The organism is Pseudomonas sp. GW821-FHT01A09 (assembly GCF_058986725.1).
Genome location: NZ_JBYSWB010000008.1, coordinates 1 through 56,631, shown reverse-complemented (window position 1 = coordinate 56,631; position 56,631 = coordinate 1). Strand labels below are relative to the sequence as shown.

The following is a 56,631-nucleotide window of genomic DNA, read 5'->3' as shown; positions in this document are numbered from 1 at the left end:
AAGGAGCCCGCGCGTGTTGCCAAGCCTGTTTCGACGATAACCCACAACACCCAAGTTGCGTTTTCACGTTTCGTCCAATTCTTTACAGGCTTATTTCAGCATGCCCGAGTACGTTAACTGGCTTCGTCACGCCTCGCCCTATATCAATGCCCACCGGGACTGCACCTTTGTGGTGATGCTGCCGGGGGATGGGGTCGACCATCCGAATTTCGGCAATATCGTCCACGACCTGGTGTTGCTGCACAGCCTGGGGGTACGCCTGGTGCTGGTGCACGGCTCGCGCCCGCAGATCGAAGAGCGTCTGGCCGCACGGGGTATCACCCCGCATTATCACCATGGGCTACGCATCACCGACGCGGCCACGCTGGACTGCGTCATCGATGCGGTAGGGTACTTGCGCATTGCCATCGAGGCGCGCTTGTCGATGGACATGGCCTCGTCGCCGATGCAGGGTTCGCGCTTGCGTGTGGCGGGCGGTAATCTGGTCACCGCGCGGCCGATCGGCGTGGTCGAAGGGGTGGATTATCATCACACCGGTCTGGTACGTCGGGTCGATCGCAAGGGTATCAACAAGCTGCTCGATGAGCGCTCTATCGTGTTGCTGTCGCCCTTGGGCTACTCACCCACCGGCGAGATCTTCAACATTGCCTGCGAGGATGTGGCGACGCGGGCGGCTATCGATCTGGGGGCCGACAAGCTGCTGCTGTTCGGCGCCGAGCCTGGCCTGCTCGACGAGCACGGCAAGCTGGTGCGCGAACTGGGCCCGCAGCAGGTGCCGGCGCATCTGTTGCGCCTGGGCAGCGATTATCAAGGCGAGTTGCTAGATGCCGCCGCCGAGGCCTGCAAGGGCGGCGTGGCTCGCAGCCATATCGTCAGCTATGCCGAAGACGGCGCGTTGCTGACCGAGCTGTTCACCCGCGACGGCGGCGGCACGTTGGTGGCGCAGGAGCAGTTCGAAAAAGTCCGTGAAGCCAATATCGAAGACGTCGGCGGATTGATCGAACTGATCAGCCCGCTGGAAGAGCAGGGCATTCTGGTGCGTCGTTCCCGTGAAGTGCTGGAGCGGGAAATCACCCAATTCAGCGTGGTGGAACGCGAGGGGATGATCATCGCCTGCGCGGCGCTGTATCCGATTGCCGACTCCCAGGCCGGGGAGCTCGCTTGCCTGGCGGTCAATCCGGAATACCGCCACGGTGGCCGCGGCGATGAGCTGCTGGAGCGTATCGAGGAGCGGGCCAAGGCGCTGGGCATCAATACCCTGTTCGTGCTGACCACCCGCACCGCGCACTGGTTTCGCGAGCGTGGTTTTATCCCCAGTGGCGTCGAGCGTCTGCCCGCGGCGCGGGCATCGCTCTACAACTACCAGCGCAATTCGAAGATTTTCGAAAAGGCGCTGTAGCCGTCACACCGCATCGCGCGGCAGCATCAGGTTCAGGGGCAGCACTACCCGAGCTTCAAGGCCGCCGCCCGAGCGGTTGCGCAGCTCCACGTTGCCGCCATGCATCAGCACGATACGCTTGACGATGGCCAGGCCCAGGCCGGTGCCTTTGCCGCTGCGGGCCAGATCGCCGCGGGTGAAGGGGTTGAAGATACCTTCGAGTTCCGCCAGGTCGATGCCGTTGCCGCGATCAAGCACGCTGAGCACGACGTAGGGCGCGCTGGAGTCCTCGGCGACATAGGCCGCTACTTCGACGCCACTGCCCGCATGATAAAGCGCATTGCCGATGAGGTTGTTCAGCAGGCGCTTGATCGATATGCGCCGCAAGGGGAAGGGCGGGATCGGCTCCAGGCACAATCGCACCCGCTCCTCGGGTTGGTTGAACGGGGCGACGGTGTGACGAATGAGGTCGCACAGGTCGACCTCTTCTATCGTTTCGTCGCGTCCATCGCGGATGAATGCCAGGAACTGGTCGAGAATGGCGTCCATGTCTTCGATGTCGCGGACCATGTCATCGCTCAGGTCGCTGTCGCCGCTCATCAATTCAAGTGACAGCCGCAGGCGCGTCAGGGGGGTGCGCAGGTCGTGGGAAACGCCGGCCAGCATCAGTTCGCGCTCGCGGGCGGCCTGTTCGACATCCTCGGCCATCTGGTTGAACGAGCGGTACACTTCGGCCATCTCGCTGGGCGTATCGCTGATCGGCAGCCGTACGCTGCGGCCCTGGCCCAGTTGCCTGGCAGCGAACACCAGGCGCTTGAGCGGTTGATTGAGCTGACGCACGAAGATCCACGCCGAGGCCGTCGATAGCAGTCCGATGGCCAGGAACCAGCCCAGCACGCTCCAGATTTTCTGCCCGCGCAGGGGATGCGGATACAAGGGGACCTTCAACCAGCCTGGGCCCAGGCTCGGGGCTTGTACCCACAGAGCGGGCGGGGCGTGCACGCGCAGGCGCACTTCGGTATCGCTGCCTAGCTCGGCCTGCATCTGGCGCTGGTAGATTTCGCTGTATGGCCAGTGTTGCTCGCCTTCGGGCACCCCGCCGCCCACGACTCGGATCAAACCCGCTGCCTCGGCGATCTGATCGCGGTTGGACTCGTCGGCAGCCCAGTACGCGCGTAGGGTCAAGGCCACACCGTGACTGTACTGACGGTCGACCAGCACATCCTCGTTCATTAGCAGGTACACGAGCGTCAGTGCCTTGGAGAACAGCACGACGATCAGCACCAGCCAGAGCGTGCGCGAGAAAAAACTCTGGGGGAACCACAATGGGGTTTTCATAGGCTTGAGCACATAACTTTGCAGGCGCGAGACGGGCTCGCAACAATGCGGACAGCGGGCCGCACACAACACAAAACCCCCGACTGGGGGTTGGGGTTGCGATACGGCCCGCTTCTACAGGTCAGGCGTTACGCCTTGCTTTTGCCGCCGTCCGGTACGAAGACATAACCCACGCCCCAGACCGTCTGGATATAGCGCGGCTTGGAAGGGTCCGGTTCGATCATCCGGCGCAGGCGGGAAATCTGTACGTCGATGGAGCGCTCCAGCGCATCCCATTCACGACCGCGCGCCAGGTTCATCAGCTTGTCGCGGGTCAGGGGCTCCCGGGCGTGCATCACCAGGGCCTTGAGCACGGCGAACTCGCCGGTGGTCAGCATGTGCAATTCATCGCCGCGACGCAGTTCGCGAGTGGCCAGGGACAGTTCGTAATCGCCGAAGGTAACGGACTCGTCCTCACTACCCGGCGCACCCGGGACCGGGGCGGACTGGCGGCGCAGCACGGCCTTGACCCGTGCCATCAGCTCGTCGGGGTTGAACGGCTTGGCCAGGTAGTCGTCGGCACCCAGTTCCAGGCCCTTGATACGGCTCAGCTCATCGCCCTTGGCGGTCAGCATGATGATCGGAATCTGATTTTTGGCTGCGCGCAGGCGTCGGCACGCGGAAAGGCCGTCTTCGCCGGGCAGCATGAGGTCGAGGACGACCAGGTTGAAGACTTCACGGGTCAGCAAGCGGTCCATCTGCTCGGCATTGGGCACGGCGCGCGCACGGTAGCCCTTGCTGGTGAAAAAACGCTCCAGAAGGCTGCTGAGGCCTGGATCGTCATCGACGATGAGGATTTTGTCGCCTTCGACAGGGACGGCAGTGCTGCTCATGAATAGCTCCTATGATCTCGACGGCCATTATGGCTTAGCTGCAAGCCGGTGTGCCGAGTGCATTGTTAGCAGATTTTTCCTGAACCGCCATCCTGACACATCCTGCACGTAAACCGGCAATCCCCCCAAGGGCTTGCGGGTGGTTATAATGCCGGCCGCTAGCGTCAGGCCAAGAGGTCTGGCGAGGATGGTTCGCCCGCTCCACGCGGGGCTCTGCATTAACAATAGGTCAGGTGGTCTAATGGACAGTATCAACAGCCGCATTGCCGAGGAACTCGGCGTCCGCCCTCAACAGGTCGAAGCGGCCGTGGCGCTACTCGATGAAGGCTCTACAGTGCCCTTCATCGCCCGCTATCGCAAAGAAGTCACCGGCAGCCTCGATGACACCCAGTTGCGTCATCTCGAAGAGCGCCTGCGCTACCTGCGCGAACTTGACGAGCGGCGTGTCAGCATCCTCGCCAGCATCGAGGAGCAAGGCAAGCTGACCCCGGAGCTAGCCCGCGACATCAAGCTGGCCGACACCAAGACCCGCCTCGAAGACCTTTATCTGCCGTATAAGCAGAAGCGCCGCACCAAGGGCCAGATCGCCCTGGAAGCCGGCCTCGGCGAATTGGCCGACGGCCTGTTCAACGATCCACAGCGTGATCCCGAAGCCACCGCTGCCGGTTTCGTCAACGCTGAAAAAGGCGTTGCCGACACCAAGGCCGCGCTGGAAGGCGCCAAATACATCCTCATGGAGCGCTTCGCCGAAGACGCCCGCCTGCTCGACAAGCTGCGCGGCTTCCTCAAGCAGGAGTCGGTCCTCAGCGCCCGCGTGGTGGCTGGCAAGGAAGAGGAAGGCGCCAAGTTCCGCGATTACTTCGAGCACGACGAACCCCTCAAGAGCATGCCGTCACACCGCGCCCTGGCGATTTTCCGCGGCCGCAACGAAGGCATTCTCAGCTCCGCCCTCAAGGTCGGCGAAGAGTTGCCCGGCACCATGCATCCGTGCGAGGGCATGATCGGCGAGCATTTCGACATCAAGCAACAGAATCGCCCGGCCGACAAGTGGCTCGGTGAAGTGGTGCGCTGGACCTGGAAGGTCAAGCTTTACACCCACCTGGAAACGGACCTGCTGAGCGAGTTGCGCGACGGCGCCGAGACCGAGGCGATCAACGTTTTCGCTCACAACCTGCACGACCTGCTGCTGGCGGCGCCCGCCGGGCCGCGTGCCACCTTGGGCCTGGACCCGGGCTTGCGCACCGGCTGCAAGGTCGCGGTCGTGGATGCCACCGGCAAGTTGCTCGATCACGCTACCGTTTACCCTCACGTACCGCACAACAAGTGGGATCAGACCCTGGCAGTACTGGCCGCGCTGTGTGCCAAGCACTCCGTAGATCTGATCGCCATCGGCAACGGCACCGCCAGCCGCGAAACCGACAAGCTCGCCGCCGAACTGATCAAAAAATATCCAGCCATGGGCATGACCAAGGTGATGGTCTCCGAGGCGGGCGCATCGGTGTACTCGGCTTCGGAACTGGCGGCCAAGGAGTTTCCGGATCTGGACGTCTCGATCCGAGGCGCGGTGTCCATTGCTCGCCGCCTGCAGGACCCACTGGCGGAACTGGTGAAGATCGATCCCAAGTCCATCGGTGTCGGCCAGTACCAGCACGACGTGTCGCAACTCAAGCTGGCCCGTGGCCTGGATGCGGTGGTCGAAGACTGCGTGAACGCCGTGGGCGTCGACGTCAATACCGCTTCCGTGGCCCTGCTGGCGCGGATTTCCGGCCTCAACACCACGCTGGCGCAGAATATCGTCAGCCACCGTGATGCCAACGGCGCCTTCAAGACCCGTGCGGCACTGAAGAAAGTCAGCCGTCTGGGCGAAAAGACCTTCGAACAGGCTGCCGGCTTCCTGCGCGTCATGAACGGCGACAACCCGCTCGATGCTTCCGCCGTGCACCCTGAGGCCTATCCGCTGGTGCAGCGCATCGCCGCCGAAACCGATCGCGACATTCGCTCCCTGATCGGCGACAGCAGCTTCCTCAAGCGTCTGGACCCGAAAAAGTACACGGACGAGACCTTCGGCCTGCCGACCGTGACCGATATCCTCCAGGAGCTGGACAAGCCCGGGCGCGACCCGCGTCCCGAGTTCAAGACGGCGGCTTTTCAGGACGGCGTCGAGGACCTCAAGGATCTGCAACTGGGGATGATCCTCGAAGGTGTAGTGACCAACGTCACCAACTTCGGCGCATTTGTCGACATCGGCGTGCATCAGGACGGTCTGGTGCATATTTCGGCGCTGTCGGAAAAATTCGTCAAGGACCCTCGCGAAGCGGTCAAGGCCGGGGATGTGGTGAAGGTCAAGGTCATGGAAGTGGACATTCCGCGCAAACGTGTGGGATTGTCGATGCGCATGAGCGATACGCCCGGCGAGAAGATCGATGGCGCGCGCGGCAGCCGTCCGGGTTCGTCGCCGCGGCAGCAGAGCGCGCCGACGCGTGCCAAGGAGCCGGCTGCGGCCCCGGTCAACAACGCCATGGCATCGCTGTTCGCCAACGCCAAACAACTGAAGAAACGCTGATGGATCTGCCCGAAGAGTTTACCCAGAGCGCCTACAGTCAGCTGCTTGGCTGTCGGGTGCTGGAGCTGGGAGAGGGCGTCGCGCAGGTGGCGATGACCCTGGAGCCTGAGCTGCGCAATCGCCTGGGCAAGCTCCACGGCGGCGCGATGTTCAGTCTGGTGGACGTCGCCATGGGCCTCGCGTGTTCGACCTCCCACGGTTTCGACAAGCAGAGCGTGACCCTGGAGTGCAAGATCAACTACATTCGCGCCGTCGCGGATGGCGAGGTGGTGTGCACGGCCAAGGTCATCCATGGCGGGCGCCGCACCCTTGTGGTCGACGCCGAAGTGCTTCAGGGCGACAAATTGATGGCAAAGGCGCAAGCAACCTTCGCCGCTCTCTAGCTCGTTTCGCGCATCTGGGGTAATTTCGACACTGCACTGACATTGTCGGAATTACACCCAGGAGCCGCTAGTCATAACTGGCGACGAGATCGAAACCAGGCGACAACGCCGGTAACTTTCTTCACCCTTGTAGACCGTTATGTCCACCCCCATATTGGGGCGACTGACCGTGAAGGAATTCAACTTGAGCGACTTTCTCAAACGCCGCCTGGACCTGCTTGGGGCGCCTGCCAACCTTTCCCTGCTTCAGCAGTGCCTGCACGGTATCGAGCGTGAATGCCTGCGCGTGACGGCCGACGGCCGTCTGGCGCAGACGCCTCACCCTGAAGGTATGGGCGCGGCGCTGACCCACGAGCAGATCACCACGGATTATTCGGAGTCGCTGCTGGAGTTCATCACTCCGGCGTTGGCCGATCCAGCACAGACCTTGCAAAGTCTGGAAAAAATTCACCGCTTCGCCTACAGCAAGCTGGGCAACGAGCTGCTCTGGAGCCCATCGATGCCGTGCGCGTTGCCGGCCGAGCAGGACATCCCGATCGCGTACTACGGTACGTCGAACATCGGTCAGCTCAAGTACGTCTATCGTCAGGGCCTGGCCTTGCGCTATGGCCGGACCATGCAGTGCATCGCCGGTATTCACTACAACTTCTCGGTGCCCGAGGCGCTTTGGCCCTTGCTCAAGAACGCCGAGGGCGTCGAGGGCAGCGATCGCGACTACCAATCGGCGGCCTACATCGGCTTGATCCGCAACTTCCGCCGTTACAGCTGGCTGTTGATGTATCTGTTCGGCGCCTCGCCCGCCCTGGATGCAGGCTTTTTGCGTGGCCGTGCGCATCAACTCGAACAGCTGGATGCCGAGACGCTCTACTTGCCTTACGCCACCAGCCTGCGCATGAGCGATTTGGGTTATCAGAGCAACGCCCAGGCGGGCCTGACGCCGTGCTACAACGATCTGGCCAGCTACACCGACAGCCTGCGCCTGGCCGTGGCCACGCCGTACGCGCCCTACGTTGAAGTGGGCACGCACAAGGATGGCGAGTGGGTGCAGCTCAACACCAACATCCTGCAGATCGAAAACGAGTACTACTCCAATATCCGCCCCAAGCGCGTGACCTATACCGGCGAGCGGCCGATCCAGGCCTTGCAGGCGCGCGGCGTGCAGTACGTCGAAGTGCGTTGCCTGGACATCAACCCATTCCTGCCGACCGGGGTCGATCTGACCGAAGCCCGATTCCTCGATGCGTTCCTGCTGTTCTGCGCGCTGGAAGAGAGTCCGCAGATCGCCACCCTGGAATGTGGTAATTGCACCAACAATTTCCTGACCGTGGTCAAGGAAGGCCGTCGTCCGGGGCTTCAGTTGCAGCGTGATGGCGCGCCGATCGGGCTCAAGGAGTGGGCGGACGAGTTGCTGGAGCGCATCCAGCCGCTGGCTGAGCTGTTGGACCGCAGCCATGGCAGCGATGCTCATGGCAAGGCACTGGCCGCTCAGGCGGCCAAGGTGGCCGACCCGTCATTGACGCCATCGGCCCAGGTGCTGGCGAGCATGGCTGAGCACAAGGAAAGCTTCGCGCAGTTCTCCCTGCGCCAGAGCAACGCCCATGCCGATACATTGCGTGGCAATCCGTTGAGCATCGAAGAGCAGGCCGCGTTCGAAACCACGGCCCGCGAATCCATCGCCCGTCAGGCGGAGCTGGAGCAGACTGAAGTGGGGGATTTCGATCTGTTCGTGGGCGCTTATCAGGCGAGCATTCTGGCGATCAGTCAGTAATCCCGTAGCGAGGGGGCTTGCCCCCGAAAATCCACCGGCCACGCTGTTGTGCCTGACGGATCGCCATCGGGGGCAAGCCCCCCCGCTACAGCGTCAGCCCTTGCCCTTGGTCCGGGTCATCCCCGGCTCGGCGTTCTTTTCGATGTGCTCGATGATCATGCAGGCCACGTTCTTGCCGGTGGTGGTTTCGATCCCTTCCAGCCCAGGCGACGAATTGACCTCCATCACCAGCGGGCCATGATTGGAGCGCAGGATATCCACCCCGGCAACGCCAAGGCCCATGACCTTGGCTGCGCGAATGGCGGTCATGCGTTCTTCGGGGGTGATCTTGATCAGGCTGGCGGTGCCGCCGCGGTGCAGATTGGAGCGAAACTCCCCCGGCTTGGCCTGGCGCTTCATCGAGGCCAGCACCTTGTCGCCCACCACGAAGCAGCGGATATCGGCGCCACCGGCTTCCTTGATGTATTCCTGCACCATGATGTTCTGCTTCAACCCCATGAACGCCTCGATCACCGACTCGGCGGCCTTGGTGGTTTCGCACAGCACCACGCCGATGCCTTGGGTACCTTCGAGCACCTTGATTACCAGCGGTGCGCCGTTGACCATCTGGATCAGATCGGGAATGTCATCCGGCGAGTGGGCAAAGCCGGTGACCGGCAGGCCGATGCCGCGGCGCGACAGCAACTGCAGCGAACGCAGCTTGTCCCGCGAGCGGGCGATGGCCACCGACTCGTTGAGCGGATAGACGCCCATCATCTCGAACTGGCGCAGCACGGCGCAGCCATAGAAGGTCACCGAGGCGCCAATGCGCGGGATCACTGCGTCGAAGCCTTCCAGCGGCTTGCCACGGTAGTGGATCTGCGGTTTGTGGCTGGCGATGTTCATATAGGCGCGCAGGGTGTCGACCACCACCATCTCATGCCCGCGCTCGATTCCCGCTTCAACCAGACGACGAGTGGAATACAGACGCGGATTTCGCGAAAGCACAGCGATCTTCATGCAACACCATTGGCAGGGGTAGTAGTAGAAGCCGGAAAGGTCGGCTTGTCTTGAACGTAAGTCACGCCCGGGTTGACCACCAGTTGGCCTTGTACCAGGGCTTTGGAGCCGAGCAGCAAGCGGTAACGCATGGCCTTGCGACAGGCCAGGGTGAATTCGACCTCCCAGACCCGATCGCCCAGGGCCAGGGTGGTCTTGATGACATAGCGCGTCTGCGCATGGCCGTTGGAGCTCTTGATGGTTTTCATCGCCACCAGCGGCGCCTCGCAGCGACGGTGACGCAACTGCACCACGGTGCCCAGATGGGCATTGAAACGCACCCATGTTTCACCCTGACGCTCGAAGGTTTCGATCTCCGTCGCATGCAGGCTCGAGGTACTGGCGCCAGTATCGATCTTGGCGCGCAGGCCGGCCACGCCGAGGTCAGGCAGGGCCACCCACTCGCGCAGGCCGATCACACTCAGATGGTCAAATGTCTTCAAGGGGATCAACCGCAGAAAGTGTCAGGAACAGGTTGCTGCATAAATCAGAGCCCGAGGTAGTTGAGACCGATCGTGGACTGATCAATTCAACCCAGCATAGTCTGCTGGGCGCACTCTAAACGGAACGCCTGCCGCTTGCATCCGCCGTGTAGGGTAGTAGAGTTCCAGCATGTTTCAGAACGAGGTGAAGTCGTGGCGCAGAAGCAGGCCGAAGAAGAAAGAATCCGTCTGGACAAGTGGCTGTGGGCCGCTCGGTTCTACAAGACTCGCTCGCTGGCCAAGGCCGCGATCGAAAGTGGCAAGGTGCACTGCCGCGGCGAGCGCTGCAAGCCGGGCAAGGAGCCGCATGTCGGTGACGAGATTGCCGTGCGTACCGGCTTCGATGAGCGAACCGTGGTGGTCAAGGCGCTGTCCGATGTGCGGCGGGGTGCTCCTGAGGCGCAGTTGCTTTATGCTGAGACCGAGCAGAGTATTGCCAGACGCGAGCAAGCAGCGGCGATGCGCAAGGCGGGCAGTCTGGGCGTCGAAACCGATGGGCGGCCGAGCAAGAAGCAGCGTCGGCAACTCCATCAGTTGTTCGGCAGCCGCGACTAGCCGCTGACCACGCTCATGCGGCGCAGAATGGGGATGTGCTCGAGCAGCTTGAACACCGGATTGCTGAGTGCGCTCAGCAAGGCGGTAGCTTTGGCAAGATAGGGTGTGTAGAAGCCCCAGCCCAGCGCCAGCAATGCCATCAGCACGCCGCCGATGTAATCGTCCTGGCCCCAATGCGCGCCAGCCACCAGGCGTGGCAGGCTGAACAGCACCACCAGGCCCCAGATCACCAGCAATTGGCTGTTGCGGCGAGCGAACAGGCTCATGAACATGGCCCAGATCAACAGTACCGAGGCATGATCGCCGGGAAAGCTCTGGTTGGATTCGTCCTTGAGCTCGAGATGCCTGTCGATGTTCGGATAGAGATTTTCCAGGCGCACCGCATCTGGCACCACCAGCGACGGGCTGCTGTGCTGCCACCCCATGTGGTCGCAGACGCCGGAAAACAGCGCGCGAATGACTAGCAACGCGATCATGAGGGCGATAATGCCCAAGGCTGCCTGGCGTACCTGGCTACGTTCGAACACGTAGTCGCCGCGAATCAGCAGGGTCAGCAGGATCACCCCGACCACGATATCGAACGGCCGCATGCTGCCCACGGCCCAGATCGAACGCCAGACGGCGTTGGTCGCCAGGGGTTGATTGAGCATATGAAACAGCCCGACATCGAACGCGGTAAACAGCTCTTTACCTGCGGGCAACAGCCACAGGCCCAGCAGGACAAGCGCGGCGACGTTGCACGTCACCAGGGCTCTGATGTTCCATCTTGCTTGGAACAGAGCGGGTTTGTTCATAAAATACCTCGAATGGCAGAGCTCAAAGGCGCAAAGCGCGTGCTACGGGAATTGTTTTGCTGAATATACATTTTGTCATAATTATCAGATACCCAGACCTATGTCCGAATTGCTAGATACCGATTTCACCCAGCGTTTCATCTTCGACGACAGCGATGTTCGCGGTGAGCTGGTCTCTCTGGAGCGCAGTTATGCCGAGGTCCTGGCCAAGCACCCGTACCCGGAGCCGGTCGCGCAGCTGCTCGGCGAATTCATGGCAGCGGCGGCCTTGCTGGTCGGCACCCTGAAATTCGACGGCTTGCTGATCCTTCAGGCGCGCTCCAGCGGGCCAGTTCCGCTGTTGATGATCGAATGTTCCAGCGAACGCGAGATTCGCGGCCTGGCCCGCTATGACGCGGATCAGGTGGTCGCGGGCGCCGGCTTGCCGGAACTGATGCCGGAAGGCACACTGGCGATGACCATTGACCCTACCAATGGCCAGCGTTACCAGGGCATCGTCGAGTTGGGCGGTGCGGACTTGTCGGAATCCTTCACCAATTACTTCGCGCTGTCGGAGCAATTGGGCACGAAGTTCATCCTCAAGGCCGACACCCATCGTGCCCGGGGCCTGCTGTTGCAGCAGTTGCCCATCGACAAGATCAAGGATGATGAAGACCGCGCGGACAACTGGCAGCATCTGACCACCCTGGCGCAGACGCTGAAAACCGAGGAGCTGCTCGGCCTCGACAACCAGACCGTTCTGCATCGCCTCTATCACGAGGAAGAGCTGCGTCTGTTCGACATCCAGCCGCTGCAGTTTCGCTGCAGCTGCTCCCGGGAGCGATCGGCGCGTGCGTTGATCAGCCTGGGTGAGGAGGACGCACAGCAAGTGTTGATCGAGCACGGTGGCAACATCGAGATCGATTGCCAGTTCTGCAATGAGCGTTATCTGTTCGATTCTGCAGACGTCGCGCAACTGTTTCTGGACGGTAGTGTCGATTCACCGTCAGAGACTCGTCACTGAAAGGTTTTAGCACCGCTAACTGAAAGTCAGGAACGTCGGAATAGTGCCATCCAGACAGGAGGGGTCTACTTTTTCCGAATGTTTCTGGCATAATCCGGCCACTTTTTTCGCTGTAGTAGGTTTGTATTATTACTACAAAACGTTTGGAGCACTCGGCCACTGGCCGACGGGGACATTCATGACGCAAGCCAATAACGCCGTGTACACCGATCTGAGCACCGACGATCTGGTTAGAGAAGCTTTGACTCGCGGTGAAGGCGAGCTGTCCGATACGGGCGCGCTGGTCGTCAAGACCGGGCATCGCACTGGCCGTTCACCGGTAGACCGTTTCATCGTCGAAGAGCCGTCTTCCCAGAACGACATCGCCTGGGGCCCGATCAACCGCAAATTCCCGGCAGACAAGTTCGATGCCCTGTGGAATCGCGTAGAAGCCTATCTGGGCGAGCGCGAGCGGTTTGTTTCCCACGTTCATGTAGGCTCCGACGAAGGCCACTACCTCGCGGTCAAGATGACCACCGAGACGGCCTGGCACAACCTGTTCGGCCGCTGCCTGTTCATCAATCCGGAAACCTACAATCCGGGCGCCAAGCAGGAATGGCAGGTCATGAACGCCCCGTGGTTCGTCTGTGAACCCGAGCGTGATGGCACCAACTCCGACGGCACCGTGATCATCAACTTTGCGGCCAGGAAGGTCCTGATCGCGGGCATGCGCTACGCCGGCGAAATGAAAAAAGCCATGTTCTCGGTGCAGAACTTCCTGCTGCCGGCGGCCGACGTGCTGCCGATGCACTGCGCAGCCAACATGGGCGAAGAGGGCGACGTGACCCTGTTCTTCGGTCTGTCCGGCACTGGCAAGACCACCCTGTCTGCCGACGAAAGCCGTTACCTGATCGGTGACGACGAGCACGGCTGGGGCGAAGGCGTGGTGTTCAATATCGAAGGCGGTTGCTATGCCAAGTGTATCGACCTGTCCGAGAAGAACGAACCCGTCATCTGGAAAGCCATCCAGCACGGCGCCGTGCTCGAGAACGTGGTTCTGGACCCGGTCACCAAGCAAGCCGACTACGCTGACGACAGCCTGACCCAGAACAGCCGCGCCGCCTACCCGCGTGAGCTGATCGAAAAGCGTGCGCCGAAGAACCTCGGTGGCGAGCCCAATGCCGTGATCTTCCTGACCTGCGACCTGACCGGCGTACTGCCGCCAGTCTCGATCCTCAGCGAAGAACAAGCCGCCTACCACTTCCTGTCGGGTTACACCGCACTGGTCGGCTCCACTGAAATGGGGTCGGGCAGCGGCATCAAGTCGACCTTTTCGACCTGCTTCGGCGCGCCATTCTTCCCGCGTCCGGCGGGCGTCTATGCCGAGCTGCTGATCAAGCGTATCCGCGCCTTCGGCTCTAAGGTCTATCTGGTCAACACCGGTTGGACGGGCGGCGGTTACGGCGTCGGCAAGCGTTTCAACATCCCGACCACTCGCGGCGTGATCGCTGCCATCCAGAGCGGCGCGCTGATCGGTGCTGAAACCGAGCACCTGGCGACCGTCAACCTGGACGTGCCGAAATCGGTACCGGGCGTTGAAACCGGCCTGCTCAACCCACGTAACACTTGGGCTGACAAGGCTGCTTACGACGAGTCGGCCAAGGCGCTGGCGGGTCTGTTCATCGAGAACTTCAAGAAGTTCGAAGTGAGCGACGCTATCCGTGCCGCTGGTCCACAGCTGTAACAACAGTCGTGAACCGAAAAGCCGCCCTTCGGGGCGGCTTTTTTATTTGCGCTCTTTTTCCTTGCCCAGGTACACCGGGGCGACGTTCACGTTCGCCGGCAGTGCGACGCTGGTCGAAGGCGCCACGGGCTGAGCGTGGGTCGCCTGCCCGGTGTGGGGCGTGGCGCCACGGCTCGGGGTCGGTTGCTCGGCAGCCGGCGCTGAAGCTGGGGAATCGGCGGGCTTGTCCGTCCTTGCCTGGGCGAGGCTGGCGGACGGATTGTTGAGATCGATGACCAGCAACTTGGCCAGATCGTAGCGCTGGCTCAGCGCATACAGACCGCCCGCGACGATCACCAGACCGATGAACACGTTGCGAAACAGCGTGGAGTCGGTGGTGGCTTTTTTGCGCGTGCGCCGCACGACGGTGTCATCCACGTCGACACTCAGGGAATCGGATTTAAGGCGGGGCTGCTGGCGCTCGGCTTTCATGGCACTCGTTCGACGGTTGGGCACAGGCGTCGAGTTTAACATTTCTGCTCTGTCACCAACGGTTTCCTGCGCCGGGCGGCAAGCTTAATCCGCTGCGGTGAAGGTCTTGTTCGCCAGGCAGTAGCGCTGCTGGGCGGCGAGGGTCTGCGTGTCGTTTTCGTGGTCGGCGCGCTTGCTCCATTCCTGACAGGACTCCTTGAAGTACACCTCGGCGGCGCGACGGCATTCGCGGTGTTCGATGGCACCGCTCGGGAAGTTGCCGCAGACGGAGCCGTTGTCGATCTCGTTATCGACGATCTTCCATTGCGCCCGGTAGCGATTGCGGCCTTTCCACTCGGGAATCTCGACGGTCGCAATCTGGTAAGGCTTGCCGGGGCGGCTCACCGGTCGGGCCTGATCGGCTTTGTACTGGGCCATATAACGGGCCGACACCATGCCTTGTGTCGCGCTCGGTGGCGAATCCGGCTTGGGGACGGCGCCAAAGCGGCACTTGGCAACTTCTTCGTCGATGGCCGTGCCGTTCTTCAGGCAGCCATCCAAGGGCTGTGGCTTGACTGGCGCGGCTCCGGCCTGCACACGCGGGGTGGTTACCACTGGGGTCAGGACGGCTGCGGCGACAGCTGGCGCGGGTGCCTCGTCGGCCTGCCCGTCGGGCATCGTCGCGGTTGGCGCTTGCACCTCGGCCGCCACCAGCGGGGCGGCCGGTGCATGGCCTTGCAGGCGCGCAGCGAGCAGACCACCGCACACGCCCAGCAGGACCAGCACGGTTATCCAGCCCGTCCTCGAACCGCGTGGCTTGGCGGCTGGACGTCTGCCGGGATGAGAACCGAGCACCACATCGAATTGCTGCGGGTCAAGGCGCTGAAAATGCGTGACGCCGTCATCATCTGAAGGTGGTTGCATCGAATCCATTCCTGACTCTGGTATTGGGCATAAAGCGGCATCCGGGCCATGCCATGTTGAAGTTGTTACAATTTGCCGCAGATTATACCGGGGCTCGAAACTTGGCCAGCGAACATTGTTCTGGCTGATCTTTGTCCTGGAAGCCTGACCTCCTGAAATGTTCAGGTTCAATCTTGCGCTGCAAATCCGCCACCGACCGCGCTAGGGTGCCCCCTCGATGCCGTCCAAGGAGTGACACGACATGCAGGCTACCCTCGAAACAGTGTTCGGCCACAGCCGTTTTCGTCCAGGCCAGGAGGCCGCTATCGGTGCCGTGCTGGCCGGCCGCTCGGCAGCGGCGATTTTTCCGACCGGCTCGGGCAAGTCGCTGTGCTATCAGCTGCCCGCGTTGATGCTGCCGCACCTGACGCTGGTGGTCTCGCCGCTGCTGGCGCTGATGCAGGATCAACTCGCCTTTCTCCATCGGCATGGCGTTGCGGCGGCGAATATCGACTCGGCGCAAACCCGCGAGCAGGCCGCCGAAGTGATGACGCGGGCGCGCTCAGGTGAGTTGAAGATCCTGATGATTTCAGTCGAGCGCCTGAAAAATGAACGGTTCCGTCATTTCCTCCAGCAGGTGTCGATCTCGTTGCTGGTGATCGATGAAGCGCACTGTATTTCCGAATGGGGGCACAACTTTCGGCCTGACTATCTCAAGCTGCCCGATTACCAGCGCCAGTTCAATATTCCCCAGGCATTACTGCTGACCGCCACGGCCACGCCCAAGGTCATCGCCGACATGCAGGCGAAGTTCGCCATTGCCGATGCCGACGTGGTCACTACGGGGTTCTACCGAGCCAATCTCGACTTGCAGGTGGAAGGCGTAGCCGGTGCCGACAAGCCGGCGCGCCTGCTGCAATGGCTGCAGGCACGCCAGGGCCAGGCGGGGATCGTCTACGTCACCCAGCAGAAAACCGCCGAAACCGTGGCTCAGCAGCTGTCGCGCCAGGGTGTGGCGGCGCAGGCCTATCATGCCGGGCTGCCGAACGATCGACGCGATGATATTCAGCGCCGTTTCATGGCCGGAGATATCCAGTGCATCGTCGCGACCATTGCCTTCGGCATGGGGATCGATAAAAGCGACATCCGCTTCGTCGCCCATTTCGATCTGCCCAAGTCGATCGAAAACTACAGTCAGGAAATCGGCCGGGCCGGGCGTGATGGCCAGCCGTCCGAGTGCCTGGTACTGGCCAATCTCGACAGCCTGGCAGTGCTGGAAAATTTCGTTTACGGCGACACGCCGGAGCGCGAAGGCATCGCCGCAGTGCTCGACGATCTTCAGCAGGCGGCCGGCGACGGTCAATGGGAATTCCTGCTGGGGCCCCTGGCCGACCAGAGCAACATTCGTCAATTGCCGCTCAAGACGTTACTGGTGCAGCTCGAACTGCGAGGGATCATTGCGCCGCGCTACAGCTACTTTGCCGAATACCGTTTCAAGTACCTGGTCGAGCCTCAGGCCTTGCTTGAACGCTTCAAGGGCGAGCGACAGGCCTTCGTGGCCTCGATCATCGCGCACTGCCCGCGCGCGCGAACCTGGGCGACGGTGGACTTCGACGCGCTTTACCAGCACGGTGCGGAACGCGCTCGGGTGATCAAGGCACTGGATTACTTCCAGGAGCAGGGCATGATCGAGCTGGAGAGCAAGCACATGACCGAGGTGTACAGCGTGCTCGAGCCGACGTTCGATGCGCAGCTGCTGGGCAACCAGCTCTACGATTACTTCCGCACCCACGAAGGCGCCGAGATCGGCCGCATCCACGCCATGCTGGCGCTGTTTGCCAGCGATCACTGCCTGAGCGCGAGCCTGGCGCGATATTTTGGCGATACCGAGGCGCCAGATGCCTGCGGCCATTGCTCGGTGTGTCGAGGCCAGGTCCCGCAACTGCCCGAGCCGCCCGCCAGGCCGCGGCTGGGCGATATGGTCTTCGTGCAGGAGTGCAGCGAGTTTCTCAATCGTTACCACGAGCATTCGGGCAGCCTGCCGTCGGCTACCCTGGCGACGCGCTTTTTGTGCGGAGTCAGCGTACCGATCTTCACTCGCCTGAAGGCGCGTGCGTTGCCGGGGTATGGGGTGTTGGAAGATTACCCTTATGCCGAGGTGCTGCAGTGGGCTGAATCGGGGTTGGCGAGCTGGGGCGTGTAGCAGGGGAGCAAGGCTGGCGAGCTCCCCAGGCAATCCGGCTTAACGATGACGCCAGTGGTGACGCGGTGGGCGGCCATGGCCGCGGTGATCGCGACGGTCGTCGTGGCCGCGGTAGTTGCGGTTGTCACGGTCGCTTTCGGTACCCATGTAGTTGCCCAGCGCGCCACCGGCACCGCCGCCGGCCGCTGCGCCGATCAACGCACCATTGGTGCCGCCCATGCTGCGGCCGACCACGTTACCGCCCGCCGCGCCCAGCGCGCCGCCGATTGCCGCTTCGCCACGGCTGTGCTTGTTGGCGCCGACTGCGCTGCCAGCCGCACCCCCTACGCCGGCGCCGATGGTCGAACCGGTGCTGCCGCCCAGTTGCTGGCCGACGACCGAGCCTAGAACCCCGCCGAGTGCGCCGCCAATACCGGCTTCAGCCGTGCCGCCCGCAGAGGCAGCCCCGCTGACCAGGGCAAAGGACAACAACAGCATCGAGGAAAGCTTCATGGAGAGGAGTCTCAATGGAATGACGACGCGATCCTGAGGCCCGGTAACAATGCTGACAATATCGAAAAAACCAAAACCGCGACTTGTGCACAGTTCGCTAAACGATTGTTTTGATGATGAAACTTTGTTCGGATTGTGAAGTCTTTTATTCTTCACGAAGGCCTTTTGCATTGCGCAAAAGGCCTTTTTCGTGGGCGCAGATTACAGGATTCGCGCGCTTTGAGCCGCAGCTTCCAGGCGAATGGCGACGAACTTGGAAGTCGGTGTGCTGCTGCCGTCCCCCACGCTTTCCAGCGGGATCAGCGGATTGACTTCAGGATAGTAGGCCGCGGCCTGCCCGGCGGGAATGTCGAACGCCAGCAAGGTGAAGCCATTGACCCGGCGCTCGCGGCCGTCGTCCCACAGCGAGATCAGGTCAGCCTTCTGCCCCGGCCGGAAGCCCAGGCGGATGATGTCCGCCTCGTTGGCGAACAGCACGTCACGCTGGCCACGCACGCCACGGTAGCGGTCATCCAGGCCGTAGATGGTGGTGTTGTACTGATCGTGGGAACGCATCGATTGCATGATCAGGTCCGGGACCTGCCCGGTCGCGCGGACCCGTTCGTGAATGAGATCGGTGGGCAGGGCGTTGGGCTTGAAGTTGGCGCGGCCGCTGGCGGTGCTCCACTTGCGCGCGCCGGCGCTGTTGCCCAGGTAGAAGCCGCCGGGATTTTTCAGGCGCTGGTTGAAGTCCTTGAAGCCCGGAATGGTGTCGGCGATCAGATCACGGATGCGATCGTAGTCGGCCACCAGCCATTTCCAGTCCACCGGCTGCGCGCCCAGGGTCGCGGCGGCGATGCCGGCGATGATGGCCGGCTCCGAATGCATCTGCTTCGACAGCGGTTGCAGTTGACCATTGGAGGCATGGACCATGCTGAAGGAGTCCTCCACGGTCACCGCTTGTGGCCCTTCGCTCTGCAGGTCGATATCAGTGCGGCCCAGGCACGGCAGGATCAGCGCCTGCTTGCCGTGGATGAGGTGGCTGCGGTTGAGCTTGGTGCTGATCTGCACCGTCAGGTCACAGTTGCGCAGAGCCTCGGCGGTGCGGTGGCTGTCCGGTGTGGCTTGCACGAAGTTGCCGCCCAGGCCGATGAACACCTTGGCGCGGCCGTCGATCATCGCGTGGATGGCCTCGACCACGTTGTGGCCATGGCTGCGCGGCACGGTGAACTTGAAGCGCTGTTCCAGAGCATCGAGGAAGAACGCCGGTGGGCGCTCGTTGATGCCCATGGTGCGGTCGCCCTGCACGTTGCTGTGGCCGCGCACCGGGCACAGGCCAGCGCCTGGCGCCCCGACGTTGCCGCGCAGCAGCATCAGGTTGGCGATTTCCTGGATGGTCGCGACCGAGTGGCGATGCTGGGTGATGCCCATGGCCCAGCACATGATGACCTTGTCGGCCTTGACGTACATGCGCGCGGCCAGTTCGATGTCGTCCAGCGTCAGGCCGGACTGCTCGGTGATCTGTTCCCACGAGGTGGCATCGACGGCAGCCAGGTAGTCCAGCACCGACACAGTGTGAGCATTGAGGAAGTCATGGTCGAACACCGATGGGGCATTCTGCGCCTGCGCCTCACGCTCCCACTGCAGGAGGAACTTGGCCATGCCGCGCATCATCGCCATGTCGCCACCCAGAGCCGGGCGGAAGAACGCGGTGTTGGTCGGCTTGTCGCCGTTGGTGAGCATTTCCAGCGGGTGCTGCGGGTGCTGGAAGCGTTCCAGCCCGCGCTCCTTGAGCGGGTTGATGCACACCACCTGAGCGCCACGTTCCACCGCTTCGCGCAGCGGTTCGAGCATGCGCGGGTGGTTGGTGCCGGGGTTCTGGCCCCAGACGAAAATCGCCTCGGCATGCTCGAAGTCGTCGAAAGTCACCGTGCCTTTGCCGACCCCGACGCTTTGCGACAACGCCACGCCGCTGGCCTCGTGGCACATGTTCGAGCAATCGGGGAAGTTGTTGGTGCCGTAGGCGCGCACGAACAGTTGATACAGGTAAGCCGCCTCGTTGCTGGCCCGGCCCGAGGTGTAGAACTCGGCCTGATCCGGGCTGGTGAGGTTGAGCAGGTGCCGGGCAACCAGGCCGTAGGCGTTTTCCCAGGTGATGGGCTGATAGCGATCGGTCTCGGCGTCGTAGACCATCGGCTCGGTCAGCCGGCCCTGGTATTCGAGCCAGTAGTCGCTCTGTTCCAGCAGCGAGGTGACGCTGTGCTTGGCGAAGAAGGCGCTATCGACACGACGCTTGGTGGCTTCCCAGTTGACTGCCTTGGCGCCGTTCTCGCAGAACTTGACCATGCCGCTTTCCGGGGAATCGCCCCAGGCGCAACCGGGGCAGTCGAAACCGCCGTTCTGGTTGGTCTTGAGCATGGTGCGGATGTTTTTCAGGGCGTTGTCGCTGGTCAGCCAGGCTTGGGTCACGCTGATCAGTGCGCCCCAGCCGCCGGCCGCGCCTTTGTAAGGCTTGTAGCGCGGGGTCGGGGTCTTGTCGGCTTGGTGGTGAGTGGTCACGCTGATTTCTCCATCGCAGGGCTATAGACCCGCGGCGCACTGTGGTGCGGCAGGTGGATGAGATTGAGGTTGTGGCGGCGCGCCCATTGCAGGGCCAGGCCGGTGGGGGACGACAGGCTGACGAGTGTCTGGATGCCGGCCCGCAGGACTTTCTGGATCAATTCCAGGCTGCAGCGACTGGTCACCACGGCAACGCCGCCGGTGGTGTCGATGCGTTGGCGCAGCAAGGCGCCGATGAGTTTGTCGAGGGCGTTGTGGCGGCCGATGTCTTCACGACCGAGCAGCAACTCGCCACGCCCATCCATGAAGATGGCGGCATGCACGGCGCCGCAATGCTGGCCCAACGGCTGGAAGTCGCTGATGCGCTGACGCAGGCCGTCGAGCCAGTGGGCGGGCGGCAGAGGCGCGCCGGGCAAGACCTTGAGCTCGGGCAACGCCTGTTCGACGGCTTCCACGCCGCACAGGCCGCAGCCGCTGGTGCCGGCCATCTGCCGGCGTTGATCCTTGAGGTTCCAGAAGGCGCGGCTGGCGATCTCGACCTCGGCCTGTTGCGCCGCGCCACAGCCGCTAAGCTTGATGTCGTAGATTTCTTCAGGGCTGGCGATCAGGCCGCTGCCGATACTGAAGCCGACGATGAAGTCTTCGAGGTCGGTGGGGCTGACCAGCATGACCGCCTGGCTGATGCCGTTGTAGGCAATGGCCAGCGCCACCTCTTCGGCCAGCGCGTTAGTGGTTTCACCTTCGTGATCGAGGGTGCAGAAGCTGTATTCCTGACTGGCGGCAGCGGCTGCCGTGGAAAAGCTGGACGCCGCGGGGGCCGGGCGTTTGGCATTCATCGCAGTTACCGGCTGGAAGATAGGCTAAAGCCTAGGCCTGCCAAGCGGTGGCGTCTAATCGCTAGTACCGATGCGCCGATAGATGGCGTCGATGAAGCCCGCAGCAATGAGGCGCCGTCCGGACAATGGCCATGTCAGCGTGCCGTGCTTCACGCATCGAATCCCAGGCGAACCTGCTCGCTGCTTCGCGATTCAGGACATTTCTCGACACAGCGTAAAACAGGCCTCTGCCAGCGCCGAGCGTGGCGCGCTGCGGCGCATGATCAAGCCCAGGCCGGCGAGGGTATGGGCTTCGGCGATGGGTTGCAGGCGCAGGTGCTCGGTCAGGGCATCAAGGCCGCCATTGAGCGGCATCACCGCACAGCAAAGTCCACCATGCACGGCTTGCAGCAACTGATGAACGGCATCGGTTTGCAGCAGAAACGACGGATTCAGGCCGCGGCTATGGAAGTTGTGATCCATGGACTGGCGAAAATGCATGCCGCTGGTGAGCGCCGCCAGCGGCAACTGCGCCAGGGCCTCCCAGCTCAGGGGCGCATCGCCGAAGTCGAAGTGGCGCTGATCGTAAAGCAGGCCCATGCGGGTTTCGTCCAGCGCCAGGGACTCGAAGCGCTCGGCGTCGAGTCGCTCCAGATAGGACACGCCGATATCGAGCTGGTTGCTGGCAAGCTGTTCGAGGATCTGCTCGGAGCTCAAGGCGCTGAGTTCGAAGCGCAGATTGGGATGCTGGTCGTGCAAGCGATGCAGCAGCGGCAGCGGATCGAAACTCGACAAGGGCACCACGCCCAGGCGCAAAGTGCCCACCAGGTGCCCGCGACAGGCCGCCGCCTCGGCCTGCAGCCCGTCGTAGGCCGCCAGCACCGTGCGCGCCCAGGCCAGCACCCGTTCGCCGGGGGCGGTGAAGCCCTCGAAGCGCTGGCCGCGGTTGACCAGTTGCAACTCCAGCTCATCTTCGAGGTTGCGCAGGCGCATCGACAGGGTTGGCTGGGTGATGTGACAGCGCGCAGCGGCCTGGCCGAAATGCCGGGTTTCGTCGAGGGCGATGAGGAACTTGAGTTGTTTTATGTCCATGTTTTCACTCTGTAGCGAGGGGGCTTGCCCCCGATTGCGGCATCTGGCCGTGCCGAGCATGTTGGCCATATCGACTCGGCCTGGCTTTTTTTGGGGGCAAGCCCCCCCGCTACCGGGTCAAAGGCCTTTGATCAGCTCGCGGTAATCTTCCACCGCATCGAATTCCTCAGTGTCCTTGGGGCCTTTCTTGCTGTCGGGCTCGCGCACCGCCAGCAGGTGCCCGACCCCGAATGCGCGGGCACTGCGCAGGATCGGCAAGGTGTCATCGATGAACAGGCTGCGCGCCGGGTCGAAGGCGATATCGGCCTGCAGCGCATCCCAGAACTGCTGGGTTTCCTTGGGATAGCCGTAGTCGTGGGAGCTGATCAGGCGCTCGAAATAAGGCGCCAGCTCGATGCGCTCCATTTTCAGCGACAGTGAGTCGCGGTGGGCATTGGTGATCAGGATCACCCGTTTGCCGGCATCGCGCACTGCGGCCAGAAAGGTATCGGCATCGGGCCGCAGAGCGATCAAATGCGCGGTCTCGACTTTGAGCTCTTTGACCGACAGATTCAGCTCGGCACTCCAGTGATCCAGGCAGTACCACGTCAGCTTGCCGGCATTGCGCTCGAACAACGGATGGATTTCCAGCTCGGCCATGGCGCGGCTGACGCCATGCAGCTCGGCATAGCGCTGGGGCAGGTGCTCCATCCAGAAATGATTGTCGTAGTGCAGATCGAGCAGGGTGCCGTCCATGTCGAGCAGCACGGTGTCGATGTCATGCCAGGCGAGGGGAGCCATAAAGATTCTCGGGCAATGGATTGGTTCGATGGCCTTTGCAGGCAAAAGCCACGGTATAGTAACCCGTTCACGCTCAGGAGCCGCCCCCATGCGCCAGAAACCTATCGCCCTTTCCCGCGAGATCGTCGCCAGTAGCCGTCTATTCCGTGTTGAACAGGTGGAATTGAGGTTCAGCAACGGCGTCGAGCGCACCTACGAACGTCTGGTCGGGCGTGGCACCGGCCATGGCGCAGTGATGATCGTGGCGATGATCGACAGCGACCATGCCTTGCTGATCGAGGAATACTGCGGCGGTACCGACGAATACGAGCTGTCCTTGCCCAAAGGCTTGATCGAGCCGGGCGAAGACGTGCTGGCGGCGGCCAATCGTGAACTCAAGGAAGAGGCCGGCTACGGCGCGCGGCAATTGGAGCATCTCACCGAGCTGTCTTTGTCGCCGGGCTACATGAGCCAGAAAATCCAGGTGGTGCTGGCCTCCGACCTCTATGAGGAGCGCCTCGAAGGCGACGAGCCTGAGCCGATGCGCGTCGATCGGGTCAATCTGCGCGAGCTGGCGAGCCTGGCTCAGCACCCGCAATTCTCCGAGGGGCGGGCGCTGGCGGCGTTGTATCTGGCGCGGGATCTGCTGACTCAGCGGGGCAGCTTCCAGCCATGAGCCATGCCCTCGCGCCTCAACACGCCCATCCACTGCTGGCGGGCGTCATCGCCCTGGCCCACCGCGCTGGCGAAGCGATTCTGCCGTTCTGGCGCGCGGGCGTCGAAGTGAAAGCCAAGGCTGATGATTCGCCGGTCACGGCGGCGGACCTGGCGGCTCACCATGTCATCGTCGCCGGGTTGAAGGCGCTGGCGCCGGATATCCCGATTCTCTCGGAAGAGGACGCCGATATCCCGCTGAGCGTGCGTCAGGGCTGGCAGCGCTGGTGGTTGGTCGATCCGCTGGACGGCACCAAGGAGTTCATCAGCGGCAGCGAAGAGTTCACCGTCAATATCGCCTTGGTAGAGCAGGGGCGGATCGTGTTCGGCGTGGTGTCGATGCCCACCAATGGCCGCTGCTACAGCGGTGGCGCCGGGCTGGGTGCGTGGCGTAGCGACAAGGATGGCGAGAGCAAGGCCATTACCGTACGTAACCAGCCACCGGCGGGCAGCCCGTTGGTGGTGGTCGCCAGCCGCCGTCATTCGAGCCCCGAGCAGGAGCGCTTGCTGGAAGGGTTGAAGGCGGACATGGGCGCGCTGGAACTGGCCAATATCGGTAGCTCGCTGAAATTCTGCCTGCTGGCCGAGGGGGCTGCGGATTGCTACCCGCGCCTGGCGCCGACCTCGCAGTGGGATACCGCGGCGGCGCAAGGGGTGCTGGAAGGGGCGGGCGGTGAAGTGCTGGAAGTCGACGGCTCGCCGTTCCGCTATCCGGCGCGGGAATCACTGCTGAATCCGTTCTTCATGGCCTTGCCCGCGGCGGCGCCTTGGCGTGGAGCTCTGCTTAAACATCTTTGAGTTGATCGGTGCGCTTGCGGGCGCTTTCGCGGGCAAGCCCTGCTCCCACAGGTGTGTGGCTGTGAGAATCTATGGTCCTGCGCAAACCGTGCCGGCCCCTTCGCCAGCAAGCTGGGCTCCCACAGGTGTACAGCTCAGGCCCGGTTTGAACTGTGGGAGCGAAGCTTGCTCGCGAAGGGGCCGGTCGTTTCAGCCTGATTGTTCAGCGGTGCAGCACATATTGCCCGCTGAACCGTACAGCATCCTCGTCGCTCCCCTCATTGCTGATCCGCGTTTCCAGAGTGATCCGCGCCCGGCCGCGGCGCTGGTAGGTGGTGATGAAGCGCTGCCAGACTGCCGCTTCCGGCATTTCGCAGTGGGCGATGCCAGCCCCGCGCACCGCCTGTGGATAACTGATCTGCCCTTCCTGGATGACGATATGGCCGTCCTCGATGCCGGCATCGCGCAGGCTCAGGTATAGCCAGCCCCAGCCCACCAGCACCGCGCCGCAGTACAGGCTGCCGCCGAACATGGTGTTCTTGTGGTTGACGTTAGGCGCCAGCGGCAGCCGCAGGCGCAATACCTGCGCTTGCCAGCTCAGCACCTCCATCTGCATCTGGGCGGTCAGCGGGATATCGTGGTGCAGCACCTGCTGCAGGTATTCGACGGCGTTCATCAAGGGTTCCTGGCTCATGAGTCGGAATCTTCACCGCTGGCGAAAATCAGACCGTGTTTGCGCAATTTGTCATGCAGCGTCTTGCGCGGCAGGCCCAGGGCTTCGGCCAGGCTGCGCATGGAAGTGTGGTGTCGCGCCATCTCGGCGGCGATCAGCGCGCGCTCGAAGTGCTCGACCTGCTCGCCTAGCCCACCCTGGATAACGCTCGGGGCATTGCCGGGCGGTTCATGCGCCGGCACGTCGAGCTCCAGCTCGAGGCCCAGGGCGAAACGTTCGGCAGCGTTCTGCAACTCGCGAACATTGCCCGGCCAGCCGTGGCGCAACAACAGTGCGCGCTGGCCCGGGCCCAGAGAGTGCGGCAGCAGGCCATGGCGGTCGCTGGCGGCATCGGCGTAGTGCTGGAACAGCATCAGCACGTCCTCGCCACGCTCGCGCAGTGGCGGAATGCGCAGGTTGGCGACGTTCAGGCGATAGTACAGGTCGGCGCGGAAGCGCCCTTGATCGGCGGCGTGACGCAAGTCCTCCTTGGTGGCGGCTATCACGCGGATGTCGAGCCGAATCTGCTGATTGCCCCCCAGGCGCTCGACCACCCGCTCCTGCAGCAGGCGCAGGAGCTTGACCTGCACATCGAGGCTCATGCTTTCGATTTCATCGAGGAACAAGGTGCCGCCGTTGGCGAACTCGAACTTGCCGATACGGCGCTTCTGCGCGCCGGTAAAGGCTCCAGGTTCGTGGCCGAACAGTTCGCTCTCGACCACCGACTCGGCCAGCGCCCCGGCGTTGATGGCCACGAAGGGCCCAGCGCGGCGGTTCGACAGGTCGTGCAGGGCGCGGGCGACCACTTCCTTGCCGGCGCCGGTTTCGCCGAGGATCAACACATCGGCCTTGGTCGCGGCCAGGGCGCCGATCTGCTCGCGCAGGCGAGTCATCGACGGCGATTGCCCCACCAGCCGCGTGCTCAGTGCCTGGCGATCACTCAAGGCCAGGCGCAGGCTGCGGTTGTCGAGCACCAGCCGGCGCAGGGCCAGGGCACGGCGCACACTGTCGAGCAGCGCATCGCTGGCGAAGGGTTTTTCCAGAAAGTCGTAAGCCCCGGCGCGCATGGCCTGCACGGCCAAGGGCACGTCGCCGTGACCGGTAATCAGCAACACCGGCTGTTCGGCATCCTGGGCGTGCAGTTGTTCGAGCAGTTGCAGGCCGTCGATGCCCGGCATGCGGATATCGCTGACCACCACCCCGGGCCAGTCACGCTCGATGCGCTCGGCCAGACCACGGGCGTCGGCCAACGGCACGATTTTCAGGCCGGCGAGGTCGAGCGTCTGGGTCAGAGCCTGGCGCAGGTGTTTGTCGTCATCGATCAATACCACCTGGATCTGACTGTCGATGATCGGCTCATGGCTCATACCGAGAGATCCTCCGGTGGTTGCAGATTGACGCCCGGTTCGGCGGCGCGCAGGCGCAGGGTCAGCAGAGCGCCGCCCTGGGGATGATTGGCGAGCACCAGCTCACCGCCCAGGGCGCCGATCAGGGTATCGCAGATCGCCAGCCCGAGGCCAAGGCCCTGGGTGCGGGTCTTGGTGGTGAAGAAGGGTTCGCGCGCCCGTGCCAGCGCGACGCTGCTGAAACCCGGGCCGTTGTCGCGAATGCTCAAGTTGATGCCGTCGGCGGTTTGCTCGGCGCTGATCCACAGGCAGCGCGGATTGGCCTTTTCGGTCAGCGCATCGAGGGCGTTGGCCAGCAGGTTGCCGAGGATCTGGCGCAGGCGCGTTTCGCCGGCCTGCACCCACAGGGTGGCATCCGGCACATCGCGGATCAGCTCCACGGCCATGGCCCGGCGGCGTTTGCCGAGCAGCGCCAGGGCATCGTCCAGTGCCGGCTGCAGGGCCACGCTTTCCGGGGCGTGATGGTCGCGCCGGGCAAAGGCGCGCAGGTGGGCGATGATCGAGGCCATGCGCCCGGTCAATTCGTTGATCAGCTTGAGGTTGCCGCGGGCGTCGTCGGTGCGTTGATGGTCGAGCAGCACCTCGGCGTTCTCGGCGTAACTGCGGATGGCCGCCAGCGGTTGATTGAGCTCGTGGCTGATGCTCGCCGACATGGTCCCCAGCACCGAAAGCTTGCCGGCCTGAACCAGCTCGTCCTGAGCCTGCACGAGGTTTTGCTGGGCCTCCTCGCGGATCAGCACTTCCTGTTTCAGCCGGCTGTTGAGGCCTTCCAGCGCGCTGGTCCGCTCGATCACGCGTTTCTCCAGCTCGTGGCGGGCCTTGGTGTCGAAGTTGATGCGGTCCAGGTAGTGACGCCGGCGCTGCATCATCAGGCCCAGCAACAACATCAGCACCAGCAGGGTGGCGCCGCCGACGGCGACCACGGTGCGCACCGGGCGGTCGATCAAGGTGCGGGGGGCGAGGATGCTGACGTTCCAGCCGGTCTCGCCGATGCTCTGGGTCTGGGTGACCCAGGCACCGTTGTCCAGGTGCAGCGGCTGCGGTTCGCGGGTTGGGTAGGGTTGTACCTCGGCGATGCTCTGGCGCTCGGCGTCGCTGAGCGTGCGGGTGGCCTTGAAGCGCCAGTCGGGCCGCGAAGTGAGGATGACCACGCCGTTGTTGTCGGTCAGCAGCAGTTGCTCGGGGGTATTGCCCCAGAGGGTTTCGGTGTGGTCCAGATCGACCTTGACCACGAACACGCCGATCACCTGGTTGCCTTCGCGCACGGGCGCGGCGAAAAAGTAGCCGCGTTTGGCCGAGGTGGTGCCCAGGCCGAAGAATCGACCCATCTGCCCGGCCAGCGCATCCCGGAAATACGGACGAAAGGAGAAGTTGCGGGCGATGAAACTGTCCTTGTGATCCCAGTTGGAGGCGGCCAGCGTCAGGCCGTTGGCGTCCATGAGGTACATCACTTCGGCGCCGGTCTGGCGCGCGATGGCCTTGAGCAGGTGGTTGGCGTTGTCCACCGTGGTCGCCGACGCCGGGGCAGCGAGGGTCTGGCGCAGTGCGGGCAGGTCGCCGAGGATCTGCGGCAGCGTTTCGTAGCGGTGCAGGGTGCCCAGCAGGTTGGCCACGTAGAGGTCGAGAGTCTGGCGATTCTGGCTGGCGAGTTCGCTGCCATAGTAGCGCTCGGCCAGGCGTTGCAACGGCCACAGCAGCGGCGCCAGGCAGATCGCCAGGATCGCCAGGCTGCGCCAGCGAGGGCGGCGCGGGAGAATAGGGGTCTTGTTCATGGAAAGCCGGATACGCCGAAAACTGACGACGCATTATGCGCTACTGCCGGGCGCCAAGGCACCCGACGGTCACGCAGGCAGGCTCAGGCGAACAGCTCGGCATCCTTCAACAACATGCCGGCCTGATCCTTGGCCGACAGTTGCGGCGCCTGGCTCAGTTGCCAATCGATGTTCAACGTCGGGTCATCCCAGCGGATGCAGCGCTCGGCACTCGGCGTGTAGTAGTCGGTAGTCTTGTAGAGGAACTCGGCGGTGTCGCTGAGTACCACGAAGCCATGGGCGAAACCTGCTGGAATCCACAGTTGGCGGAAGTTCTCCGCCGACAGCTCGACGCCCACCCATTGGCCGAACGTCTTCGATGCACGGCGGATATCCACGGCGATGTCGAGCACGCTGCCCTGAGTCACGCGCACCAGTTTGCCTTGGGGATTTTCGATCTGATAATGCAGGCCGCGCAGCACGCCCTTTTGCGAGCGTGAGTGGTTGTCCTGCACGAACTCGACGTCGACACCGGTCGCTTCCCGAAAGGCCGCGGCATTGTAGCTTTCGTAGAAAAACCCGCGATCATCGCCAAAGATCCTGGGCTCGATGATAAAGACGTCGGGGATTTCGCACGCAATGGCTTTCATCGCTTCTCTCCGGCCAGGGCGAACAGGTATTGGCCGTAGCCCGTCTTGCCGAACGCCTTGGCGCGCACCAGCAGTTGTTCACGGTCGATCCAGCCGTTCTGGTAGGCGATTTCTTCCAGGCAGGCGACTTTCAGGCCCTGACGGTGCTCGATCGTCTGTACGTACTGGGACGCTTCGAGCAGGCTGTCGTGGGTGCCGGTGTCGAGCCAGGCGAAGCCGCGTCCGAAGCGTTCGACGCGCAGATCGCCGCGTTGCAGGTAGGCGTTGTTGACGTCGGTGATTTCCAGCTCGCCCCGAGGCGACGGCTTGACCGCCTTGGCGATCTCGACCACGTCGTTGTCGTAGAAATACAGGCCGGTCACGGCATAGCTGGATTTCGGCTGGGCGGGTTTTTCCTCGATCGACAGCGCGCGGCCGTCTTCATCGAAGTCGATGACGCCGAAGCGCTCAGGATCCTTGACCCAGTAACCGAATACCGTGGCGCCCTTATCGGCAGTTGCCGCGCGTTGGAGCTGATCGCTGAAGTGCTGGCCGTGGAAGATGTTGTCGCCGAGGATCAGGCACACCGGATCGTTGCCGATGAATGCCTCACCGATCAGGAACGCCTGAGCCAGGCCATCCGGCGCGGGTTGCTCTGCGTACTGGATGCTGATCCCGAACTGGCTGCCGTCGCCCAGCAACTGGCGGTATTGCGGCAGATCGACCGGGGTGGAAATCAGCAGGATTTCGCGGATACCGGCCAGCATCAATACCGAGATCGGGTAGTAGATCATCGGCTTGTCGTAGATCGGCAGCAGCTGCTTGGAGACCCCCAGGGTGATGGGGTGCAGGCGGGTGCCGGAGCCACCCGCCAGAACGATACCTTTGATCATGCGAGCAGATCCTTGTGTTCAGTCATGCCCAGGCGTTGGCCCTGATAGCTGCCATCCTGGACGCGGCGGCACCATTCGAGGTTGTCGAGGTACCACTGCACGGTCTTGCGCAGGCCGCTCTGGAAGGTTTCTTCCGGCACCCAGCCTAGTTCCCGTTCGATCTTGCCGGCATCGATGGCGTAGCGCAGGTCGTGGCCGGGGCGGTCCTTGACGAAGGTGATCAGGTCGGCGTAATTGGCTACGCCCGCCGGGCGTTGAGGCGCCAGTTCTTCGAGCAGGGCGCAGATGCTGCGCACCACGTCGATGTTCTTCTGCTCGTTGTGACCGCCGATGTTGTACGTCTCGCCGACCACGCCCTCGGTGACGACCTTGAACAACGCCCGGGCGTGATCTTCGACGTACAGCCAGTCGCGCACTTGCAGGCCGTCGCCGTAGACAGGCAGCGGCTTGCCGGCCAGGGCATTGAGGATCACCAGCGGAATGAGTTTTTCCGGGAAGTGGTACGGGCCGTAGTTGTTCGAGCAGTTGGTGACCAGCACCGGCAGCCCGTAGGTGCGCTGCCAGGCCCGGACCAGGTGGTCGGACGCCGCCTTGCTGGCCGAGTAGGGCGAGCTGGGCGCGTACGGGGTGGTCTCGAGGAACAGGTCGTCGACGCCGTGCAGGTCGCCATACACCTCGTCGGTAGAGATGTGGTGGAAGCGAAACGCCTCGCGCTCGGCGGCCGGCAGCGTCTGCCAGTAGGCGCGGGTGGCCTCCAGCAGGCTGTAGGTGCCGACGATGTTGGTCTGGATGAAGTCCGACGGGCCGTCGATGGAGCGATCGACATGGGACTCGGCCGCCAGGTGCATGATCGCATGGGGGGCGAAACGCTTGAGTACGGCGCTGACGCTCGCCTGGTCGGCGATGTCGGCCTGCACGAACTCGTAGCGGCTGTTGCTGGCAATGGCGGTCAGGGACTCGAGATTGCCGGCATAGGTGAGTTTGTCGAGGTTGAGCACTTCGTGTTCGGTGTTGCTGATCAGGTGGCGCACAAGGGCTGACCCAATGAAGCCGGCACCGCCTGTAACCAGAATTCGCATGTAATCGCCTTTATCCTTAACCGGCTGCAAGCCATTTGCCGCATAGATTGTGGGCAATGACAAAGCGGTGCAAGCGGCAATCGTCTCAAACTGCAATGGCAAGGTTCCCTGATTGCAAATTGACATTTATGCCGGTCCAGTCACTGTCGGGCTTGCGCCGCGCGCCCGCCCACGGCGATATTGGCGCCTGAAAATCGCCGAGGTCACGCCATGCCGCTCACTACGCTGATGCAACGTTCCGGTTTGCCGGCGCCGCAGGTCGATCCCGAACAGGCGCGGCGCCTGCTGCACGAGCATTACGGCATGAGCGCCAGCGTCGAGCGCCTGGGCAGTCAGCAGGATGTCAATTTTCGAGTCGAGACCCTGGCCGCCGACGGGGCCGCGAAGCGTTACGTGCTGAAAATCTGTCATGGCAGCTACGCCGTCGACGAGCTGCTGGCCCAGCATGAAGCCTTGGCCCGTCTGGCCGAGCTCGGGCTGCAGGTGCCCGGTGTGGTCGCCGCCTTGAACGGCGAGTCGCTGCTGTCCCTCAGTGTAGGCGGGCAACCGCTGCGGGCGCGCCTGCTGGACTATATGGACGGCAGCCCGCTGACCGCTCAGGCCCACCTCGGCCCGTTGCAGTTTGCGCGACTGGGGCGAGCCTGCGCCGAGGTCGATATCGGCCTGGCGGACTTCCAGCATCCGGGCCTCCAGCGCACCCTGCAGTGGGACCCGCGCCATGCGCAATCGCTGATCAGCCACTTGCTGCCAGTCCTCACCGACCCGGTGCGCCGTGCCCGGGTGGCCCTGGCCAATGATCAGGCGGCGCAACATCTGCAACCGCTGCTGGCCAGCCTGCCGGTACAGGCGGTGCACCTGGACATCACCGATGACAACACCCTGTGGCAGCGCGACGCGCAGCGCCAATGGCAACTGCGGGGCATCATTGACTTCGGCGATGTGCTGCGTACCTGGCGTATCGCCGACCTGTCGGTGACGTGCGCGGCGCTGTTGCATCATGTCGGCGGTGAGCCATTCGCGCTGCTGCCGGCCATTGCCGCGTACCACGCCGCCAACCCCCTGCAGGTCGAGGAGCTGCGCGCGCTGTGGCCGATGATCGTGGCCCGCGCGGCGGTGTTGGTGGTGAGCAGCGAGCAGCAGCTGCAGGTCGACCCCGAGAATGCCTATATCCGCGCCAATCTCGCCCATGAATGGGAAATATTCGACGTCGCCACTTCGGTGCCCTTCGAGCTGATGGAAGTCGCCATCCAGCAATGTGCCGGCCTGGAGCCGGTATGGCCGGCGCCCCTGGCGATGTCCGCGCTGCTGCCTGAGCTCGATGCTGAAAGCGTGCGCCGGGTCGATCTGGGCGTACTCAGCCCTTGGTTCGAAGCCGGCAACTGGGAAGCGCCGCTGATCGACCGGCAGATTCTCGCCGAGCAGGCGGGCAGCCATGGCTGCGCCAGCTCGCTGTATGGTGAATATCGGTTGTCCCTGACGCGTATCGATTGCGCCTTGGCGCCGGCCAGCTGCGCGCTGCATGTGGAGTTGCACCTGCCCTTGGACAGCGTCGTGCATGCGCCTTTCTGTGGCGTGCTGGAGGCCGTGCCCGACGGGCTGCGACTGGTGGGCGACGGTGCGAGTCTGTACCTCTCGGGTGTGCAGATATCGGCCGGCGAAGCGGCGGCCAATCGCGGTGTTGCCCAAGGGCAGTTCCTGGGCCGGACCGACGGCGTGTTGCGCGTGCAGCTGTGCCGCATGGCCTGGGTTACCCCACCGTTGTTCACCACCGCCCTGCGGGCCAGCGCCTGGCAGGCTCTTTGTCCTTCGCCCAAGGCGCTGCTGGGGTTCGATTGCGACGCACCGCCCGCAGTGGACGCCGCGCAGCTGCTGCAGCGCCGCGACGCCAGCTTCGCGCGCTCGCAAAAGCACTATTACCAGGCGCCACCGCACATCGAGCGTGGCTGGCGCAACCATCTGATCGACATGCAGGGCCGCTCGTACCTGGACATGCTCAACAATGTCGCGGTGCTCGGCCATGGGCACCCGCGCATGGCCAGCGAGGCGGCGCGGCAATGGTCATTGCTCAATACCAACTCGCGTTTTCACTACGCCGCCATCGCCGAGTTTTCCGAGCGTCTGCTGGCACTGGCGCCATCGGGGATGGATCGGGTGTTTCTGGTCAACAGCGGCACCGAGGCCAACGATCTGGCCATTCGCCTGGCCTGGGCCGCCAGTGGCGGACGCGACATGCTCAGCGTGCTGGAGGCCTATCACGGCTGGTCGGTTGCCACCGATGCCATCTCGACCTCGATTGCCGACAACCCCCAGGCCTTGAGCACGCGGCCGGATTGGGTGCATCCGGTCACTGCGCCCAACACCTATCGCGGCACATGGCGCGGCCCGCAGAGCGCCGCGGCCTATGTTGCCGATGTCGACGCCACCCTGGCCAAGCTCAGCGCCCAAGGCCGCCAGGTGGCGGGGTTCATCTGCGAGCCTGTATACGGCAACGCCGGCGGTATCGCGCTGCCGCCCGGCTATCTGCAACAGGTCTATGCCAAGGTGCGCGCCTTGGGCGGCGTGTGCATCGCCGATGAAGTGCAAGTCGGCTATGGCCGGCTCGGTGAGCATTTCTGGGGGTTCGAAGAACAGGGCGTGGTGCCCGATATCATCACCATGGCCAAGGGCATGGGCAACGGCCACCCCCTCGGCGCGGTGATCACCCGCCGGGACATTGCCGAGGCGCTGGAGGCCGAGGGGTACTTTTTTTCTTCGGCCGGCGGCAGCCCGGTCAGTTGCCGCATCGGCCTGGCGGTGCTCGACGTCATGGAGCAGGAGCGACTCTGGGATAACGCCCGGGACGTCGGCAGGCATTTCAAGGCGCGGCTGCAAGCGCTGATCGATGATCATCCGCTGGTGGGGGCGGTGCACGGCTCGGGTTTCTATCTTGGGCTGGAGCTGGTGCGTGACCGCCAGACGCTGGAGCCCGCCACGCTGGAGACGGCCGCACTGTGCGATCGCCTGCTCGATCTGGGGATTTTCATGCAGCCGACCGGGGATTATCTGAATATCCTCAAGATCAAACCGCCAATGTGCACCACCCGACAAAGTGTCGACTTCTTTGTGGACTGCGTGGCGCAAGTGTTGTCAGAAGGACTGTAGCGAGGGGGCTTGCCCCCGAAAATAGCGAAAATACTCAAGATTTTGATCGGCTGTATATTTTTCGGGGGCAAGCCCCCTCGCTACAGCCGGGTGTCAAAGCCGATATTTATCGGTTATAAGGTGGCTATTATTTGCTCAACCCTTCGCTGGAGATTTCGCCCGCCATGACCACGCTTACCAGCACGCCCCGCGCCGATGGCTTTCACATGCCCGCTGAATGGGCCCCGCAGACCCAAGTCTGGATGATCTGGCCCGAGCGCCCGGACAACTGGCGCCTGGGCGGCAAGCCGGTGCAGGCTGCCCATGTGGCGCTGGCCAAGGCCATCGCGCGCTTCGAGCCGGTGACCGTGGCGGTCAGTGCGGCGCAGTACGACAACGCCCGCGCGCGCCTCGACGTGCCGAACATCCGCGTGGTCGAAATCAGCAACGACGACGCCTGGATGCGCGATACCGGTCCAACCTTCGTCATCAACGACAGCGGCGAAGTGCGTGGCGTCGACTGGGCATTCAACGCCTGGGGCGGCTTCGACGGCGGCTTGTACAGCCCGTGGAACCGCGATGAGCAACTGGCCAGCAAGGTCATGGAAATCGAGCGCTGCCCGCGCTATGTCACCGAAGGCTTCGTGCTCGAAGGCGGCTCCATCCATGTCGACGGCGAAGGCACCCTGGTGACCACCGAGGAATGCCTGCTCAACCGCAATCGCAACCCGCACCTGACGCGCGAGCAGATCGAAGCGGTGTTGTCCGAGCACCTGGCGGTGGACAAGATCATCTGGCTGCCCGACGGCTTGTACAACGACGAAACCGACGGCCATGTGGACAACTTCTGCTGTTACGTGCGCCCCGGTGAAGTGTTACTGGCCTGGACCGACGATCCCCAGGACCCCAACTACCCGCGCTGCCAGGCAGCCATGAAGGTGCTGCAGGCCAGCAAGGACGCCAAAGGCCGCTCCATTACAGTGCACAAGATGCCGATTCCGGGCCCGCTGTATGCCACTGAAGAAGAGTGCGCTGGCGTCGACCTGGTGGCCGGAACGCAGGAGCGCAACCCCAGCGTGCGGCTCGCTGGCTCCTACGTGAACTTCCTGATCATCAATGGCGCAATCATTGCCCCGAGCTTCGACGACCCTCTCGACGAAACCGCTCGCGCCCTGCTGCAGCAGCTGTTTCCGGAGCATGAAGTGGTAATGGTGCCTGGCCGCGAACTGTTGCTGGGCGGTGGCAATATCCACTGCCTGACCCAGCAGCAGCCAGCCCCCGCCCGCGTCTGAAGCTGACCGCTCGATCAGCCCGCCACGGTTCGCCGTGGCGGGCTTTTTTGTATTCGCGGTGCTACCTGGGGCGGCGCTGGCACAGCTTTTGTATTCCTCCTGATTCAAGATTCATGTTGGAACCCGTCGCGGTTCTGTCATGAAGCCCCCGTATTTTGGCCACTCTATCTGGGAGAGTGACTTTATGAACCCAAGCGATATGACCGTGGCGCGATCTTCCGTCCTCAATGGCGAGGCCATGCAGCTGCTGGCGCACTGGCTAAGACGTAATGGTAATGAGGACCAAACGAGCGGTCATAACCGGCGCCAGCAAATGGCCGAACGTTACCCTGTCGGCTTGCTCACCGATGATGAGCTGGACGCCTTGCTGGCCGCCACCTGCCGCTCAAACTAGAGGCGGCGCGCACTTCCCGCGTCGCGGCCGGCATCCGATGTTGACTGTTACATCAGGTAATTCATCCCCTGCGTAGTAGCCCTGCCGCAAATTGACACCCCCCCGACCCATCGCTAGGATGCCCGCCTCGCCTTTGGCCCTTGCCATTGGCGCTGGTTTTTCAGCTCGCCCTGTGGCGAGCTTCGTCGTTTTCGATACGGCGACGTGCCTGGGAGGGCATCGGTAAAAACGGGCGCGGCAGGGCAGACCCACGAGGTTGCCGCAGGCGTATAAAAAAATATCAAAATAGGGACACACACATGTTCAACACAAGGATCTGCCTGGTTGCACTGGGCATCATGGCGGCCACTCAGGCCGTCGCCAGCGAGCAATCCGACTCGAAGGGATTCGTTGCCGACAGCACCGCCAACGTACTGCTGCGTAACGCCTACATCAACCGTGACTACAAGAACCGGCCGAGCACCGAGAAGGACAAGGCCGAATGGGGCCAGGCCTTCATCGGTACCTTCAGCTCGGGTTTCACCCAGGGCACCGTGGGCGTCGGCCTCGATGCATTCGGTCTGTACGCGCTGCGTCTGGACGGCGGCAAGGGTAAAAGCGGCGCCGGTGGCATCGACTTCTTCAAGCAGGACAGCAACGGCGACGCCGCGCGCGACCTGTCCCGTGCCGGTGCTGCGATCAAGTTCCGCGTGTCCAACACCGTGCTGAAATACGGCGACATGATGCCGTCCCTGCCGCTGCTGCAATACGACGACTCGCGTCTGCTGCCAGAAAGCTACACCGGCACCATGATCACCTCCAAGGAGATCAAGGGTCTGGAAATCAACGCCGGTCACTTCACCGAAGAAGCGCGCAAGAGCGCGACCGGTCGTGACAGCGGTGGTCTGAAGCAGATCGACGTACTGGGCGGCAGCTACACCTTCAACGACCAACTCAAGGGCTCGTTGTATGGCATGAACGTGCAGGACATCTACAAGCAGCAGTACCTGGGCCTGACCTACGTACAGCCGCTGTCCAAGGATCAATCCCTGACGCTGGACTTCAACGGCTACCGGACTGACCTGTACCGCGACTTCGCCGCCACTCAAGGTGGCGACACCAACCGGATCTGGAGCCTGGCCGCCACTTACGCCACTGGCCCGCACTCGTTCACCCTGGCTCACCAGCGCAGCAGCGGCAACGCCGGCTACCCGTACGGTGGCTACCAGAACAACGGCGGCGTGGGTAACGGTGGCAACTCCATCTACCTGAGCAACTCCTACTGGTCGGACTTCAACGGTGAAGACGAGCGCTCCTGGCAAGTGGCTTACGGTCTGGACTTCAGCACCTTCGGCATGCCTGGCCTGACCTACAAAGTCGCCTACGTGCGCGGTGACAACATCCACACCGACAACGGCGATGGTTCCGAGCGCGAGCTCTTCAACCAGCTGCAATACGTGGTGCAGAGCGGTGTTGCCAAGAACCTGAAACTGCGTGCGCGCAGCTCGTTCCTGCGGGTCGACAACAGCGTTCAGGATTACAACCACGGTGGTAACGAATACCGTCTGTTCGTGGAATACCCGATCAGCATCTTCTAAGGCTGAAACGGTATGAAAAGGCGCCACCCCGCTCCGGGCTGGCGCCTTTTTCATGCCTGCCGACTTCATCCTCAAGCGCCCGCAGCTTAAAGTTTTTGTAAAAAATGCCCATTTTGCTCAGGTACGTGAGGATTTGTTGTTTTGTCAGAGTGTCGAGCCTGGGGTGAACTAGGGGTCAGGTTTGCGGATGCATGATCAATCCCGCAGCCGTCCATGTCGGACTTTCTCGGCTACGGACACTCTAACCAGGAGATCCACCATGAAAACTTCACATGCCTTCATTGCCCTTGCCTTGCTGTGCGCCTCTGCCGGCGCCATGGCTGAAGACGGTGCCTCGCGCGTCGACAAGCAGATGAACGATGCCCGCATCGTTGCCATGCAGCATTACGACGATACCCACGATGCTTCAAAGGTTGCGCATCAGGACAACCACGCGCAGCAGCGTACTGGCGACAAAGCCGTCCAGGTCGAGAATCAACAGGGCTGACTGGGCGTTGTGCAGCAAAAAGGGCTCGTCTTCCAGGACCGGCCCTTTTTTCATGTTGGGGCTATGGGTTAAACAAGCTTCATTTAGTGCCGACCAACACCGGGTCCGTCATCAGCACCTTGCGCAAGGGCTCTAGCAAGCGGGCTGCGCCGGTGACGCTGAGGTGGTTGTCGTCGACATAGAAGTAATTCTCCCCCTGGCTGATGGTGCAATGGCTGCCATCACAGAACGACGATTTGCTGTTTATCAGCGTCAGATCCCCCGACGCCGTCACCTGCCGCAGCACCTGCTCGGCGCCGCGGTCCCAGTCATCGATCACCTGCTCGGGGATCTGCGGGCCGAGGGTCTTGCTGACCGTGATGACGTGGCCGAACATCTGGATATCCGGCACCTGCTCCATGACGAACAGCCGCGTCTGCGGGGAGTGCGCCTTGAACCAGGCCACGGTGTTGTCGAGCCCCCGCGCCTCGATGCCCTCAGGCGGCAGCGATGGGCTGGTTTCGTTCTCCAACTCCAGCAAGTGATGCTTGTGCTGCAGCACGTTCTTGCGCTGCCAGCCATGCAGGTACACGGTCCAGCGGCCCACCAGCAGCAGCTTCTCGGGCTTGAGCCTGGCCACCTCGCGGGCATAGCTTTCGATTTCTCCCGGCTCGTCGCAGCCTTTGGCTTCGCCGATCCCGTCGTAACGGCGCAGGCCGATCATCGGTGGGCAACCGGGCACTGAAATCACCGTGACGGTGTAGTCGGCGTTCTTCTCGAAGGCACCGATCATCGGCAGCGCATGAGAGTCGCCCCACACCACCAACTGACGCGGCCCACTGCCGATGCGCTTGCAGCTGACCGTGGGGTTGCTGGAGGCGAATTGGCAGCCGGCGACGTCCGGGTTGATTACTTCCACCACGTTATAGCGCACCGCCAGTACCGTTCCGCAGGCCAGCATCAGCAGCAGCCCGGCGCCGGAGGCCCAGAACACCTGGCGTCGGGAGATGCTCTTGCTGACGCGCAATGGCGTCTCGACGTACTTCCAGGTCAGCCAGGCGAGGCCGAACACCCCCAGCACCATCAACGCGAAGATCCAGCTGTCGTACGCCATGAGCTGATACGGCGATAACCGGTACAGCGCGAACAGGGGTTGATGCCACAGGTAAGCGCTGTACGACACCAGGCCGATGGCAACCAGCGGCTTGAGTGCCAGCACCCGGCCCACCAGGCAGCGGCTGTTGGCGAAGAGGATGACCAAGGCCGTGCCCAGCACCGGCACGGCGGTGTAGAGGCTGGGGAAGGGCGTGTCCTCGTCGAAGGCGAAGATCGAATAGACGATCAAGCCCATGCCGATCACCGCCAGGCCACCATCCACCAGCGCCGAAATGAACGGCGCATCGCGCTGGGGCCGCAGTCGCAGGCTGGTGATGGCCACCAGCGAGCCGGCGAGCAACTCCCAGGCGCGGGTCGGCAGCATGTAGAAATTGCCCACCGGGTGGTAGATCGACGCCCATTGCGCCAACGCCAGCGAGCCCAGGGTGGCCAGCAGCACCACAGCACCGGTGGCGCGCTTCCACAGGCTCCAGAGCATCAGCAACAGCAGCGGGAAGAAGATGTAGTACTGCTCCTCGACCGCCAGGCTCCAGGTATGCAGCAGCGGTTTTTCCCCGGCGGCCGGGTCGAAGTAGGCGTTGTTGGTCCAGAAGAACAGGTTCGACACAAAGGCCGCCACCGACATCATGCTGCGCCCCAGATTGCTCAAGTCGCGGTCGATCATCCACAACAAGGCAAAGGGCAAGGTCACTGCAATGATCAGAAACAGCGCCGGCAGGATGCGCCGCGCCCGCCGTTCATAAAACCCCAGGATCGAGAAACGCCCCTCGTCGAGACCCTTGGCCAGAATGCTGGTGATCAAGTAGCCGGAAATCACGAAAAAGATATCCACCCCGACGAAGCCGCCCGAGAACAACGCGAAGCCCGCGTGAAACCAGATAACCGGCAGCACGGCGATCGAGCGCAATCCGTCGATCTCCGGTCGATAGAACGATCGGTGCAGTTTGGCGTCCATCTTGACTCTCCCCAGAGTGCGTTGGCTGAGGGCGGCCCGTCTGCATAGGAGACGGAAATCACCCGCGCAGGAGCATGCATAAGGGGCGCAATGGCGTATGTCAATTTGCTAACTTTTTGCGGTTTCAAACAGCGTTAAAGTCAAATTAACGACGTGATTTCAATCTATGACGGGCGTGCAAGCCCGGCCTGCTGGGGGATTGGCGCACAGGCGTTGACGCGTGGGCAATTAGCATGGAATCTTTGCGGATTCGCGCCAAGGAAGGGCCAGTGTCGCAACGGAGTTGTTTTTCAATCATCTTTATCTGTCTGGAAGACCCTTCATGAAGCGTTTGATCGCCCTGTTGGCACTTGCCGCTGGCCTGCACCTCGCCCCCGCTGTCGCCGACGACCAAGGCTCGCCGAAACAGACCACTGAAGCCTTTTACAAGTGGTACGTGAAGAGCCTGGCGGATAACAAAGTGCCGCTGGACGATGATGTCGAGCACCTTAAAGGCTTTGTGGCGGACAGCCTGATCAAGGACATCGACAAACAGGCCAAGAGCGAAGATGGGCTGGAAGAGGACTACTTCATCAAGTCCCAGGATTACGATGACTCCTGGCTGACCAGCGTCAAGGTCGCGGACCTCGGCACCAAGGGCGCCGCCGCCAAGGAGAGCGTGGTACTGGGCACCACCGAAGACAACGCCCAGCGCTTGACCGTGCTTTTGAGCAAAGGCAAGGACGGCTGGCGGATTACTTCGGTGGAGATCGTGCCGGAAGACTAAGCGCCTTTGGCCGACGCCGGGACGTCGAACACTTTGTCGAAGCAGTATTGAAAGACAAACGAATAGATCAGAAAAAAACCCAGCAACGCCAGATCGGTCAACAGCGCTTGCTGCAAGGAAATATCCAGCCACCAGGCAATGAACGGAATCAGCAACAGCGCCAGCCCGCCTTCGAAACCCGTGGCATGTATCGCCCGGCGCATGAAGTTGCGGCTGCGCTGGCGCTGGCGTGCCTCCCAGTACTCGAACAGGGCGTTGTAGGCCATGTTCCATACCAGCGCGAACGCGGACAGCAACAGTGAAAACACCCCCGAATAGCGCAGATCGCTGTGATAGCCATAGGCGATCGCGGGGGCGATGAATAACAAGGCGATCGCCTCGTAAGTGATGGCTTGGAAGATCTTTCTGACCGGGCCTTGCATGGCTTCGCTCCGTGGCGCGTTATCTGGCCGCCACTATTGCTGCGCTTCCCGAGCCCGGGCAATTCAGATAAATTCAGTTCGGTTGAATTTATTTCATCTGAGGGATTCAGGGTGTTTTCCAGATTGCCGCTCACTGCACTCAAGGCATTCGAAGCTGCTGCCCGGCTGTCCAGCTTCAAACTGGCGGCGGCCGAATTGGCGGTGAGCCCCTCGGCGGTGTCCCATCAGATAAAGGCGCTGGAAGAATGGCTGGGGCAACGCCTGTTCGAGCGCGTCGCCAAAGGCACCGTGCTGACGCCGACGGGCTCGGCGCTTTATGACCAGGTGCATCAGCACTTCACCGGGCTCGATCAAGCCCTCGCCCAGTACCGTCCTGGCGCGGAAAAAGTCGATATCGTCGTCACCACCACCCAGGCGTTCGCCGCGCTCTGGCTGATTCCCCGCCTGGGCGGTTTTTACGCCATCCATCCCGGCATCACGATCAAGGTCGAAGCCAATAACGATGTAGTCGACTTGCTGCGTGACGGCAGCGTCGATGTGGCCATTCGCAACACCCGCAAGCAGTGGCCGGGGCTGTATCAGCGGCCGTTCATGCACGAGCGGTTCGGCGTGTTCATGGCCTCTGCGGGGAAGTGCGCAGTTGAGGAATTGATCGACGTCGCCTGGAATGCCCCCCAAGTTGCCGTGGTGCACTGGCAGCAATGGTGCGAACAAGCGGGGTGCCTCGACTGGCTTACGGATTACACTGTCCGCCACTACGAAGACGAGCACTACGCCCTGCAAGCTGCGGTGGCGGGGCAAGGCTATCTGCTGGCCAGCGATGTGCTGGCGCACGACAGCGTGCAGCGCGGATTGCTGCAGCGCTATCGCCCCGAGGTGATGCTGGAAGGCTACGACTACGTGGCACTCTGCCGGCCGGGTCAGGAACGCCAGGCCGCCATCCGTAAATTTCTCGACTGGCTCGTCGCCGAGGTCGCTTAGTCGCTGAACCGTACCTGCGCCAGCGACTTGAACGCCGGCTTGGCGAACCAGTAACCCTGCATGAGGTAGATCCCGCAGTCGCTGAGAAAGGCGCGCTCGTCGGCCTGCTCGATGCCTTCAGCGATGATGCTCACGCCCAGCTCGGTGCACATCGACACCACGCCGCGCACGATCGCCTGACGCACGCGATCACGGTGAATATCGCGCACCAGCGCCATATCCAGCTTGATCAGGTCCGGCTGAAAATCCGCCAGCAACGTCAGCCCCGAATGCCCCGCGCCGAAGTCATCGATGGCCGTCTTGAAACCGAACTCGCGGTACTCGCGCAGGATATTGGTGAGGTGGCGGTTGTCGCGCACATGCTCAGTCTCGACCGTCTCGAAAATCAGCCGCTCGAGCGGGAAGTTGTGCGTGCGCGCGGCCTCCAGCGTGCTACGGATGCACAGCTCGGGGCGGTATACCGCGTTGGGCAGGAAGTTGATCGACAGATGCTCGGCCATGCCCAGGCTCGCCGCCGTGGCAATCGCCCGGGTGCGACACAACTGGTCGAAGCGATAGCGATTCTGGTCATTGACCTGCTCCAGCACCGACAGCGCGCCCTCGCCATTGGGGCCGCGCACCAGCGCCTCATGGGCGAACACCGAATGATCGCGCAGGTCGACGATTGGCTGATAAGCGAAGTCGAAATCCAACTCCAGTTCAGGGTTGCTTCTGCAGCCCTGGCAACCGCCGGGCGAGGTCAATGAAGGGGGGAAATCAGTCACGTTGCACTCCACAAAGTCGGGCGCCATGGCCGATGGCGACACCTTTGACAGTGTATCGGCTGCGGTGCCCAAAGCTGCAACCTTCTGCGGATGGACGGTGTGTTGAATGATCAGCTCTTGGAGATATCACGCAACAGCACCCACCGTGCCTGTGCCGCCCGGCCTCAGGTCAGTCCTGCGTTCGCGTGACCCATAGGGGCAAATCCACAAACCGGCTGGCGCGGTATTGGTAGCCGGGGTTGGCGGCTTCGAGTTCGGCGGCGCGGGTGGTGCCTTGGGCTTGGCTGATGCAGGGTTCGACGCCGGTCCAGATGTCCAGGTCGCTGGCGCGATCGCGCTTGTCGATGAAGCCCCAATGGGCTGCGGCTGGGGTGGTCATTAGGGCGGCTCCTGAATGGTGGTTACATCACCCAGCGCATTTCATCCACGGCCTTGCCGAGCTTTTCGCGCAGGGGTTCGAGCAGGCAGCGGAGGCTGTCGGCGTCGAGCTTGCGATCATACGCGGCTTCCATCATTTGGATGAGTAGGGTGAGGGCGCCGTTGACGTCGGCGGTGTCCTGGATGGCGTTGTCCAGCTTTTGCAGGCTGGTGTCGAGGGAGGAGAGCTGGTGCAGGATTGGGGTTAGGGCTTCGTGGGGGATGGGGGTGCCGGTGGTGGCGTAGGTGGAGAGTTGGGTGTGGATTTTTTGTGGGGTGGATAGGGTGGGCATGGTGGTTGTCCTCATGAGCGAGCGCTCTTTAGCGCGTGCGATTCTGTTCGGAGGAACAGCCTCCGGAGCAGGGAGAACAGAATCTTGTGGTGTTCAGGCTAAGGATATCTTAGTACTTCGTCAAACGAAATCTAAGATTCTCTTAGCCTTTTAGCGGCTAAAAAATGAGCACGTTCAGCAAACGATTGAGGGAAGCGCGGCTTGCAGCAAAGATTTCCCAGGAACGGTTGGGGATCGATGCGGGTATTGAGCCGGCATCGGCCAGTGCACGGATGAATCAGTATGAGACCGGAAAGCACGCGCCCAACTCGGCGACGGTGGCGCAGATTGCGTTGGCGCTGAATCTGCCGGCTTCGTATTTCTATAGCGAGGATGATGATGAAGCGCAGATGCTGGTTTTGTTTCACCGGATGTCGGTGGAGCGGAGGCGGGCGGTTCTAGCGGGTATGGGGAAGGGGGAAAGTGTTGGGTGATTTTTGATCGATTCTGGCTTGGTCTAGGTGGGTCTGTGTGCCTGTGACAGGGTGAGTGGCTGACGCGGGGGCGCGATGGCCATGGGTTACGCGCATTTCGGCATGAAGCGGTTAGCGGGGCAGGTACGGCTCTATCTTTTGAGTAGGGCTCAAATCATAAGGCATGGTTGTATTGCGCAACGAGTACAACAACTGGGAAAACATAGAGCAGTTGAATTTTAGGGCAAGAAAATATATGTCTATAGTTTATTTTTATGCGAACTACTAGGCACACACCCCTGGATTTTGTGTGTATTTGTTCGAATGTATTCAGTTGAAGCTAGGTCGCTCCGGATAGTGCCGGACATATTGACATATATTCAATTTCTTATTATCCTCATTCTCTTGCTGGGGTGCTCCGGTGTGCTGTAACAATAGCGGCTACTAATCGCTGTTGCAGAGAAATCCGTCTCCTTATCGAGGCGGATTTTTCTTGCCTGGAATTTGTGGGTGAGTCGAGGCACGGTGATGACGGTGAGGGCAAGCCTTGCTCCCAAACGGTAAACGTCGTCAGATCGGGGTGGCTGCAGATGCCGGAAGCAAAAAAAGCCCACTTTGCGGTGCGCCTTTCTCGTTACTGCGTATGGTGCGGCACCAGGAGTCGAAAAAATTATTAACTATATGATCCGTCAAGCTTTTATTTATATGTGATGATCCGTCTATCTCTAAAACTATCCCGGCATCTGGGCTCGCTAAGCATTGATCGAGAGGGGAAAGCCAGAGTGGGACCGATTGCCATCAGTGCGTGGCTGCCTCTCATGCTTTCCTGAGTCTGGGGGCTCGTTCTCCAACTACGGTAAGCGACAACCAACGCCTAAAGGCTACCGTTGCTGGACGGCCGCTATCGGCCAAGAGCGGGCGTTCTATGTTATCGGCTAAAGAGCCGACAAAATTCTTTGGAAATGCCTATGAGACAGGACGGCTCATTTAATTAAATTTCGGTAATGAAAACGCACTGGGCAATCTTGATAGCGCTTCCTTTAGCACTTCCTTATTGTTTGTTAAGATTTTGTAGTCAATAACATTCTTGTTTTCTCGAACGCTTTCTAATTGCTGGCTGATGAACTTGCACACCTCTCTGTCAGGGAACCCTTGCCCATGTATCCAGATTTTGAATTCGTCTGACAGGCCGAGTTTCAGCTGACTTTGAAGCAATCTGGCATGGTTAAGTAATGTTTCATTCAAAGCCTTGCCTTCGACAATGTCACCGACAGCTCCAATTATTAACATTCCATCGTAGGAGAGAGCAGAGCAGAAATCTACAATATGCTCTTGAGTGATCGAATAGTAAGTGCTTTTTGCCCTAATGGTAAAGTTGTTTAGTTTTGCATAGGTCAGGATCTCTGCATAGCTTGTTTCATTGCACCATTGAGTGGCAATGTTTACCGCTTGTTCCTGCGGATAGATATTAGAGGCAATCTTCTTTCTTGAAAACATCGTGATTAAGGGCCAGCATACTTCGAGAAAATCCTGAGCAGAGTCACAAAATTCAAGCTCGAATAATTGCGACTCTATCCAGTCTTCGATGTAAGTAAGCTGATCAAGTCCAAGCAAGGTTCGCCCATAATAGGAGAATTTCTCTACAGGTATCACGCTCAACCTTGAGTGGATGGCAGAAAATATTGCCACCAACTGATCTTTAGCGATGTCGCTCGCAAGATGGTAGGCAAGAGTTTCGTAAGCGAGGTCAAGAAAGTATTCTGTCGATAACAAAGAGCTATCGTCCTTCAAAATTGACATGAAATAGCTTTCAATGGAATGAAGGACTTGCTCCTTTTTATCAAAATCTTGCATCAGTTCAGTAAAGCTTTCCTCAGGGATTCCGCTTTTTTCGCACCATTCACGCCACAATAGTCTTTCACTAAGCGGGTTTGAGATGAAGTTGAGAATGTCATTTTCACCTTTTATCAAAGGGAATGGTTGAACTATCTCCATCAAGCTACTCATGCACTCTTCAGCGTTATTAAAATTTAAAAGCTTGAGCGTTCTTTCCCATTTGTCACGTCCTCTCCAGTGAAAACGGTTGTCGTAAATTTTGGGGTCAGTAAAAATTATACCGCCTTCAGTGTGATAACCTGCCCGTCCAGCGCGACCAATCAGGTTTTGAAACTCCCTAGTGGAAATCCTTTTACCACCCTGCATTAAGTTTGAGATTAGAAGGTATTTGATTGGAAGATTTACACCCTGAGCGAGAGTCGAGGTGCATATGACGAGGTGCCCGGCACCCTTGTCCATAGCCCATTCAACCGCGATCCTGAGACCATTTGGAATGGCTGAACTGTGAGGCAATATTCCTAGTGGAATAGCTTCAGAAAAAATGTGTTGATCGGAAAAGTGTAGATGTGACAGAAACGCTATTTTCTGAAGTTCATCGGTATCTGAGACTGAGCTTGGCGCAGGAAGCGATAATCCTCGTCTGTATACATCTACAACGGTTGAACACAGGCTAATGACTGTTCTTTTATCCCCGCAAAATATAGCTGTTGGCCCTTGCTGGCACAGTCGAAGTCCCAAATAGCACGAAATTGACTGAACTTCGGTCTTTATTGGAAACAACCGAGCCTTGCTTTCTCTCCCTCGCAGCGCAAGACTTGACTGTTGGATTATCTTGGGGACATATAAGCCGCTGTCGCGTTTATTGTCTGGGCGGAGGTAACTCAGCTGGCCCATATCGTGAAACCAGCTCAGAAAAGCTACACTTTTTATAGATGGCAGCCAATTGCTACCCTGGATGCTTAGGCTGGACTCTCCATTCAGCCAGTCGCCAATTGTTTCTGCATTAGACATAACCGCTGAAATCAACACCTTCTGTGCCTTTTCAGGTATTGTTTTCTTCAGCGAAGCAATCAAGAGCTCGTATGTTACCCCCCTTTTTCCGCTATCAAATTGATGGCCTTCGTCAAATATCAGCAAGTCAATTTGTTTGGCGAGAGAAGGTTCATGCCTAAGCAGGTAAACTAACTTTTCCGGAGTTGAAACAATCACAGTATGATCGTATTTGCCTTTGAAATCTTCACCAAGCAAAAATTTAAGAAATTCCTGCTCATCTCCATCTACATTTGTAATATCTCTAAGCTCGTTGATATTGACGGAGTCATACTCAAACGATGCCATGAAGCCCTGAGTAATTTCCCGGCATAATGCACGGAAAGGCGCGACAACCACGGCTAGTTTTGCACGACCTGATAGAAATCCGCTCCGGATGATAAGTTCAATAGACTTGGTTTTACCCGCACTAGTGGGCATTTGCATAACTGCCGATTCACCCTTCAGCACACCCAGGCTTCCCACCAAGCGCTGTGCAGGCCAGAACTCTTTCATAAACTTGTCGTTTGCGAGCGTTTGGTGCCAGCGATTCTGTTCTAGACCGGTGTATTTAGGTAGGCAGATCAATGACGAATTATTTATTTTTCTTTTAATTAGAGCATTGATAGTGTCAGCCAGCAGCACCTCACGATCTGAGCCGCTCGCATAGACAGTACTTCTGAACTCATTTAGCTCGTCTTCTACGTCTGATAGATCTGCCTCCATATTCATAAAGGCGCGATAAGCCATTGCTGTTCTACGAATCTGCTCGCTATAGCCCCCCGCTGAAGCGAGAAAGAAATTTTCATTCAGTTCGGATTTTAGCAGCCACACTAATAAGCTTTCGAGCCTACTGCCTGTTAGCTCTGAGGGAGTCTTTGAAACTGCTTTGGCTAGAACTAATGAACTACCTGGCATGTCGGCAAGATAATAAGAGGCCGAGCTCAAAATCTTTAGATACTCATCTATTTCGGTTGTCAGGCGAGACAGACTTAAAGATTCAAAAAATTGTCCAGCTAGTACTAGTTGTTGCTTCAGTACTTGCTTATGCTCTTCGCGCTCATCTGATGGGCGGGATTCAAGTGCAGCCAACTCCCCGAGCACGCCAATCGTGAATACTAGCAATCGCTTAGGATCCTGAGGAAGCTCAACGTGATATTCCTCTTCGATTCCAAACTCATACTGTTTTGCTTTTGCACGTGTAATATCAAGGATTTCACGACCCGTATTTTCAAGCTTCATCTGCCGCTCTCCGATAAAGCTCGTGAATCAGTGACATCAGTTCAACCCCACTCACTATGAGTAGTTCCAAGCTGTCGGCACTAGGGTGATTGCCAGCATGTGAGGCACATACCACGCTCTCGTGTAGCGATGACGATGTGTAAACCGCAGCCGCGCCATACTTGCGCTTGCAAGGATAATCAGGTTCGCGCTGGAAGCGCTCTATCAAGTCGACACCATCAAAATCTTGTCGATCATATAACCTCTGACGCATGGCGTTTAAAGACTCTGCAATCCGGATTTCATCTTTAATGGAATCATCAATTGCATTCTGAAGGACGTTAACTTTTGTCTTTTCAGTTGCTTTTGCTTTAACTTCAAATATTAATAATTCATCCTTTTCACTGATTGCGTTGGGATTTTTTTTGAACGCGATTACGTCTGATCCTTTGCTGGATTCATTCGCTATAACCTTCCGATCATAGCGCGTTCGAGGGACTTCGTAGTTTCTAATATATTGAAGGTAGTCAGCTATTAGAATCTCTGCAAAATCCCCAGCCCGAATGCTCGGGCCCGGCGCAATCGATTCGCTGGGGAATTTTTCGGTGACCAGATATTCAGAGTTAGTCTTTGTGGGGTTTTTTAAGTATCGTAACTCTTGTTCGCTACAGTAGTGACTTCTAAAATGTCTCGCCCAACCGGACATTATGGAAATATCTAAGGCGTTATGGTTGAATCGATAAACTGGGATTGAGCGCCCACACGCCGAGGTATAGGTGCCATTGTGCTCAAGCCAGGTGAGATGAGCTGCCAGCGATGTCATTTCACGTCCTTTGTGTGCGCCAGCATGAGGCATTTCTCAACGACGCATGAAGTCATATTGCCATAAACCTTTCACCTGTACAGTGCTCGCTATCGCTTCTTCTACCGGCAAGCAATCAGTCTCAACTAGCGATCTCTTTCCCTCATCATGTACGGCAGCGGTCATAACGAATCGTGGGCTCATCTCCGTTGGTGAGCGTTGCTCCCTGCACTGACTATTTATTGGGGCATGAGCGGCAGCCAATGGCCGCCTTCTGCCTGTGGTGACCGGCAGAAAACGACCCGAAGCAGCTTTTCATGACCGGCTGTTAGCCACCTGTAACCTCTCGCTGCACCCGGCTCGCGACCCATCGTCAGGCTTTGCGAAATGTCAGGCAGGCCATACCATACCTTCACGTCATCAAAGCCTAACGGAATGGCACTACAACTCAGACAAGCACGTGTTACCGATCTGCCGGCCATCTACAGAGGCGAGGAGAGCTATATCCGCAGTTGGGAGCCCGAGCATGAAGCATCGGGGCGGGCCCAACTGGAACGGCACCTGACGCGTTGGGTAGAGAATTTTGACCGTCTGAACGTCGCGTTCATGGGTAATGCCTTCGCAGGTTACTCACTCTGGATACCTGAGCATAGTTACGCAGAACTTTGCACTATTCATGTAAGTCCAGAACATCGGCGTAGCGGGGTGGGAATGGCCCTCTTGGAAGCCTATGCACTGGACGCGGCACGGCACGGATTCACGCAGTTGCGGTTGAGTGTGCGACCTGATAACCCCGCGAAGAGGATGTACTAGAATGCGGGGTTTTTATGCACCGGTACCGGTGCCCATGATTACCTTACGTACAAGCGCCACGCGTGAGGGGCGTTCGGTGCGGGTCCGCTTCTGACCGTTTAGCGACCGTTGCTCAGGCAAGCCATCCTTGTCCTTCCACATATGGAGGACATGTCATGAGCATCATCGCTACCCGCAGCCGTCAGCCCTGGAACAAAGGAAAATTGGTCGGGCAGAAACCCCGCTACGACTGAGAGATATCTGGTCTATCCGGGTAAGGCTTCAAATTGCAGAAAGAACTCGGGATCTGGCTCTCTTCGATCTGGCCATCGACAGCAAGCTTCGAGCTTGCGACTTAACCAAGCTCCGTGTGCGCGACGTCGCCCACGGCGAGCACGTATCATCACGAGCCATGGTCATGCAGCAGAAAACGCAGCGGCCTGTGCAGTTCGAGATTACTGAACAAACACGGTCTGCTGTTGCAGCGTGGATACGCCAGGCCAAGCTACGCAGCGAGGACTGCTTGTTCCCTAGCCGAGTGCATACCTCTGACCATCTATCCACTCGGCAATACGCTCGTATAGTCAAAGGCTGGGTGAAAGCCATTGACCTTGATCCAGCCATGTATGGCACTCATACGATGAGACGTACAAAGGCATCACTGATCTATCGCAGGACGAAAAACCTGAGGGCGGTTCAACTCCTGCTCGGCCATACAAAGCTGGAGAGCACCGTTCGATATTTGGGGATCGAGGTCGATGATGCCTTGGAAATGGCGGAACAGACCGAGGTTTGAGATGCATAGCGACGGTCGAGATCAGACCGTCGCTAACCGACCCGAAGCTGACGTGAACATCGAGCCACTGACTTCGCCGTTCGAGCGTTAATATCTAAGGTGCGACAACGCCTCGGTGACTTCCGATGCCATTTTTTCAGTGCTCATCGCCCCGTCGATCTGCAAGACTGGAGACGGCTGCTCTAATAACCACCGCTCGTGCCACGCTCGGTTGCGCCCAGAGAAGTCTGGATTGTCATACTGCGAAGCCCATTCCCTGAATCCCTCATGTATCTCATACATGTCGCCACCGGGCGCAATGCGATCTCCGAAGCGAGCCTTTTCACGAGCGGCGAGACGTTTAAGCCGGACAGGTGTCGGCGTTACAACAAACGCGATCAGGTCGACGTGGACCAGTAGCGAATCACCCCAGACCATGCAGGAACCGGTCAGTATCCAATCATCCTGACCGAGTGCTTGCTGGAGCAAAGGCACTCGATCGCTGACTGGCCGCTTGGTTGTAAACTGAGGGTCTGTGGGCATCCAGAAATAGTCATCGACATCCGCATGGCGGAGCCCGAGCCGCGAGGCGAGACTTTGCCCCAAAGTGGTCACACCCGCACATGATGCGCCCGTAATGTAGATCCGCATTTGTTCCTCCATGATTGCTGCCTAGTTCAGGGGGTAAAAACATATCTCGTTTCTGTGTTGATCTCACGTTCGGTCACGTGTGCAATGACTGAATCGAGGCTTATGGCATCGGAGGCTGTGGGTCGAAAGGGGTGACTCGAGCGTCCGCTTCTGGCCGATAGCTGCCATTTGACAATGCCCGTTCCCCATAAACTGTCATTCGGTGTCGACCAACCTTCGCAGAATCTCCACTAGGCGCGGTCGCGTGTATCGTTCAGATGGGGTTGTATCGTCCGAGTCCCTCAATTTCTGGTACTCGCCCTCATCAAAAGCTAGATAGATGTTGAATGCTGGCTGCGCAATCGCCCCATCCGTACCTGCATCCGAGATGGCAGTAAACAGACCGTTCATGATGTCATCGCCAGCTTCATACGGCATTCCATCCAGAACGTATCGACGGGCAACTTCGATCGCGAGGACATTCAGCAGTTCGGCCGGGCGTAGCCCCAGACCCCGGCAGTAACCCGATAAGTCGGTGAGTTCCAGGCCGGTGCCTCGTGCCTTGCTCAGCAGAGTCTCGATTTCAGTGTGTGGGATCGCTTTGATCATCGCAGCCCTGGGTTTCTCTATTTTCAGTGAGCAGCGACGTGACGTTGCCTTTGGCTACGCCGCCACGCCAGGAAGCTTCAGGAACTGCTCAGGTGGCATTCCATGGATATCAGGGCAGGCTCTGGAGGTAAGGCGTCACTGTGTCTTCCAGAATGGAGATCAGGTCAGGATCCATGTAGCGGTAATCGTCGGGTATGTCCAGGACGTACAGCCGCTTGTGTTCAAGTAGACGTGAATACCCCGCCTCGAGTCGTTGCTGGTGCTTACGCTCCATGACGAATATGACGTCAGCCCAGCGTATATCCGTCTGGCTGACCGTCCGGCGTGCATTCGGGCTGGTGCCTGCCGAGCGGGCTTCGAAGCCCGCTCGGCGCCGCCACAGACTTTCCGCAGTGGGGCTGCGCCATTGATTACGGCTGCAAATGAACAGAAGGTTGGTCATTCTTGATCCAGTAATTGGCGGATGGAGCGAGCGGGATAGCATAGTCCGAGCTGGCGTGCCCTCTTTAACTTTTCTGCGCGGCTGTACAGCAGCTTCCAGTTCTTTTCCGGCTTGAACGCAGCGGGTTGTGTGACCTGATGCTTGCCGTGTTTACGGGCCTGCTGGCGTCTCCAGGCTCGGGTTCTTCGCATGGTAATGTCCTCGTGAGTACCGGGGTCAGCAGCCGCGGTAATACGAGTTCGAAACAGGATAAGGGGGGATGGGGAGCATTGCGAGGCCTGTCTGTGTCGGTTGGCCGCTTTCGACCCGTAGCTGCTGGTGGAGACTGGAAAAATCTGGCTAAAAGCTCTCGGCAGGCATTAACAAAATATCTTCTAAATACTGTCTCCCAAGCGTATTTTTGACGAGACATTTCGTATATAAATAAGTCAGACGGTTTTTTAATAGCGGATTATCAATGAAAGATGATTTTGATTTCTCTAGCAAATTTGAGTATGACGTAGAAGTTTATGATGACGACCAAGGCGTCATAGGTCAGGGACAGCTTTCGTTTGGTGACGGAACGTTGATTCGCATACAGTTTGATTTGACGCAACACTATGAAGCTCCGCAACGTGAGTTCTCGATTCTTAAGGCTAAAGCAAAAGATGGGCAGAAGCTTACGCTACTCAATTGCGAGCTTAAAAGGTATTCGCTATACGCGGACTTCATCATACTTGGCGACATCAAATCTGAAATCACCTATTTTCATATAAAATATGGAGATGTATCTGATTGGTTTTTGCGTGGACAATATGTTACCGGCCAAATTGGCGAAAATATTAGCTGGAAAAACCAGGTGCCTCAGCTATCGGTAAACCTCAATGCGACGGATGAGAATTTCTCTTTAAAGACCGATACATTTGGCAGTCTAACTAAGCGTGGAGAAGATCATGTAATACATGAGCATACGCGCTTTATTTTTGAGCGGACGGATGGCGGATTTTCAGTAGCAGAGGTAAAAGACAAATCGTTTGAATTATCTACTTTATTGTCTGTATTAACTGCCAATGCTATTTCCATTGCAAATGTATGGGTTGGGTGTGGTGCGAGCTACGCTATGCCTATTTACTTTTCGGCGTTTAGAAAAGTAGATCGAGAATCTTCAAGAGGCGAGTTTTGGCTAAGCTGCTTAGCTCAAAGACACTCGTTAGATGATAAATGGCAGTCGGTGTTTAAACGATACTACGTATCCAATTACAGGAAGACGTCGTGGGTTCGCCTTGCCGGCATGCAACGTTATGAGGGGTTTTGGGAGTTCAAAATTCTTGGCTATGTAAGTTTGCTTGACGAGTACGTTAGCTCCTATGCAGCAATGGCTAATCAGAAAGCTACCAAAGCTGAAAGCAAGCGGGCAACTAAATTTGTAGAGCAGTTAAAGTTACTAAAGCACCCTTTAAATGATGCGCAATTTAAAGATATAGAATCTCTCGTGGGAACAGTTTTTTTGACGTCGCGTGATCTGACATTCAGAGAGAAATACGACTACGCGATAGGATTAACAGACAAGGATATTCTAAAGGTTATAAATTTGACAGATGATGACTTCTCGTTAATAAAAAGGATTAGAGATAAAGTTGCGCATGGTGAAACGCCAGACTTAGCTGATACCTCGTACCAAGAAATTCATTTTATTGTTGAGAAGATCGCACTGTTGATGACCTATTGGGCACATGTCGATCTCGGATTTTCACCCTCTGAATTCTCCACCGCTTTGATGCATACTCATAATTACCTTCGCTTTAATCCTAAGCTAGATAAAATATATTTAGAGCGCATAACCAACTCGGCACAATTTTTTTCCGTTTCGCAAGAGCTTTTTGTGAAGTTCGCATCCGGTGATGGCCCCATTATTAATGCTTGCTTTACTCAAAGTTTGAGCGGTGAGCTAACATACTCTGAAGAATACAAGGCGATGTACGAGGCATGGATTAAAGATCGTTCTCGGGCGAGCAATAAAATTATCGACGCCTTTGGAGTCGCGCCGGAAAGATTCAGCGCCGTGGGGAGTCTGTATTTAGAGTATGGAGATAGAATAGAAGAACTACATGGGGTATACATCATTAGAGATGTTTGATTTAATGTTTTAGCCAACTTGGGTGGCAGCTCAAATCGATCAAACAACTGGTCGCTTCGGCTAGGGGCATCCTCACGCAAAATGAATGTCTCTTTATGGATGGCCGAAGGCGGTCGTTTGCCAATGTCCGCTTCTGGCCGATTGCAGTCGGTCGTGATTATCGGGATCACATCCCCTTCAGAGCTTGAAAACCCATGACGCTTCTAGACGTCGAGCTAGCAGCCGGACCGTCAGCACGTAGTAATACTTCGTTGCCTGACTGTGTTCGCTCAAGCGATTCTCGATAAACCACACCACATGCTTCTTTTTCCAAGTCCAAGGGGTTTCTCGCTGCCAGCGCTCTGCGATTGCAACCTGAATGATTTTTGCCTGGCGCACATGACGTTGCCGCGTTGCGTGCGAACCAGTCAGAACGCCAGCCAAGAACAGTTCCATATCGAATGGCTTACTCATGTCCGCCCTCCGATGTAAGCATCGACCACATCGATCCGACCGTGCCCCAGCTCATAGCCGATTTGGACCCGGGCCGCTCGATCAAGGCGCTGATTGAGCTGGCAACATTCACCACCGTTGACAGGTGCGCGATGTTGGGTGATTTGTTCGTAGCGCTCACACGCGTACGCGGCTCGTAGCTCATGGAAGCCTTTGGTGTTTTGTGCATGAATGATGTCGCGTGCCGGACGGACGATTTCCTGCAGAATGCTCAAGTAGCTTTCGTTCGAAGCAATGAGGTTTCGGCTACCAGCAGGTGACACCTGCTTCGCAAACTCAAGCGCGTCACGAATATGGTCGTCCACTATAATCCAGCGATGTGCTGATGCACCGGCACGGCCGCCTTTGGTGCCGTCCTGAATGTTGATCTTGGCTAAGCTTTCAGCCTCGCGGCTCAACCGTGACAGGTCAGCCAAGATGGCTTCACGCAAACGCATACCAGTAGCTCGGGCCAGTTGCACGATCGCCGCAGCCCTTAGGTGATGACGGCTGCAAAGCGCTTCGACTATTCGCTGTATGTGTTCGCGATCTTGGCCCTGCGGCACCGATTGACGCACCCCGGTTCGTTGCATACCCAACGCCTTGCTCGGACTTGGCACTTTCACATACTGATCACCGCGAAGCGCTGCCATGGTCCTGTTAACGCTGGATAGCCGGTTTTGTGCAGTGCTGATGGCTAGGTCGCCGTGCTCAATCAGGCCGCGAAGGTATGCGGCATAGTCCGACAACAACTCGCGATCAATCTGCCGCGCATCGTTGACCCCGGGCCCCGCTTCAGACCGGCACCATTTTACGAATGCCAACCACCGATCACAGTGCGCCTTGACCGTGCCGTAGTGCCCGCCGGCGAACATATCTTTCAGCGCCTGCGGCCCTGCGTAGCTCAATTGCCTGCCGTAGCCGAAATTGCGGCCATCGCGCCTACCTACCAATGCCATGTCAGTCACCTCATCTTCCGATCTCCGATCCTCGCCCCACGTCATCCCGCCAAGAATGTTGAGTGTTATCAGGGATCAAGGCCCCTGCGGCCTGTGGGGATGTCCTTAACGCTGGACTGGCGGCTCCTTACGACCGGGAGCATGGGCATCTCATAATCTGGCCTGCTGAGCACCGTTACCGTTGGGCGGGTGCAGGCTGCGTTGGCTGACGAAACCAGCGCCGCGAGATCCTGAGTCGGGTGAAGGCAGCGAGGAGATGACAGGGACTTGCCCGGCTGTCAGCGAGGTGCAATATACTCCATGGCTTGCGGCACCATCATCTGCATCGCTGTTGCTGGTGGCTTCGGTGATTATCACGCGCATTGTCACGAGGAGGATTGCGGCAAAGCCACGCTCTATATGGGCTGCAGCAGTGGTTTGAGCGCCCATCTCTTTTCGGCAGACTGTAGTGGTCAACTGATCCCGGACACTGAATTGAGTTTTTCCTCTGCGACCGCAGGCGGTAGCCCTTCGTTGAATTGATGCGGTCGCCGCCAGTTGTACCGCTCCATCAAATACCGACTGATATCTTGCTGTGCCAGCACAGCGCTCATGTAGCCCACCGTCGGTATCCATTCAGTCTTCAGGCTGCGAAATAGCCGCTCCATCGGCGCGTTGTCGTGGCAGTTGCCGCGCCGACTCATGCTCTGCGTGAAGCGGTATCTCCATAGTCTCTGGCGGAAACTCCGACTGCCGTATTGGCTGCCCTGGTCGCTGTGAAACAGCACATTCTGAGGCCGGCCACGCTGCTCATAGGCCATATCCAATGCCTTGATCACCAGGTC

51 protein-coding genes and 1 pseudogene are annotated in these 56,631 nt (G+C 59.8%); 21 read left to right on the top strand and 31 right to left on the bottom strand.

The features are described 5' to 3' along the window. Positions 1–100 precede the first annotated feature (100 nt). A complete protein-coding gene (gene argA, locus AC3WJP_RS11545) occupies positions 101–1,399 on the top strand; it encodes an amino-acid N-acetyltransferase (protein ID WP_493721548.1) in 1,299 nt (432 codons plus the stop codon). Positions 1,400–1,402: 3 nt separating this feature from the next. On the opposite strand, the gene AC3WJP_RS11540 is transcribed toward argA, so the two are convergent. Together AC3WJP_RS11540 and ompR are read right to left on the bottom strand one after the other, a co-directional pair. Further along, the gene (locus tag AC3WJP_RS11540; protein ID WP_493721549.1) at positions 1,403–2,716 is read right to left on the bottom strand and encodes an ATP-binding protein; all 1,314 of its coding nucleotides are present in this window, start codon (positions 2,714–2,716) and stop codon (positions 1,403–1,405) included. 128 nt (positions 2,717–2,844) lie between these two features. Beyond that, a complete protein-coding gene (gene ompR / locus AC3WJP_RS11535; RefSeq protein ID WP_493721550.1) occupies positions 2,845–3,588 on the bottom strand; it encodes an osmolarity response regulator transcription factor OmpR in 744 nt (247 codons plus the stop codon). A 241-nt stretch (positions 3,589–3,829) separates the two neighbouring features. On the opposite strand from ompR, the gene AC3WJP_RS11530 reads away from it, so the two are divergent. The 3 genes from AC3WJP_RS11530 to gshA all read left to right on the top strand — a co-directional run bounded on the left by AC3WJP_RS11530 (position 3,830) and on the right by gshA (position 8,302). Next, the gene (locus AC3WJP_RS11530; protein WP_493721551.1) at positions 3,830–6,151 is read left to right on the top strand and encodes a Tex family protein; all 2,322 of its coding nucleotides are present in this window, start codon (positions 3,830–3,832) and stop codon (positions 6,149–6,151) included. After that, positions 6,151–6,534, top strand: coding sequence for a PaaI family thioesterase (locus AC3WJP_RS11525; protein WP_493721552.1), 384 nt, complete (start codon positions 6,151–6,153; stop codon positions 6,532–6,534). The genes AC3WJP_RS11530 and AC3WJP_RS11525 overlap by 1 nt, the downstream gene beginning before the upstream one ends. A gap of 184 nt (positions 6,535–6,718) precedes the next feature. Continuing rightward, positions 6,719–8,302: a glutamate--cysteine ligase gene (gshA, locus tag AC3WJP_RS11520; RefSeq protein WP_493721553.1), complete on the top strand. Its 1,584-nt coding sequence runs from the start codon at positions 6,719–6,721 to the stop codon at positions 8,300–8,302. A 93-nt stretch (positions 8,303–8,395) separates the two neighbouring features. Here gshA and rimK read toward each other — a convergent pair whose 3' ends face one another. Further along, entirely contained in the window at positions 8,396–9,301 is a 906-nt protein-coding gene (gene rimK / locus AC3WJP_RS11515) for a 30S ribosomal protein S6--L-glutamate ligase (RefSeq protein ID WP_493721554.1), read from the bottom strand. Further along, positions 9,298–9,783: a retropepsin-like aspartic endopeptidase RimB gene (gene rimB / locus AC3WJP_RS11510; RefSeq protein ID WP_493721555.1), complete on the bottom strand. Its 486-nt coding sequence runs from the start codon at positions 9,781–9,783 to the stop codon at positions 9,298–9,300. The genes rimK and rimB overlap by 4 nt, the downstream gene beginning before the upstream one ends. A gap of 192 nt (positions 9,784–9,975) precedes the next feature. On the opposite strand from rimB, the gene AC3WJP_RS11505 reads away from it, so the two are divergent. Beyond that, complete coding sequence (locus AC3WJP_RS11505; protein WP_493721556.1) at positions 9,976–10,377, top strand: RNA-binding S4 domain-containing protein; 402 nt, start codon at positions 9,976–9,978, stop codon at positions 10,375–10,377. On the opposite strand, the gene AC3WJP_RS11500 is transcribed toward AC3WJP_RS11505, so the two are convergent. After that, on the bottom strand, positions 10,374–11,171 hold the full coding sequence (locus AC3WJP_RS11500) for a phosphatase PAP2 family protein (protein WP_493721557.1): 798 nt from the start codon (positions 11,169–11,171) through the stop codon (positions 10,374–10,376). The two genes, AC3WJP_RS11505 and AC3WJP_RS11500, sit on opposite strands and share 4 nt — an antisense overlap. Before the next feature lie 100 nt (positions 11,172–11,271). On the opposite strand from AC3WJP_RS11500, the gene hslO reads away from it, so the two are divergent. Further along, positions 11,272–12,174, top strand: coding sequence for an Hsp33 family molecular chaperone HslO (gene hslO / locus AC3WJP_RS11495; protein ID WP_493721558.1), 903 nt, complete (start codon positions 11,272–11,274; stop codon positions 12,172–12,174). A gap of 178 nt (positions 12,175–12,352) precedes the next feature. After that, entirely contained in the window at positions 12,353–13,897 is a 1,545-nt protein-coding gene (locus AC3WJP_RS11490) for a phosphoenolpyruvate carboxykinase (protein WP_493721559.1), read from the top strand. A gap of 42 nt (positions 13,898–13,939) precedes the next feature. Here AC3WJP_RS11490 and AC3WJP_RS11485 read toward each other — a convergent pair whose 3' ends face one another. After that, complete coding sequence (locus AC3WJP_RS11485) at positions 13,940–14,368, bottom strand: hypothetical protein (protein ID WP_493721560.1); 429 nt, start codon at positions 14,366–14,368, stop codon at positions 13,940–13,942. Between the two features lie 84 nt (positions 14,369–14,452). Beyond that, positions 14,453–15,271, bottom strand: coding sequence for a hypothetical protein (locus AC3WJP_RS11480; RefSeq protein ID WP_493721561.1), 819 nt, complete (start codon positions 15,269–15,271; stop codon positions 14,453–14,455). A gap of 241 nt (positions 15,272–15,512) precedes the next feature. On the opposite strand from AC3WJP_RS11480, the gene AC3WJP_RS11475 reads away from it, so the two are divergent. Beyond that, positions 15,513–17,453, top strand: a complete 1,941-nt coding sequence (locus tag AC3WJP_RS11475) for a RecQ family ATP-dependent DNA helicase (RefSeq protein WP_493721562.1) — start codon at positions 15,513–15,515, stop codon at positions 17,451–17,453. 39 nt (positions 17,454–17,492) lie between these two features. On the opposite strand, the gene AC3WJP_RS11470 is transcribed toward AC3WJP_RS11475, so the two are convergent. From AC3WJP_RS11470 to yrfG, 5 genes are all read right to left on the bottom strand, one after another. Further along, on the bottom strand, positions 17,493–17,945 hold the full coding sequence (locus tag AC3WJP_RS11470; RefSeq protein WP_493721563.1) for a glycine zipper domain-containing protein: 453 nt from the start codon (positions 17,943–17,945) through the stop codon (positions 17,493–17,495). Positions 17,946–18,146: 201 nt separating this feature from the next. After that, positions 18,147–20,483: an FdhF/YdeP family oxidoreductase gene (locus tag AC3WJP_RS11465; RefSeq protein ID WP_493721564.1), complete on the bottom strand. Its 2,337-nt coding sequence runs from the start codon at positions 20,481–20,483 to the stop codon at positions 18,147–18,149. Next, positions 20,480–21,319, bottom strand: coding sequence for a formate dehydrogenase accessory sulfurtransferase FdhD (gene fdhD, locus AC3WJP_RS11460; RefSeq protein ID WP_493721565.1), 840 nt, complete (start codon positions 21,317–21,319; stop codon positions 20,480–20,482). Before fdhD ends, AC3WJP_RS11465 begins: the two co-directional genes overlap by 4 nt. A 192-nt stretch (positions 21,320–21,511) precedes the next feature. Beyond that, positions 21,512–22,390: a LysR family transcriptional regulator gene (locus tag AC3WJP_RS11455; RefSeq protein ID WP_493721566.1), complete on the bottom strand. Its 879-nt coding sequence runs from the start codon at positions 22,388–22,390 to the stop codon at positions 21,512–21,514. A gap of 117 nt (positions 22,391–22,507) precedes the next feature. Beyond that, entirely contained in the window at positions 22,508–23,170 is a 663-nt protein-coding gene (gene yrfG / locus AC3WJP_RS11450) for a GMP/IMP nucleotidase (RefSeq protein WP_493721567.1), read from the bottom strand. Between the two features lie 88 nt (positions 23,171–23,258). Between yrfG and nudE the strand changes: the two genes are divergently transcribed. Continuing rightward, entirely contained in the window at positions 23,259–23,825 is a 567-nt protein-coding gene (nudE, locus tag AC3WJP_RS11445) for an ADP compounds hydrolase NudE (RefSeq protein WP_493721568.1), read from the top strand. Continuing rightward, a complete protein-coding gene (cysQ, locus tag AC3WJP_RS11440) occupies positions 23,822–24,661 on the top strand; it encodes a 3'(2'),5'-bisphosphate nucleotidase CysQ (protein WP_493721569.1) in 840 nt (279 codons plus the stop codon). The genes nudE and cysQ overlap by 4 nt, the downstream gene beginning before the upstream one ends. Positions 24,662–24,863: 202 nt before the next feature. On the opposite strand, the gene AC3WJP_RS11435 is transcribed toward cysQ, so the two are convergent. From AC3WJP_RS11435 to rfbB, 6 genes are all read right to left on the bottom strand, one after another. Next, positions 24,864–25,334 (bottom strand): YiiD C-terminal domain-containing protein, encoded by a 471-nt coding sequence (locus tag AC3WJP_RS11435; RefSeq protein WP_493721570.1) that lies wholly within the window; start codon positions 25,332–25,334, stop codon positions 24,864–24,866. Continuing rightward, on the bottom strand, positions 25,331–26,719 hold the full coding sequence (locus AC3WJP_RS11430) for a sigma-54-dependent transcriptional regulator (protein WP_493721571.1): 1,389 nt from the start codon (positions 26,717–26,719) through the stop codon (positions 25,331–25,333). The genes AC3WJP_RS11435 and AC3WJP_RS11430 overlap by 4 nt, the downstream gene beginning before the upstream one ends. Then, entirely contained in the window at positions 26,716–28,530 is a 1,815-nt protein-coding gene (locus AC3WJP_RS11425; RefSeq protein WP_493721572.1) for a sensor histidine kinase, read from the bottom strand. Before AC3WJP_RS11425 ends, AC3WJP_RS11430 begins: the two co-directional genes overlap by 4 nt. Before the next feature lie 83 nt (positions 28,531–28,613). Then, on the bottom strand, positions 28,614–29,159 hold the full coding sequence (gene rfbC, locus AC3WJP_RS11420) for a dTDP-4-dehydrorhamnose 3,5-epimerase (RefSeq protein ID WP_493721573.1): 546 nt from the start codon (positions 29,157–29,159) through the stop codon (positions 28,614–28,616). Beyond that, a complete protein-coding gene (rfbA, locus tag AC3WJP_RS11415) occupies positions 29,156–30,031 on the bottom strand; it encodes a glucose-1-phosphate thymidylyltransferase RfbA (protein ID WP_493721574.1) in 876 nt (291 codons plus the stop codon). Before rfbA ends, rfbC begins: the two co-directional genes overlap by 4 nt. Next, positions 30,028–31,110, bottom strand: coding sequence for a dTDP-glucose 4,6-dehydratase (gene rfbB, locus AC3WJP_RS11410; RefSeq protein ID WP_493721575.1), 1,083 nt, complete (start codon positions 31,108–31,110; stop codon positions 30,028–30,030). The genes rfbA and rfbB overlap by 4 nt, the downstream gene beginning before the upstream one ends. Positions 31,111–31,320: 210 nt before the next feature. Here rfbB and AC3WJP_RS11405 point away from each other — a divergent pair, with 210 nt between their 5' ends. From AC3WJP_RS11405 to AC3WJP_RS11385, 5 genes are all read left to right on the top strand, one after another. Then, positions 31,321–34,251, top strand: a complete 2,931-nt coding sequence (locus AC3WJP_RS11405) for an aminotransferase (RefSeq protein ID WP_493721576.1) — start codon at positions 31,321–31,323, stop codon at positions 34,249–34,251. Positions 34,252–34,415: 164 nt separating this feature from the next. After that, on the top strand, positions 34,416–35,522 hold the full coding sequence (gene aguA / locus AC3WJP_RS11400) for an agmatine deiminase (RefSeq protein ID WP_493721577.1): 1,107 nt from the start codon (positions 34,416–34,418) through the stop codon (positions 35,520–35,522). A gap of 184 nt (positions 35,523–35,706) precedes the next feature. Continuing rightward, positions 35,707–35,916, top strand: a complete 210-nt coding sequence (locus AC3WJP_RS11395; RefSeq protein WP_493721578.1) for a hypothetical protein — start codon at positions 35,707–35,709, stop codon at positions 35,914–35,916. A 299-nt stretch (positions 35,917–36,215) separates the two neighbouring features. Then, complete coding sequence (locus AC3WJP_RS11390; RefSeq protein WP_493721579.1) at positions 36,216–37,493, top strand: OprD family porin; 1,278 nt, start codon at positions 36,216–36,218, stop codon at positions 37,491–37,493. Positions 37,494–37,752: 259 nt separating this feature from the next. Then, a complete protein-coding gene (locus AC3WJP_RS11385; RefSeq protein ID WP_493721580.1) occupies positions 37,753–37,980 on the top strand; it encodes a co-regulatory protein PtrA N-terminal domain-containing protein in 228 nt (75 codons plus the stop codon). Between the two features lie 79 nt (positions 37,981–38,059). Here AC3WJP_RS11385 and AC3WJP_RS11380 read toward each other — a convergent pair whose 3' ends face one another. Next, entirely contained in the window at positions 38,060–40,030 is a 1,971-nt protein-coding gene (locus AC3WJP_RS11380; protein WP_493721581.1) for an acyltransferase family protein, read from the bottom strand. Between the two features lie 322 nt (positions 40,031–40,352). Here AC3WJP_RS11380 and AC3WJP_RS11375 point away from each other — a divergent pair, with 322 nt between their 5' ends. Continuing rightward, complete coding sequence (locus tag AC3WJP_RS11375) at positions 40,353–40,796, top strand: DUF3828 domain-containing protein (RefSeq protein ID WP_493721582.1); 444 nt, start codon at positions 40,353–40,355, stop codon at positions 40,794–40,796. Here AC3WJP_RS11375 and AC3WJP_RS11370 read toward each other — a convergent pair. Continuing rightward, positions 40,793–41,218, bottom strand: coding sequence for a PACE efflux transporter (locus AC3WJP_RS11370; protein ID WP_493721583.1), 426 nt, complete (start codon positions 41,216–41,218; stop codon positions 40,793–40,795). The two genes, AC3WJP_RS11375 and AC3WJP_RS11370, sit on opposite strands and share 4 nt — an antisense overlap. Positions 41,219–41,329: 111 nt before the next feature. Between AC3WJP_RS11370 and AC3WJP_RS11365 the strand changes: the two genes are divergently transcribed. Continuing rightward, complete coding sequence (locus AC3WJP_RS11365) at positions 41,330–42,199, top strand: LysR substrate-binding domain-containing protein (protein WP_493721584.1); 870 nt, start codon at positions 41,330–41,332, stop codon at positions 42,197–42,199. On the opposite strand, the gene rimA is transcribed toward AC3WJP_RS11365, so the two are convergent. From rimA to AC3WJP_RS11350, 3 genes are all read right to left on the bottom strand, one after another. Continuing rightward, on the bottom strand, positions 42,196–42,963 hold the full coding sequence (gene rimA, locus AC3WJP_RS11360; RefSeq protein WP_493721585.1) for a S6 modification regulatory phosphodiesterase RimA: 768 nt from the start codon (positions 42,961–42,963) through the stop codon (positions 42,196–42,198). The genes AC3WJP_RS11365 and rimA overlap by 4 nt on opposite strands. A 169-nt stretch (positions 42,964–43,132) precedes the next feature. Then, positions 43,133–43,342 (bottom strand): hypothetical protein, encoded by a 210-nt coding sequence (locus AC3WJP_RS11355; protein WP_493721586.1) that lies wholly within the window; start codon positions 43,340–43,342, stop codon positions 43,133–43,135. 22 nt (positions 43,343–43,364) lie between these two features. Then, entirely contained in the window at positions 43,365–43,673 is a 309-nt protein-coding gene (locus AC3WJP_RS11350; protein WP_493721587.1) for a DUF1484 family protein, read from the bottom strand. A 164-nt stretch (positions 43,674–43,837) separates the two neighbouring features. On the opposite strand from AC3WJP_RS11350, the gene AC3WJP_RS11345 reads away from it, so the two are divergent. Beyond that, the gene (locus AC3WJP_RS11345; protein WP_493721588.1) at positions 43,838–44,146 is read left to right on the top strand and encodes a helix-turn-helix domain-containing protein; all 309 of its coding nucleotides are present in this window, start codon (positions 43,838–43,840) and stop codon (positions 44,144–44,146) included. Positions 44,147–45,112: 966 nt separating this feature from the next. On the opposite strand, the gene AC3WJP_RS11340 is transcribed toward AC3WJP_RS11345, so the two are convergent. Together AC3WJP_RS11340 and AC3WJP_RS11335 are read right to left on the bottom strand one after the other, a co-directional pair. Continuing rightward, complete coding sequence (locus tag AC3WJP_RS11340; RefSeq protein WP_493721589.1) at positions 45,113–48,232, bottom strand: DEAD/DEAH box helicase; 3,120 nt, start codon at positions 48,230–48,232, stop codon at positions 45,113–45,115. Further along, a complete protein-coding gene (locus tag AC3WJP_RS11335; protein ID WP_493721590.1) occupies positions 48,222–49,034 on the bottom strand; it encodes a Hachiman antiphage defense system protein HamA in 813 nt (270 codons plus the stop codon). The genes AC3WJP_RS11340 and AC3WJP_RS11335 overlap by 11 nt, the downstream gene beginning before the upstream one ends. A gap of 366 nt (positions 49,035–49,400) precedes the next feature. Between AC3WJP_RS11335 and AC3WJP_RS11330 the strand changes: the two genes are divergently transcribed. Both AC3WJP_RS11330 and AC3WJP_RS11325 read left to right on the top strand, forming a co-directional pair. Next, positions 49,401–49,826, top strand: coding sequence for a GNAT family N-acetyltransferase (locus AC3WJP_RS11330; RefSeq protein WP_493735672.1), 426 nt, complete (start codon positions 49,401–49,403; stop codon positions 49,824–49,826). Between the two features lie 155 nt (positions 49,827–49,981). Further along, positions 49,982–50,601, top strand: a pseudogene (locus tag AC3WJP_RS11325) (tyrosine-type recombinase/integrase). 87 nt (positions 50,602–50,688) lie between these two features. Here the strand turns inward: AC3WJP_RS11325 and AC3WJP_RS11320 are convergent. The 3 genes from AC3WJP_RS11320 to AC3WJP_RS11310 all read right to left on the bottom strand — a co-directional run bounded on the left by AC3WJP_RS11320 (position 50,689) and on the right by AC3WJP_RS11310 (position 52,261). After that, the gene (locus AC3WJP_RS11320) at positions 50,689–51,231 is read right to left on the bottom strand and encodes a P-loop NTPase family protein (RefSeq protein ID WP_493721592.1); all 543 of its coding nucleotides are present in this window, start codon (positions 51,229–51,231) and stop codon (positions 50,689–50,691) included. Positions 51,232–51,426: 195 nt separating this feature from the next. Continuing rightward, on the bottom strand, positions 51,427–51,819 hold the full coding sequence (locus tag AC3WJP_RS11315; RefSeq protein WP_493721593.1) for a hypothetical protein: 393 nt from the start codon (positions 51,817–51,819) through the stop codon (positions 51,427–51,429). A 109-nt stretch (positions 51,820–51,928) separates the two neighbouring features. Continuing rightward, on the bottom strand, positions 51,929–52,261 hold the full coding sequence (locus AC3WJP_RS11310; protein ID WP_493721594.1) for a low molecular weight protein tyrosine phosphatase family protein: 333 nt from the start codon (positions 52,259–52,261) through the stop codon (positions 51,929–51,931). Between the two features lie 457 nt (positions 52,262–52,718). Here AC3WJP_RS11310 and AC3WJP_RS11305 point away from each other — a divergent pair, with 457 nt between their 5' ends. Continuing rightward, entirely contained in the window at positions 52,719–54,377 is a 1,659-nt protein-coding gene (locus AC3WJP_RS11305; protein WP_493721595.1) for an ApeA N-terminal domain 1-containing protein, read from the top strand. A gap of 177 nt (positions 54,378–54,554) precedes the next feature. On the opposite strand, the gene AC3WJP_RS11300 is transcribed toward AC3WJP_RS11305, so the two are convergent. The 3 genes from AC3WJP_RS11300 to AC3WJP_RS11290 form a co-directional block, all read right to left on the bottom strand. Further along, positions 54,555–54,830, bottom strand: a complete 276-nt coding sequence (locus AC3WJP_RS11300) for a hypothetical protein (RefSeq protein WP_493721596.1) — start codon at positions 54,828–54,830, stop codon at positions 54,555–54,557. Then, positions 54,827–55,807 carry an integrase domain-containing protein gene (locus AC3WJP_RS11295; RefSeq protein ID WP_493721597.1) on the bottom strand — a complete coding sequence of 327 codons (981 nt, stop codon included), beginning with the start codon at positions 55,805–55,807 and terminating at the stop codon, positions 54,827–54,829. Before AC3WJP_RS11295 ends, AC3WJP_RS11300 begins: the two co-directional genes overlap by 4 nt. A 452-nt stretch (positions 55,808–56,259) precedes the next feature. Next, on the bottom strand, positions 56,260–56,631 hold a 372-nt coding region (locus AC3WJP_RS11290), incomplete at its 5' end, for a DDE-type integrase/transposase/recombinase (RefSeq protein ID WP_493720352.1).

Excerpts from the sequence above, each read along its gene's own strand:
- argA (WP_493721548.1), top strand. The coding sequence starts at position 101 with ATGCCCGAGTACGTTAACTGGCTTCGTCACGCCTCGCCCTATATCAAT.
- AC3WJP_RS11540 (WP_493721549.1), bottom strand. The coding sequence starts at position 2,716 with ATGAAAACCCCATTGTGGTTCCCCCAGAGTTTTTTCTCGCGCACGCTC.
- ompR (WP_493721550.1), bottom strand. The coding sequence starts at position 3,588 with ATGAGCAGCACTGCCGTCCCTGTCGAAGGCGACAAAATCCTCATCGTC.
- AC3WJP_RS11530 (WP_493721551.1), top strand. The coding sequence starts at position 3,830 with ATGGACAGTATCAACAGCCGCATTGCCGAGGAACTCGGCGTCCGCCCT.
- AC3WJP_RS11525 (WP_493721552.1), top strand. The coding sequence starts at position 6,151 with ATGGATCTGCCCGAAGAGTTTACCCAGAGCGCCTACAGTCAGCTGCTT.
- rimK (WP_493721554.1), bottom strand. The coding sequence starts at position 9,301 with ATGAAGATCGCTGTGCTTTCGCGAAATCCGCGTCTGTATTCCACTCGT.
- AC3WJP_RS11500 (WP_493721557.1), bottom strand. The coding sequence starts at position 11,171 with ATGAACAAACCCGCTCTGTTCCAAGCAAGATGGAACATCAGAGCCCTG.
- hslO (WP_493721558.1), top strand. The coding sequence starts at position 11,272 with ATGTCCGAATTGCTAGATACCGATTTCACCCAGCGTTTCATCTTCGAC.
- AC3WJP_RS11490 (WP_493721559.1), top strand. The coding sequence starts at position 12,353 with ATGACGCAAGCCAATAACGCCGTGTACACCGATCTGAGCACCGACGAT.
- AC3WJP_RS11485 (WP_493721560.1), bottom strand. The coding sequence starts at position 14,368 with ATGAAAGCCGAGCGCCAGCAGCCCCGCCTTAAATCCGATTCCCTGAGT.
- AC3WJP_RS11480 (WP_493721561.1), bottom strand. The coding sequence starts at position 15,271 with ATGCAACCACCTTCAGATGATGACGGCGTCACGCATTTTCAGCGCCTT.
- AC3WJP_RS11475 (WP_493721562.1), top strand. The coding sequence starts at position 15,513 with ATGCAGGCTACCCTCGAAACAGTGTTCGGCCACAGCCGTTTTCGTCCA.
- AC3WJP_RS11470 (WP_493721563.1), bottom strand. The coding sequence starts at position 17,945 with ATGAAGCTTTCCTCGATGCTGTTGTTGTCCTTTGCCCTGGTCAGCGGG.
- fdhD (WP_493721565.1), bottom strand. The coding sequence starts at position 21,319 with ATGAATGCCAAACGCCCGGCCCCCGCGGCGTCCAGCTTTTCCACGGCA.
- AC3WJP_RS11455 (WP_493721566.1), bottom strand. The coding sequence starts at position 22,390 with ATGGACATAAAACAACTCAAGTTCCTCATCGCCCTCGACGAAACCCGG.
- yrfG (WP_493721567.1), bottom strand. The coding sequence starts at position 23,170 with ATGGCTCCCCTCGCCTGGCATGACATCGACACCGTGCTGCTCGACATG.
- nudE (WP_493721568.1), top strand. The coding sequence starts at position 23,259 with ATGCGCCAGAAACCTATCGCCCTTTCCCGCGAGATCGTCGCCAGTAGC.
- cysQ (WP_493721569.1), top strand. The coding sequence starts at position 23,822 with ATGAGCCATGCCCTCGCGCCTCAACACGCCCATCCACTGCTGGCGGGC.
- AC3WJP_RS11435 (WP_493721570.1), bottom strand. The coding sequence starts at position 25,334 with ATGAGCCAGGAACCCTTGATGAACGCCGTCGAATACCTGCAGCAGGTG.
- AC3WJP_RS11430 (WP_493721571.1), bottom strand. The coding sequence starts at position 26,719 with ATGAGCCATGAGCCGATCATCGACAGTCAGATCCAGGTGGTATTGATC.
- AC3WJP_RS11425 (WP_493721572.1), bottom strand. The coding sequence starts at position 28,530 with ATGAACAAGACCCCTATTCTCCCGCGCCGCCCTCGCTGGCGCAGCCTG.
- rfbC (WP_493721573.1), bottom strand. The coding sequence starts at position 29,159 with ATGAAAGCCATTGCGTGCGAAATCCCCGACGTCTTTATCATCGAGCCC.
- rfbA (WP_493721574.1), bottom strand. The coding sequence starts at position 30,031 with ATGATCAAAGGTATCGTTCTGGCGGGTGGCTCCGGCACCCGCCTGCAC.
- rfbB (WP_493721575.1), bottom strand. The coding sequence starts at position 31,110 with ATGCGAATTCTGGTTACAGGCGGTGCCGGCTTCATTGGGTCAGCCCTT.
- AC3WJP_RS11405 (WP_493721576.1), top strand. The coding sequence starts at position 31,321 with ATGCCGCTCACTACGCTGATGCAACGTTCCGGTTTGCCGGCGCCGCAG.
- aguA (WP_493721577.1), top strand. The coding sequence starts at position 34,416 with ATGACCACGCTTACCAGCACGCCCCGCGCCGATGGCTTTCACATGCCC.
- AC3WJP_RS11395 (WP_493721578.1), top strand. The coding sequence starts at position 35,707 with ATGAACCCAAGCGATATGACCGTGGCGCGATCTTCCGTCCTCAATGGC.
- AC3WJP_RS11390 (WP_493721579.1), top strand. The coding sequence starts at position 36,216 with ATGTTCAACACAAGGATCTGCCTGGTTGCACTGGGCATCATGGCGGCC.
- AC3WJP_RS11385 (WP_493721580.1), top strand. The coding sequence starts at position 37,753 with ATGAAAACTTCACATGCCTTCATTGCCCTTGCCTTGCTGTGCGCCTCT.
- AC3WJP_RS11380 (WP_493721581.1), bottom strand. The coding sequence starts at position 40,030 with ATGGACGCCAAACTGCACCGATCGTTCTATCGACCGGAGATCGACGGA.
- AC3WJP_RS11375 (WP_493721582.1), top strand. The coding sequence starts at position 40,353 with ATGAAGCGTTTGATCGCCCTGTTGGCACTTGCCGCTGGCCTGCACCTC.
- AC3WJP_RS11370 (WP_493721583.1), bottom strand. The coding sequence starts at position 41,218 with ATGCAAGGCCCGGTCAGAAAGATCTTCCAAGCCATCACTTACGAGGCG.
- AC3WJP_RS11355 (WP_493721586.1), bottom strand. The coding sequence starts at position 43,342 with ATGACCACCCCAGCCGCAGCCCATTGGGGCTTCATCGACAAGCGCGAT.
- AC3WJP_RS11350 (WP_493721587.1), bottom strand. The coding sequence starts at position 43,673 with ATGCCCACCCTATCCACCCCACAAAAAATCCACACCCAACTCTCCACC.
- AC3WJP_RS11345 (WP_493721588.1), top strand. The coding sequence starts at position 43,838 with ATGAGCACGTTCAGCAAACGATTGAGGGAAGCGCGGCTTGCAGCAAAG.
- AC3WJP_RS11340 (WP_493721589.1), bottom strand. The coding sequence starts at position 48,232 with ATGAAGCTTGAAAATACGGGTCGTGAAATCCTTGATATTACACGTGCA.
- AC3WJP_RS11335 (WP_493721590.1), bottom strand. The coding sequence starts at position 49,034 with ATGACATCGCTGGCAGCTCATCTCACCTGGCTTGAGCACAATGGCACC.
- AC3WJP_RS11330 (WP_493735672.1), top strand. The coding sequence starts at position 49,401 with ATGTCAGGCAGGCCATACCATACCTTCACGTCATCAAAGCCTAACGGA.
- AC3WJP_RS11320 (WP_493721592.1), bottom strand. The coding sequence starts at position 51,231 with ATGCGGATCTACATTACGGGCGCATCATGTGCGGGTGTGACCACTTTG.
- AC3WJP_RS11315 (WP_493721593.1), bottom strand. The coding sequence starts at position 51,819 with ATGATCAAAGCGATCCCACACACTGAAATCGAGACTCTGCTGAGCAAG.
- AC3WJP_RS11310 (WP_493721594.1), bottom strand. The coding sequence starts at position 52,261 with ATGACCAACCTTCTGTTCATTTGCAGCCGTAATCAATGGCGCAGCCCC.
- AC3WJP_RS11305 (WP_493721595.1), top strand. The coding sequence starts at position 52,719 with ATGAAAGATGATTTTGATTTCTCTAGCAAATTTGAGTATGACGTAGAA.
- AC3WJP_RS11300 (WP_493721596.1), bottom strand. The coding sequence starts at position 54,830 with ATGAGTAAGCCATTCGATATGGAACTGTTCTTGGCTGGCGTTCTGACT.
- AC3WJP_RS11295 (WP_493721597.1), bottom strand. The coding sequence starts at position 55,807 with ATGGCATTGGTAGGTAGGCGCGATGGCCGCAATTTCGGCTACGGCAGG.